Origin of the sequence: Massilia hydrophila, assembly GCF_020208145.1 — a bacterium.
Lineage (GTDB): Bacteria > Pseudomonadota > Gammaproteobacteria > Burkholderiales > Burkholderiaceae_D > Telluria > Telluria hydrophila.
Genome location: NZ_JAHYBX010000007.1, coordinates 110,114 through 167,784, shown reverse-complemented (window position 1 = coordinate 167,784; position 57,671 = coordinate 110,114). Strand labels below are relative to the sequence as shown.

General features: G+C 66.4%; 37 protein-coding genes (2 of these 37 running past the window's edge). 24 read left to right on the top strand and 13 right to left on the bottom strand.

Features of this window, described 5'->3' with window-relative positions; translation table 11 throughout:
- A protein-coding gene (locus LE190_RS16565; protein ID WP_225239736.1) for a gluzincin family metallopeptidase crosses the window boundary here: on the bottom strand, positions 1-231 show its 5' end (the start). 1,215 nt of this gene lie to the left of the window's left edge; 231 of the gene's 1,446 nt are visible here — the first part of the coding sequence; the start codon lies at positions 229-231; its stop codon lies beyond the left edge, outside the window.
- A gap of 151 nt (positions 232-382) precedes the next feature.
- Between LE190_RS16565 and LE190_RS16560 the strand changes: the two genes are divergently transcribed.
- On the top strand, positions 383-664 hold the full coding sequence (locus tag LE190_RS16560) for a polyhydroxyalkanoic acid system family protein (RefSeq protein WP_225239735.1): 282 nt from the start codon (positions 383-385) through the stop codon (positions 662-664).
- A gap of 23 nt (positions 665-687) precedes the next feature.
- Here the strand turns inward: LE190_RS16560 and LE190_RS16555 are convergent, their stop codons facing one another.
- Both LE190_RS16555 and LE190_RS16550 read right to left on the bottom strand, forming a co-directional pair.
- Positions 688-942 (bottom strand): acyl-CoA-binding protein, encoded by a 255-nt coding sequence (locus tag LE190_RS16555; RefSeq protein WP_159696209.1) that lies wholly within the window; start codon positions 940-942, stop codon positions 688-690.
- Positions 943-1,102: 160 nt separating this feature from the next.
- Positions 1,103-1,459: an FKBP-type peptidyl-prolyl cis-trans isomerase gene (locus LE190_RS16550; protein ID WP_224945133.1), complete on the bottom strand. Its 357-nt coding sequence runs from the start codon at positions 1,457-1,459 to the stop codon at positions 1,103-1,105.
- A 184-nt stretch (positions 1,460-1,643) separates the two neighbouring features.
- On the opposite strand from LE190_RS16550, the gene LE190_RS16545 reads away from it, so the two are divergent.
- From LE190_RS16545 to LE190_RS16530, 4 genes are all read left to right on the top strand, one after another.
- Complete coding sequence (locus tag LE190_RS16545) at positions 1,644-2,474, top strand: EI24 domain-containing protein (RefSeq protein ID WP_225239734.1); 831 nt, start codon at positions 1,644-1,646, stop codon at positions 2,472-2,474.
- 320 nt (positions 2,475-2,794) lie between these two features.
- Positions 2,795-6,055, top strand: coding sequence for a transglycosylase domain-containing protein (locus LE190_RS16540; protein WP_439847495.1), 3,261 nt, complete (start codon positions 2,795-2,797; stop codon positions 6,053-6,055).
- 41 nt (positions 6,056-6,096) lie between these two features.
- Positions 6,097-7,470 carry a TAXI family TRAP transporter solute-binding subunit gene (locus tag LE190_RS16535; RefSeq protein ID WP_439847496.1) on the top strand — a complete coding sequence of 458 codons (1,374 nt, stop codon included), beginning with the start codon at positions 6,097-6,099 and terminating at the stop codon, positions 7,468-7,470.
- A 61-nt stretch (positions 7,471-7,531) separates the two neighbouring features.
- Positions 7,532-9,502 carry a CocE/NonD family hydrolase gene (locus LE190_RS16530; RefSeq protein ID WP_225239732.1) on the top strand — a complete coding sequence of 657 codons (1,971 nt, stop codon included), beginning with the start codon at positions 7,532-7,534 and terminating at the stop codon, positions 9,500-9,502.
- Here the strand turns inward: LE190_RS16530 and LE190_RS16525 are convergent.
- A complete protein-coding gene (locus LE190_RS16525) occupies positions 9,486-10,274 on the bottom strand; it encodes a hypothetical protein (RefSeq protein ID WP_225239731.1) in 789 nt (262 codons plus the stop codon). The two genes, LE190_RS16530 and LE190_RS16525, sit on opposite strands and share 17 nt — an antisense overlap.
- Positions 10,275-10,277: 3 nt before the next feature.
- Positions 10,278-10,736, bottom strand: coding sequence for a rhodanese-like domain-containing protein (locus LE190_RS16520; RefSeq protein WP_225239730.1), 459 nt, complete (start codon positions 10,734-10,736; stop codon positions 10,278-10,280).
- Between the two features lie 291 nt (positions 10,737-11,027).
- On the opposite strand from LE190_RS16520, the gene glnA reads away from it, so the two are divergent.
- The 5 genes from glnA to corA all read left to right on the top strand — a co-directional run bounded on the left by glnA (position 11,028) and on the right by corA (position 16,810).
- On the top strand, positions 11,028-12,443 hold the full coding sequence (gene glnA / locus LE190_RS16515) for a type I glutamate--ammonia ligase (protein WP_225239729.1): 1,416 nt from the start codon (positions 11,028-11,030) through the stop codon (positions 12,441-12,443).
- 163 nt (positions 12,444-12,606) lie between these two features.
- A complete protein-coding gene (locus LE190_RS16510; RefSeq protein ID WP_225239728.1) occupies positions 12,607-13,137 on the top strand; it encodes a DUF4124 domain-containing protein in 531 nt (176 codons plus the stop codon).
- Positions 13,138-13,161: 24 nt separating this feature from the next.
- Positions 13,162-14,244, top strand: coding sequence for a nitrogen regulation protein NR(II) (glnL, locus tag LE190_RS16505; protein ID WP_225239727.1), 1,083 nt, complete (start codon positions 13,162-13,164; stop codon positions 14,242-14,244).
- A gap of 64 nt (positions 14,245-14,308) precedes the next feature.
- A complete protein-coding gene (gene ntrC / locus LE190_RS16500) occupies positions 14,309-15,796 on the top strand; it encodes a nitrogen regulation protein NR(I) (protein WP_225239726.1) in 1,488 nt (495 codons plus the stop codon).
- A 45-nt stretch (positions 15,797-15,841) separates the two neighbouring features.
- Positions 15,842-16,810, top strand: a complete 969-nt coding sequence (corA, locus tag LE190_RS16495) for a magnesium/cobalt transporter CorA (protein WP_225239725.1) — start codon at positions 15,842-15,844, stop codon at positions 16,808-16,810.
- Here the strand turns inward: corA and LE190_RS16490 are convergent.
- Both LE190_RS16490 and LE190_RS16485 read right to left on the bottom strand, forming a co-directional pair.
- Positions 16,788-17,591 carry an EamA family transporter gene (locus LE190_RS16490; protein ID WP_225239788.1) on the bottom strand — a complete coding sequence of 268 codons (804 nt, stop codon included), beginning with the start codon at positions 17,589-17,591 and terminating at the stop codon, positions 16,788-16,790. The two genes, corA and LE190_RS16490, sit on opposite strands and share 23 nt — an antisense overlap.
- 53 nt (positions 17,592-17,644) lie before the next feature.
- Positions 17,645-19,261 (bottom strand): NAD(P)/FAD-dependent oxidoreductase, encoded by a 1,617-nt coding sequence (locus tag LE190_RS16485; RefSeq protein WP_225239724.1) that lies wholly within the window; start codon positions 19,259-19,261, stop codon positions 17,645-17,647.
- A gap of 741 nt (positions 19,262-20,002) precedes the next feature.
- On the opposite strand from LE190_RS16485, the gene LE190_RS16480 reads away from it, so the two are divergent.
- Entirely contained in the window at positions 20,003-22,882 is a 2,880-nt protein-coding gene (locus LE190_RS16480; RefSeq protein ID WP_225239723.1) for a TonB-dependent receptor, read from the top strand.
- Positions 22,883-22,981: 99 nt separating this feature from the next.
- On the opposite strand, the gene LE190_RS16475 is transcribed toward LE190_RS16480, so the two are convergent.
- Complete coding sequence (locus LE190_RS16475) at positions 22,982-23,707, bottom strand: 16S rRNA (uracil(1498)-N(3))-methyltransferase (RefSeq protein ID WP_225239722.1); 726 nt, start codon at positions 23,705-23,707, stop codon at positions 22,982-22,984.
- A gap of 115 nt (positions 23,708-23,822) precedes the next feature.
- Here LE190_RS16475 and tkt point away from each other — a divergent pair, with 115 nt between their 5' ends.
- The 4 genes from tkt (at position 23,823) to LE190_RS16455 (ending at position 31,217) form a co-directional block, all read left to right on the top strand.
- Positions 23,823-25,820 (top strand): transketolase, encoded by a 1,998-nt coding sequence (gene tkt, locus LE190_RS16470; protein WP_225239721.1) that lies wholly within the window; start codon positions 23,823-23,825, stop codon positions 25,818-25,820.
- An 82-nt stretch (positions 25,821-25,902) separates the two neighbouring features.
- A complete protein-coding gene (gap, locus tag LE190_RS16465; protein WP_225239720.1) occupies positions 25,903-26,913 on the top strand; it encodes a type I glyceraldehyde-3-phosphate dehydrogenase in 1,011 nt (336 codons plus the stop codon).
- A 344-nt stretch (positions 26,914-27,257) separates the two neighbouring features.
- Positions 27,258-30,149 carry a TonB-dependent receptor domain-containing protein gene (locus LE190_RS16460; protein WP_225239719.1) on the top strand — a complete coding sequence of 964 codons (2,892 nt, stop codon included), beginning with the start codon at positions 27,258-27,260 and terminating at the stop codon, positions 30,147-30,149.
- Between the two features lie 261 nt (positions 30,150-30,410).
- A complete protein-coding gene (locus tag LE190_RS16455) occupies positions 30,411-31,217 on the top strand; it encodes a hypothetical protein (RefSeq protein WP_225239718.1) in 807 nt (268 codons plus the stop codon).
- Between the two features lie 9 nt (positions 31,218-31,226).
- Here the strand turns inward: LE190_RS16455 and map are convergent, their stop codons facing one another.
- The 4 genes from map to glnE form a co-directional block, all read right to left on the bottom strand.
- Complete coding sequence (gene map, locus LE190_RS16450; protein ID WP_225239717.1) at positions 31,227-31,991, bottom strand: type I methionyl aminopeptidase; 765 nt, start codon at positions 31,989-31,991, stop codon at positions 31,227-31,229.
- Between the two features lie 130 nt (positions 31,992-32,121).
- Positions 32,122-34,968, bottom strand: coding sequence for a TonB-dependent receptor domain-containing protein (locus tag LE190_RS16445; protein ID WP_225239716.1), 2,847 nt, complete (start codon positions 34,966-34,968; stop codon positions 32,122-32,124).
- A gap of 346 nt (positions 34,969-35,314) precedes the next feature.
- Positions 35,315-38,218 (bottom strand): TonB-dependent receptor plug domain-containing protein, encoded by a 2,904-nt coding sequence (locus LE190_RS16440; protein ID WP_225239715.1) that lies wholly within the window; start codon positions 38,216-38,218, stop codon positions 35,315-35,317.
- A gap of 311 nt (positions 38,219-38,529) precedes the next feature.
- Positions 38,530-41,304: a bifunctional [glutamate--ammonia ligase]-adenylyl-L-tyrosine phosphorylase/[glutamate--ammonia-ligase] adenylyltransferase gene (glnE, locus tag LE190_RS16435; RefSeq protein WP_225239714.1), complete on the bottom strand. Its 2,775-nt coding sequence runs from the start codon at positions 41,302-41,304 to the stop codon at positions 38,530-38,532.
- Between the two features lie 150 nt (positions 41,305-41,454).
- Between glnE and LE190_RS16430 the strand changes: the two genes are divergently transcribed.
- The 4 genes from LE190_RS16430 (at position 41,455) to aroG (ending at position 49,482) form a co-directional block, all read left to right on the top strand.
- Positions 41,455-45,669 (top strand): YhdP family protein, encoded by a 4,215-nt coding sequence (locus tag LE190_RS16430; RefSeq protein ID WP_307734717.1) that lies wholly within the window; start codon positions 41,455-41,457, stop codon positions 45,667-45,669.
- Positions 45,670-45,674: 5 nt separating this feature from the next.
- Complete coding sequence (locus LE190_RS16425) at positions 45,675-46,472, top strand: carbon-nitrogen hydrolase family protein (RefSeq protein ID WP_225239713.1); 798 nt, start codon at positions 45,675-45,677, stop codon at positions 46,470-46,472.
- Positions 46,473-46,675: 203 nt separating this feature from the next.
- Entirely contained in the window at positions 46,676-48,136 is a 1,461-nt protein-coding gene (gene tldD, locus LE190_RS16420) for a metalloprotease TldD (RefSeq protein ID WP_225239712.1), read from the top strand.
- 287 nt (positions 48,137-48,423) lie between these two features.
- Positions 48,424-49,482, top strand: coding sequence for a 3-deoxy-7-phosphoheptulonate synthase AroG (aroG, locus tag LE190_RS16415; protein WP_225239711.1), 1,059 nt, complete (start codon positions 48,424-48,426; stop codon positions 49,480-49,482).
- 62 nt (positions 49,483-49,544) lie between these two features.
- Here the strand turns inward: aroG and LE190_RS16410 are convergent, their stop codons facing one another.
- A complete protein-coding gene (locus LE190_RS16410; RefSeq protein ID WP_225239710.1) occupies positions 49,545-52,418 on the bottom strand; it encodes a TonB-dependent receptor domain-containing protein in 2,874 nt (957 codons plus the stop codon).
- A 371-nt stretch (positions 52,419-52,789) separates the two neighbouring features.
- Here LE190_RS16410 and LE190_RS16405 point away from each other — a divergent pair, with 371 nt between their 5' ends.
- The 5 genes from LE190_RS16405 to LE190_RS16385 all read left to right on the top strand — a co-directional run.
- Positions 52,790-53,728 carry an ABC transporter permease gene (locus tag LE190_RS16405; RefSeq protein WP_224945081.1) on the top strand — a complete coding sequence of 313 codons (939 nt, stop codon included), beginning with the start codon at positions 52,790-52,792 and terminating at the stop codon, positions 53,726-53,728.
- Complete coding sequence (locus LE190_RS16400; RefSeq protein WP_225239709.1) at positions 53,725-54,741, top strand: ABC transporter permease; 1,017 nt, start codon at positions 53,725-53,727, stop codon at positions 54,739-54,741. Before LE190_RS16405 ends, LE190_RS16400 begins: the two co-directional genes overlap by 4 nt.
- Complete coding sequence (locus tag LE190_RS16395; protein ID WP_439847494.1) at positions 54,738-56,438, top strand: ABC transporter ATP-binding protein; 1,701 nt, start codon at positions 54,738-54,740, stop codon at positions 56,436-56,438. The genes LE190_RS16400 and LE190_RS16395 overlap by 4 nt, the downstream gene beginning before the upstream one ends.
- 61 nt (positions 56,439-56,499) lie before the next feature.
- A complete protein-coding gene (locus LE190_RS16390) occupies positions 56,500-56,922 on the top strand; it encodes a hemerythrin domain-containing protein (protein ID WP_225239708.1) in 423 nt (140 codons plus the stop codon).
- Positions 56,923-56,969: 47 nt separating this feature from the next.
- On the top strand, positions 56,970-57,671 hold the 5' portion of the coding sequence (locus LE190_RS16385) for a DedA family protein/thiosulfate sulfurtransferase GlpE (protein ID WP_225239707.1). It continues 243 nt past the right edge of the window; 702 of the gene's 945 nt are visible here — the first part of the coding sequence; it begins with the start codon at positions 56,970-56,972; its stop codon lies beyond the right edge, outside the window.

The following is a 57,671-nucleotide window of genomic DNA, read 5'->3' as shown; positions in this document are numbered from 1 at the left end:
GCTGCCGGGCGCGATGCGGGCGTCGCGCGGACCGGCCAGCACCGGGCCGGGCAGGTAGGCGCTGCGGGTGCCGATCTCGCCCACCGACGGGTCCTGCTTCCACATCAGCACGCGGGCGCCGAAGTCATGCGGCGGGGCGGCCGTGGCGGCGGGCGTGGGCAGGAAGCGGAGCGGGGCCTGGCCGGCATGCTGCGGGTCCGGGCCGTCCGGAAAGGGGGTGTCTGCGTCCATGGAAGCTCCTTGCGAGGTGAGGGCGGACTCCATGGTCGCGCGCCCTGCTGTATGGACATTGAGTATGCTCAATTGCCAAGCGGACTGGCCGACTCCGCCGCCAGCTGGCATCATGGCGGATTGTTTTTTTCAAGAAGAAGGATTGTCGAGCATGTCGGAAATTCGCATCGTCCAGGAACACAGCCTGAACCCGGAACAGGCGCGTGCGGCGGCCCAGCAGGTGGCGCAGCGTATCGCCGCCGAGTACGGGCTGGACTGCAAGTGGGACGGGGACGTGTTGCGCTTCGGGCGCAGCGGCGTGGAAGGAGACTTGAGCCTGGAAGGACAGCGCGCCGCGCTGCGCATCCGGCTTGGGGTGTTCATGGGGGTGTTCGCCCCGGCCATCGAGGCCAAGGTAACGGACAAGATGCGCAAGGTGTTCGCGCCCGCGTGAACGGGCGCCGGCCCTGCGTGCACTCAGCCCTTCAGTTCCTCGATCAGGTCGATGTACTGCTGCATCGCGTCTTCCTGCGAGGTGCCCTTCAGGGCGGCCCAGGCGTCGAACTTGGCGCGGTTGACGAAGTCGGTCATGCCGGGACGCTCGCCGGTGGCGTCGCCGCTCGCGCCCTGCTTGTACAGCGCATAGATCTTCAGCAGGGTCATGTTGTCCGGGCGTTCCGGCAGGTTCTTCGATTCGGCCTGGGCCTGGGCGAACTGTTCTTGCAAGCTCATGGATGCTCCTCGTGTCTGGTTGCGTTAGCAAGGGGAAATTGCAGAGGGCGATCTTAGCGCAGGCGGGGCGCGTTCACGGCTAAACGGACCGAACTTTAGAGGAGACGCTCGGGCAGGGTGGCAAGCCGGCAGGGCCGGCCCGCCACCCGGTATCGCGGGATCAGACGGCGAGCAGCTCGACGTCGAAGATCAGGGTCGCGTTCGGCGGGATCACGCCGCCGGCGCCGCGTGCGCCGTAGCCGAGGCTGGCGGGGATGGTCAGGCGGCGCTGGCCGCCGACCTTCATGCCCTGCACGCCTTCGTCCCAGCCGCGAATCACGTGGCCGGCACCCAGCGCGAACTGGAACGGGTCGTTGCGGTCCTTGCTCGAATCGAACTTGGCGCCCTGGCTGCCGTCGTCGTTGCGCAGCCAGCCGGTGTAGTGCACGGTGACGTGCTGGCCGGCCTTGGCTTCGGCGCCGCTGCCGACGACGGTGTCTTCGTATTGCAGGCCGGAATCAGTGGTAATGGTGGACATGGTTTTCCCTGTTGTTCAAGTTGAACGGGGATTGTAGTGCATGCATCGCGGCCGCGCCAAACGGCGCAGGCTGGCGCGCCATGCGTAGAATGCGAGGATCGACAAGCATACAAGGAGCCGCGATGTCCCCTGCCAGTGTTCCGGCCATTGCCCGCATCAGCCTTTGCCCGTGCCGGGTGCGTCCATGAAGGGCGTCGGCAGCGCCTACCGGCGCGCGCTGCGCGCCCAGTTCTCGCGCCGCATGCTGCTGCTGTCCGGCGCCCCGCTGGCGCTGTCGCTGCTGCTGTGGGGCGCGCTCCTGTGGACCGGGCTGCAGCCCCTGCTCGACTGGCTGCAGGGCGTGTTCGCCGACTACGGCCTGTTCCAGGCCAGCGGCAGCCTGCTGTCCAGCTTCGGCCTGGGCGCGCTCAAGGTGATGGTGGTGCCGCTGCTGGCCGTCGCGCTGCTGCTGCCGCTGATGATCGGCTCGGCGCTGCTGTTCATGGGCGTGATCGCGATGCCGGTCATCGAGCGCCACGTCGGCGCCAGCCAGTATCCGAAGCTCGAGAAGAAGGAGGGCGGCTCCTTCCTCGGCAGCGTGGCGATCAATGTGGGCAGCACCGCGGTGTTTGCGCTGCTGTGGCTGCTCACGCTGCCGCTGTACGCGCTGCCGCCGCTAGCCTGGCTGGTGCAGGCCTGCCTGTGGGCCTGGGTGACGTCGCGCGTGATGAGCTACGACGCGCTGGCCGCGCATGCCAGTGCCGAGGAAAGGCGCAGCCTGGTACGGCGCCACCGCGGCGCGCTGCTGGCGATCGGTTTCGTGTCCGGACTGGCCGGCGCGCTGCCCGGCATCGCCTGGATGGGCGGGGCGCTGCTGTCGATCGTCCTGTTCCCTTTCCTCGCCATGCTGTCGCTCTGGCTGTACATCATGATCTTCCTGTTCGCCGGCCTGTGGTTCCAGTATTTCTGCCTCGGTGCGCTGGAAGAATTGCGCACCGGCGCCGTGGGCGCCCGGGCCGCCGGCGGACCCTTGTAGGACTAGACGCCGTCGGTTTAACTCTGCCGTTGTTTTTTTGCGAAAATGCTTCGCACGGTTCAAAATTGTGAAACCGTGCCTCGCGTGTCTCGTATTGATGTGGTGGAATGATACCTGTGGAGGTGCAATCCTGAGTGAGTTTGCACCGCGCATTTTTGCGAACTGACGAGGACAATCACTCGAACGAACCAGCAGCAAGGATGGCGGGCAGGTTGGCGGGGATTGAACACGTATTGATTCAAACCGGTTGAGCCATCATGGATAGTATTCGCCGCATGAAGCGGCCCAGTCTTGTATTTCGTGCGCTTGGCATGTTTGGGATGTCGCGTGCCCGTCCCGCCCAGGCCATGGCCGGCGGCGCACCCGTGCTTGCATCCGCGGGCGGCAACGATGTTCCGCTGTACGAAGCCTTTCCGCACCTGGCGGTGGGCGGCGCGGCGCCCGGCGGCGCCGGAGCGCCGCTGCCGCCCGATCTTCCCCCGGCATCGCCACCCGATGCGTCCGGCCGCTCCGATCCGCCCGAAGGCACGCCGGCCCCGCGCAAGCGGCGCTGGCGCATCTGGCTCATCGTCCTGCTGCTGCTCCTGCTGGTGCTGCTGGGCGGCTGGGGCGCGTTCGAGATGCGCACTTCGCACCTGCAGGCGCGCCTGTTCGCCGACCTGGCCAGCGAGCTGAACTACCGCATGGAGAAGGGGCCGAGCCCGTCGATCCGCTTCCCCGCCGCCAGTCCCTACGACACCCGGCTGGGCTATGCCAACCTGCCGGCCTATCTCGAGAAACTGCAGGCGCGCGGCTACCTCGTCGACGCCCAGGCGCGCATCTCGCCGCGCATGGCGGAACTGGCCGACCGCGGCCTGTACGCCACCTACCACGAAAAGACCAAGGTCGGCCTCGAAATCCTCGACTGCCGCGCCCAGCCGCTGTTCAACGCGCGCTTCCCGGAACGCACCTATCCGGCGTTCGAGGACGCGCCGCCGCTGCTGGTGCAAAGCCTGCTGTTCATCGAGAACCGCGAACTGCTCGATCCCGCCTACCCGCAGCGCAATCCGGCGGTCGAATGGGACCGCTTCTCGAAGGCCGTGTTCGACAAGACCCTGAGCAGCGTCGGCCTGGGCGGCGCCGGACGGGTGGCCGGCGGCTCCACGCTGGCGACCCAGATCGAGAAGTACCGCCATTCGCCGGAAGGACGCACCGGTTCGCTGCAGGACAAGATGATCCAGATGGCCTCGGCCGCGCTGCGCGCCTACCAGGACGGCGAAGACACGACCCGGGCGCGGCGCCGGATCGTGCTCGACTACCTGAACACCGTGCCGCTGTCGGCCAAGCCCGGCTACGGCGAAGTCAACGGCATCGGCGACGGCCTGTGGGTCTGGTACGGGCGCGACTTCGACCAGACCAGCCGCATGCTGCGCGGCCCGATGGACAGCGTCGAGGCGGTCACCGCCTACAAGGAAGCGCTGTCGCTGATGATCGCCCAGCGCCGTCCGGCCTACTACCTGGGCGCCGGCGAACACGACCTGGAAACCCTGACCAACAGCCACCTGCGCGTGCTGGCCCAGGCCGGCGTGATCTCGCCCCAGCTGCGCGACGCCGCCCTCAAGGTGGCGCTGCATCCGGCCCAGGGCTCGGGCGTGGCGGCGCCGGGCGCCGACGCCTTCGTCTCGCGCAAGGCCTCCAACGCGGTGCGCAACCACCTCGGCTACCTGGTCGGCGACTCGCGCCTGTACAACCTCGACCGCCTCGACCTGTCGGTGGTGTCCACCCTGGACGCCGGCGTGCAGGGAGCGGTCACCGACACGCTGCGCAAGCTGTCCGACGCCGAGCACGCAAAAGAGGCCGGCCTCACCGGCAAGGGCCTGCTCGGCAACGGCGACCCGGCCCAGGTGGTGTACAGCTTCACCTTGTATGAACGCGGCGAGCACGTGAACTACCTGCGGGTCCAGACCGACAACTACGACCAGCCGCTCGACATTAACGAAGGCGCCAAGCTCGACCTCGGTTCGACCGCCAAGCTGCGCACCCTGGTGACCTACCTCGACATCGTCGACCAGCTGCACAAGCGCTTCGAACCGCTGGACCAGATCGGCCTGATGGGCGTGGAAGTCGATCCGAAGGACCGCCTGTCGCAATGGGCGCTCGACTACTTCCGCGCGCTGCCGGCCGGCGCCGACCGTTCGCTGGCGCCGATGCTGGCAGCGGCCATGGAGCGCAAGTACTCGGCCAACCCGGGCGAGGCCTTCTTCACCGGCGGCGGCCTGCACACCTTCGGCAACTTCAGCAAGCTGGACAACGGCAGGATCATGACCGTGACCCAGGCACTGCGCCAGTCGACCAACCTGGTGTTCGTGCGCATGATGCGCGACGTGGTGCGCTACTACATGTTCCAGCTGCCGGGTTCCTCGGCCAAGCTGCTGGCCGACGCCGACGATCCGCGCCGCGCCATGTACCTGGCGCGCTTCGCCGACAACGAAGGCAAGGATTTCCTCGCCAAGTTCTGGAACAAGTACAAGGGCAAGACCCCGGCCCAGATCGAGGAACAGCTGTTCTCGGGCGTGCGGCCGCTGGCCTCCAAGCTGGCCGCCGCGCACCGCACCGTGATGCCGGATGCCACGCTGGCACAGTTCGCGGCCTTCCTCGACAAGACCCTGCCGCCTTCCAACGACATGGATCCGGAACGGGTGCCGAAGATGTACGACATGTACGATCCGAAGAACATGTCGCTGGCCGACCGCGGCTACGTGGCATCGGTGCACCCGCTCGAACTGTGGCTGGTGAGCTACCTGCGCACCCACCCGAATGCCGGCTGGACCGAGATCACCCAGGCCAGCGTCAAGGAGCGCCAGGAAGTGTATTCCTGGCTGTTCAAGACGCACCGCAAGCATGCCCAGGACAAGCGCATCGCCGGCCTGATCGAGGTCGAAGCCTTCCTCAAGATCCACGCCCAGTGGAAGAAGATGGGCTACCCCTTCGATTCGCTGGTGCCGTCCTACGCGACCACCCTGGGCGCCTCGGCCGACCGTCCGGCCGCGCTGGCCGAGCTGATGGGCATCATCGTCAACGGCGGCGTGCGCAAACCGATCGAACGCATCGACTCGCTGCACTTTGCCAAGGGCACGCCCTACGAAACCCTGGTCAAGCGCAACAAGGGCGGCGGCAAGGAACAGGTGCTGGCGCCGGAAGTGGCGCGCGTGGTGGCCGATGCGATCCAGGGCGTGGTCAGCGACGGCACCGCCAAGCGCGTCAAGACCGCGTTCACGCAGCAGGACGGCAGCGTGATCGCCGTGGGCGGCAAGACCGGTACCGGCGACCAGCGCTTCGAGGTGTATGCGCGCGGCGGCCGCGTGATCGAGTCGCGCTACGTGAACCGTTCGGCCACCTTTGTCTTCAACATCGGCGAGCGCTACTTCGGCAGCATGACCGCCTACGTGCACGGCCCGCAGTCGGGCAACTACGACTTCACCAGCGCGCTGCCGGTGCAGCTGCTGGCCAACCTGGCGCCGAGCCTGATGCCGATGATTGAGCCGCCCGCGGGCAACGCCGCCGGGACGCCGCAGTCCGCCCAGCGCCAGTGCGTCAGGTGAAGGAAGGGGAGGGGAGCCGCCGCGCTTCCCTGCAGCGCGCCGTGACGCGCGTGCGCCAGTTCAGCTTCGTGTCGCTGCGCGACCTGCTGGTGGCGTCCGGGCCGACGCTGCTGGCGGTGCTGGCCGTGGCGCTGCTGGCCTACTGGTGGGTCGATCCGGCTCCGCCGCGCCGCCTGGCGATGGCCACCGGCCAGTTCAACAGCGCCTACCAGGAGTTCGGCCGCCAGTACGCCCAGGCGCTGGCGCGCGACCAGATCGTGCTCAGCCTCCAGCCTTCGCTCGGCTCGGCCGAGAACCTGGAACGCCTGCGCAAGGGCGAGGTCGACGTCGCCTTCGTCCAGAGCGGCTCCAGCACCGAAGGCCTGCAAGCGGGTGCCGAGACCCCCGGCGCCGACACGCAAGGCCTTGTTTCGCTGGGCAGCCTGTTCACCGAACCGGTGTGGCTGTTCCTGCGCGAGGAAGCCGGCGTGCACAAGCTGACCGACCTGCGCGGCAAGCGCATCAACCTGGGGCCGGAGGGCACCGGCGTGCCGCGCCTGTTCCGGCGCCTGCTGGACGCGAACGGCATCGCCGCCGGTGAACTGCGGGTGGGGGCGCTGGAAAACACCCCGGCCACGGTGGAACTGCTGGCCGGCCGCATCGACGGCCTGGTGTTCAGTTCGGCGCCGGAGGCGCCCCTGATCCAGATGCTGCTGCAGACGCCCGGCATCCGCCTGTTCGACTTCCGCCAGGCCGACGCCTATACGCGGCGCCTGCCCTTCCTTACCCACGTGGTGCTGCCGCGCGGGATCGTCGACCTCGGGCGCGACATCCCGGCCCAGGACTACCACCTGATCGCACCCACCGCGACCCTGGTGGCGCGCGAGGACCTGCACCCGGCCCTGGTGGGCCTGCTGGTGAAGGCGGCCGGCGACATCCACGGCAAGGCCGGCTGGTTCCAGCAGCAGGGCCAGTTCCCTTCGCCGAAGTACAGCGAGATCCCGGTGGCGCAGGAAGCCGCGCGCTACTACCGCAACGGCCCGCCTTTCCTGCAGCGCTACCTGCGCTTCTGGCTGGCCAACCTGTTCGAGCGCCTGTGGGTGGTGGCGGTGGCGCTGGCGGCGCTCCTGATTCCGCTGTCGCGGATCGTCCCGCCGATCTACGTGTGGCGGGTGCGCTCGCGCGTATACCGCTGGTATGGTGAATTGCGCAAGGTGGAGCAGGCGCTGGAAGCGGCCGGCCTGGATGGGCGCGCGGCAGTGCGCGCCGAACTGCTGGCACGCCTGGACGAGATCGAGGAGCGCGTCAACCACATCTCGATTCCGCTCGCCTATGCGGAAGAACTGTACCGCCTGCGCAGCCACATCAACTTCGTGCGCGAGCGGGTGCGCGGCACCATCGACCGCAACGGCCTCGCCCTGCCCTTGACCGAATAGCAAGCCCGCTGCGGATTCGGATTACACTGGCGGTCTTTTATTTCGCTTGCCAAAGGAAGCCATGATCCGCCGTCCGATTTCCCTATTCGCGCTGGGTGCGCTGCTGGCCTGCGGTACCGGGGCCCAGGCCGCCGCTGCCGCCGTTGCAGCCACCGCCGCCGCCGATGCCGACGCTCCCGCGCAAAAGCGCAGCCCGCGCGAGGCCTACACCAAGTACGAGTACCGCATCCCGATGCGCGACGGCGCGAAGCTGTTCACGACGGTCTACGTGCCGAAGGACGCCTCCAGGCCTTACCCCTTCCTGATGCAGCGCACGCCCTACAGCGCCGGCGTGTTCGCGCAGGGCGAGCAGCGCTACGGCGTGGACTGGTTCCCCGAGGCGCTCGGCCCCTCGCGCGAACTGGAGGACGCCGGCTACATCTTCGTGACCCAGGACGTGCGCGGCCGCTACATGTCCGAGGGCAGCTGGCAGGAGATGACGCCGCATGCGAAGGCCATGCGCGCCAAGGGAGAAGGGCAGGAGAGCGAGGACATGCACGACACCGTCGAGTGGCTGCTCAAGCACGTCCCCAACAACAACGGCCGGGTCGGGATCTGGGGCATCAGCTATCCGGGCTTCTATGCGGCGGCCAGCGTCATCGACTCGCACCCCGCGATCAAGGCCGCTTCGCCGCAGGCGCCGATCGCCGACCTGTACATGGGCGACGACTCCTACCACGGCGGCGCCTTCATGCTGGCGGCGAACTTCGGCTTCTATTCGTCCTTCCTGCCGCAGCAGAACCCGACCCCCGGCAACAAGGAGCGCTCGCGCTTCGAGTACGGCGAGACCGACGCCTACGACTTCTTCCTGAAGCGCCTGACGATGCCGAACATCCTGGCCAGCCTGAGCGCGGAGCAGCGCACGCTGCTCGAGCCCACCATCGTGCACGACACCTACGACGAATTCTGGCGTTCGCGCGCGATCACGCCGCACATGAAGAACGTGAAGGCGGCGATGCTGACCGTGGGCGGCTGGTTCGATGCGGAAGACCCGGCCGGTCCCTTTGCGATCTACAAGGCGGTCGGCAAGCACAATCCATCCACCCCGAACGCGCTGGTGATCGGTCCCTGGGTGCACGGCGGCTGGGCGCGCAGCGATGGCGCGCGCCTGGGCCACGTGAGCTTCGATGCGAAGACGAGCGAATACTTCCGGCGCGAGATCCAGTTCCCCTTCTTCGAGCAGCACCTGAAGGGAGTGAAACCGGCGCGCCCGGTGCCCGCGGTGAGTGTCTTCGAGACCGGCACCAACGTGTGGCGCAGCTATGCGGCCTGGCCGCCGGCGCCGGCCCGTGCGCGCACCCTGTACTTCGGGCCGAACGGCACGCTGGGCTGGCAGCAGCCGGCCGCCGGCGGCGCGGGCTTCGACGAGTACGTGGCCGATCCGCGCAAGCCCGTGCCCTACATCGGCTATCCCTCGCTGGGCGTGCCGCGCGAGTACATGGTGTCGGACCAGCGCTTCGCCGCCACCCGTCCCGACGTGCTCGTGTACCAGAGCGAGGTACTGGAAGAAGACGTGACGGTGGTGGGTCCGGTGCTGCCCAGGCTGTTCGTCTCGACCACCGGCACCGATGCCGACTGGGTCGTGAAACTGATCGACGTGTATCCGAACGCCTACCCGACGCCGGCGGCCGAGCGCAAGGGCAACGACGTGGCCCCGCCCGCGCTGAACCTGGGCGGCTACCAGCAGCTGGTGCGCGGCAATCCGCTGCGCGGCAAGTTCAGGCACAGTTTCGAGAAGCCGGAAGCCTTCGTGCCGGGCAGGCAGGAAGCGCTGTCCTTCGACATCGGCGAGGTGAATCACACCTTCCGCCGCGGCCACCGCATCATGGTGCAGGTGCAGAGTTCCTGGTTCCCGCTGGTCGACCTGAACCCGCAGACCTTCACCCATATCCCGAGCGCGAAACCGGAAGACTTCAGGAAGGCCACCCAGCGCGTCTATCGCGCGCCGGGCGCGGCATCCGGCCTGCAGCTGATGGTCATGCCCGCCAACTGACGGGAGCCTTGCGGCGGCGCGCCTGCGGTCCGCTGTAGTAGCGGCCACGCTCGTACCAGGGCCGCGCGCCCGGTTGCAGGGCGGCGCGCACCGCGCGCCGGATCGTCGTCGCGTGGACCAGGTCGGCGGCAAGGCGGCGCAGGCGCGCCGCCTCCAGGTGCTGGCCGACGCCTTCCAGCACGGCCAGCATGTGGCGCACGTCGGCGGCGTAGTTGTGGATATAGGCCGCAATGCGCGGGGCGCGCGTGAAGCGCCGGCGGCGTCCGGCAAAGCCCGTGATCAAGGAGCGGCTGCTGCGGCGGATGAAGCCTTCGGCGTCCGGGACCAGGCTGTGCGCCAGCGCATGGTCGCCGGCCGCGACGATCGCGGGCAGCCCGATGGGAGCCAGCGCCATCGCCAGTTCAGGGTCGCTGCGCGCCAGGTCGGCGAACAGCGCGTGGGTGCGCCACTGTTCGCCCAGCACGCGATGGATGGCAACCACGTCATGGAACAGGCCGCGCTCGCTCTTGCAGGCCAGCAGGCGCGCCGTGTCGCGTTCGCGCTGCGCGTCCAGCGCCGCGCGGGCCGGCGGGTAGACCGCGGCCAGGTCGGCCCAGCCGCCGAGCGCGTACGACAGGCGCACGCCATGGAGTGCCGGCGACTCTTCCAGCGCGTGCGCATGGAACCATTGGTATTCGGCCAGCGCCTCGGCGTGGCGGCCTTCGTGCGCAAGGCGCCGCGCGTCGCTCAGGCGCCCCTCGGCATGGGTCGGGACAATCCGGGGCGGGCGCATGCCTCAGGCCCCGATCCAGGGCAGGCCGGCCTTGCACCAGCCGCCGACGGTCTTGCGGTGTCCCTCGGCGTCGCGGTCGCCCTCGAAACCTTCCAGGATGTCGTAGCACTCGGCAAACCCGAGCTCGGTGGCCGCGCGCGCGCCGTGGCGCGAGCGCACGCCCGAGCGGCACAGGAACAGCAGGACTTCGTCCTTGCCCGCCACCTGTTCCAGCTGGGCGCCGAAATCGGGATTCGGCGCGCCGCCAGGATAGGTAACCCATTGCACCGCCACCTGCCGGGACTCGGGCACGGCAACCCGTCCTACCCAATCGCGCTCGGCATTGGTACGCACGTCCACCAGCTTGACGCGCGGATCGTCGCACAGCAGCGCGTAGGCTTCCTCGGGGGTGACAGCGCCTGCATAGGGCTGATCGGCGGCGCGCCGGCGGGCGGCGGCAAGGATGGATTCGCTCGTACTCATGTTCTCTCGTCCGGTAAGCGGTGACAGCCAACGGGTGCTCTTGCACCAGGCTGGTTCGGCGTATGCTGCGCTGCGATGGTGCATAATAGGCTGCTGCGCACCAAACTGGTGCGCCACTGGCCAGGCGCACAAGCATGGTGAAACGGATTGTAGGACCAAACCCGGCGTTGTCCAACGACGCAATCGGCATGTGCTCATGACAGCGGGCTGGCACAGTTCATGCTTAGACTAAGGTAATTGTCGTGCAGCGGCTTCGCCAGCACGGCACCCTTTACATCAGGAGAGATACGAATGGCAAAGACGGCTGCAGACGTAATGCAATTGATCAAAGACAACGAAGTCAAATTCGTTGATTTACGCTTCGCGGACACCCGCGGCAAAGAGCAGCACGTGACCGTTCCCGTCTCGCACTTTGACGAAGACAAGTTCGAATCGGGCCATGCCTTCGACGGTTCCTCGATCGCCGGCTGGAAAGGCATCGAAGCCTCCGACATGCTGCTGCTGCCGGATCCGAACACCGCCAACCTCGACCCGTTCATGGAAGAGACGACGCTGTTCATGCAGTGCGACGTGATCGAGCCGTCGGACGGCAAGGGCTATGACCGCGACCCGCGCTCGATCGCCAAGCGCGCCGAAGCCTACCTGAAGTCGACCGGCATCGGCGACACCGCCTTCTTCGGCCCGGAACCGGAATTCTTCATCTTCGATTCGATCCGCTGGAAGATCGACATGTCGGGCTGCTTCGTCAAGATCGACTCGGATGAAGCGTCCTGGTCGACCGACAAGAAAATCGAAGGCGGCAACAGCGGCCACCGTCCGACCGTCAAGGGCGGCTACTTCCCGGTCCCGCCGGTCGACAGCTTCCAGGACATGCGCTCGGAGATGTGCCTGATCCTCGAATCGATGGGCATCCCGGTCGAAGTGCACCACCATGAAGTGGCCGGCGCCGGCCAGAACGAGATCGGCACCCGTTTCTCGACCCTGGTCGAGCGTGCCGACTGGACCCAGAACATGAAGTACGTGATCTGGAACGTCGCCCACAGCTACGGCAAGACCGCGACCTTCATGCCCAAGCCCATGAACGGCGACAACGGCTCGGGCATGCACGTGCACCAGTCGATCTGGAAGGACGGCAAGAACCTGTTCGCCGGCGACGGCTATGCGGGCCTGTCGGAAACCGCGCTGTACTACATCGGCGGCATCATCAAGCACGCCAAGGCGCTCAACGCGATCACCAACCCGGGCACCAACTCGTACAAACGCCTGGTGCCGGGCTACGAAGCCCCGGTCAAGCTGGCCTACTCGGCCAAGAACCGTTCGGCCTCGATCCGCATTCCGCATGTGGCGAACCCGAAGGGCCGCCGCATCGAGGTGCGCTTCCCGGACCCGCTGGCCAACGTCTACCTGTGCTTCGCCGCGCTGATGATGGCGGGCCTGGACGGCATCCAGAACAAGATCCACCCGGGCGAAGCCGCGACCAAGGACCTGTACCACCTGCCGCCGGAAGAAGACAAGCTGATTCCGACCGTGTGCGCCTCGCTGGAAGAAGCGCTGGAAGCCCTGAACAAGGACCGCGAGTTCCTGACCCGCGGCGGCGTGTTCAGCGACGCCATGATCGATGCCTACATCGACCTCAAGATGCAGGAAGTGCAGCGTCTGCGCATGACCCCGCACCCGGCCGAATTCGACATGTACTACTCGTCGTAATCTGGCCATAGCGGCAAGCCCGGCGTTGCAACGACGCGTCAATGGGCGCCGCACGCTGATCAAACGCGGGGAAAGCGAGGGCTTTCCCCGCGTTTTTTCATGCTTGCTGTATAGTCGGGCCCCACTACAATGGGTGCACGTTTATTGTGCAGAGTGATTTCTGATGGGAAAGACAATTAGCCCCTTCCGCCATCCCGGCTTCCTGTTGCTGGCCGGTTTCGCCAGCGTGGCCATCTGCGGCAGCGCCCAGGCCCAGGCAGCCGTCTACAAGTGCGTGGACGAGCAGGGCCGCGTCGAGTTCACCGACACGGCACGGCGCGGCTGCAAGGCGCTCGACCTGCCCGGCTATGCGCCGCCGCCGGCGCCGCGCGCCTCCGCCCCGATCCCGGCGGTGCGCCCGCCGGGCAACGGCCCGGCGCCCACCGTCACCCCGGCCAGCTTCCCGCGCGTCGACAGCGCCCAGCAGCGTGCGCGCGACGACGACCGCCGCGCCATCCTCAACGACGAGCTGCGCATCGAGCAAAAGAAACTGGCGGACCTGCGCCGCGACTTCAACGGCGGCGAACCCGAGCGCCAGGGCAACGAGCGCAACTACGCCAAGTACCAGGAGCGCGTGGCCTCGATGCGCGACGAGATCGGCCGCACCGAGCGCAATATCGAAGCGCTGCAGCGCGAGATCGGCAACATTCGATGAGTGGCCGCGGATGAATCACAAGGGATGAGCGCCCAGGAACCAACCCTGCGTTTCGCCGGCCTCGACCTGCTGGCTTCCAGCGTGCTGCTGCTGGGGGCGGGTGGCGAGGTGCGCTACGCCAACCCCGCTGCCGAAAACCTGCTCGAACTGTCCCTCAAATCGCTGCAGCGCGCGCCGCTGCCGGAGCTGTTCGTGAACGGCCAGGAACTGGCCGCGCTGTGCGCCCAGGCCCTGGCCCACCAGTACGCCGACCTGCGCCAGGACCTGGTCCTGCAGCGCAGCGGACGCGAGCCGCTGCACGTGAACAGCATCGTCAGCGCGCTCAAGGAAGGCGAGGGCGGCGAACTGCTGATCGAGCTGCGCGAGAACGTCCAGCAGCTGAAACTCGACCGCGAGGAACGCATCCTCGACCAGAGCCAGGCCAACAAGGAGCTGATCCGCAACCTGGCGCACGAGATCAAGAACCCGCTGGGCGGCATCCGCGGGGCGGCCCAGCTGCTGGAACGCGAACTGCCGCCCCAGCACCCGGCCGACCTCACCGAATACACCCAGGTCATCATCAAGGAAGCCGACCGCCTGCAGACCCTGGTCGACCGCCTGCTGGCGCCGCACCGCCGTCCGCACATCGTGGGCGACGTCAACATCCACGAAGTGTGCGAGCGCGTGCGCAGCCTGATCCTGGCCGAGTTCCCGGCCGGCCTGTCGATCCGGCGCGACTACGACGCCTCGATCCCCGAGTTCAGGGGCGACATGGAGCAGCTGATCCAGGTGGTGCTGAACATCGCCCACAACGCGGCCCAGGCGCTGCAGGCACGCATCGCGGCGGGCGACGCCGAGATCGTGCTGCGCACCCGGGTGGCGCGCCAGGTCACCCTGGCCAAGGTCCGCTATGGGCTGGCATTAGATTTGCATATCATCGACAATGGACCGGGCATCGCCCCCGAGATCCGCGACCGCATCTTCTATCCGCTCGTGTCCGGGCGTGACGGCGGCAGCGGCCTCGGACTGACGCTGGCGCAGACCTTCGTGCAGCAGCACCTGGGTGTGATCGAGTGCGAAAGCCGGCCTGGACTCACGGACTTCCGTATCCTGCTGCCGCTGCCCTAGGCTGCCGCGGCGGCGGGTGCGCCGCGGGTTCCCCGACAATGCGGCAACAAGGAAGCACGAACACATGAAACCAATCTGGATTGTCGACGACGACGCATCGATCCGCTGGGTGCTGGAAAAGGCGCTGGCGCGCGAAAGCCTGGAAACGCGCAGCTTCGCCAACGCGCACGACGCGCTGGCCGCCTTCGAGAGCGACACCCCGCAGGTGCTGGTTTCGGACATCCGCATGCCGGGCGACTCCGGCATCGAGCTGCTGGGCGCGGTCAAGGCCCGCCATCCGGGGCTGCCGGTCATCATCATCACCGCCTTTTCCGACCTCGATTCGGCGGTCGCCTCGTTCCAGGGCGGCGCCTTCGACTATCTGGCGAAACCCTTCGACATCGACAAGGCGGTCAGCCTGATCCGGCGCGCGCTGGACGAGAGCCTGCGCGAAGCGAGCGTGGAGGCGGCGCCGGCCGAGACGCCCGAGATCCTGGGGCACGCGCCGGCCATGCAGGAAGTATTCCGCGCCATCGGGCGCCTGTCGCAGTCCAACGTGACGGTCCTGATCACGGGCGAGAGCGGCACCGGCAAGGAACTGGTGGCGCGCGCCCTGCACAAGCACAGCCCGCGCGCCCAGCAGCCCTTCATCGCGCTGAACACGGCGGCGATCCCGAAGGACCTGCTGGAGTCCGAACTGTTCGGCCATGAGCGCGGCGCCTTCACCGGCGCCCAGGCCATGCGGCGCGGCCGCTTCGAGCAGGCCGAGAACGGCACCCTGTTCCTGGATGAAATCGGCGACATGCCGTTCGATCTGCAGACCCGTCTCCTGCGGGTGCTGTCGGACGGCCACTTCTATCGTGTCGGCGGGCACCAGCCGGTCAAGGCCAACGTGCGCGTGATCGCGGCCACCCACCAGAACCTGGAACAGCGCGTGCGCGACGGCCTGTTCCGCGAAGACCTGTACCACCGCCTGAACGTGATCCGCCTGCGCCTGCCCTCGCTGCGCGAGCGCGGCGAGGACATCCCGATCCTGGCGCGCCACTTCCTGGTGCAGAGCGCACGCCAGTTGGGCGTGGAGCCCAAGCGCCTGAGCGAAGGCGCGATGCGTTTCCTGTCCCGCCTGGAATTGCCGGGCAATGTGCGCCAGCTGGAAAACCTGTGCAACTGGATCACCGTGATGGCCCCGGGCCAGACGGTGGAGGTGAAGGACCTGCCGCGCGACCTGATCCAGGGCGCGCCGGAGTCCGCCATGGTGCAGGAAGCACCGGTAGCCGCCGCAGGCGCGGCGGCCAGCGTGCCCGCCACCTCCGGGCCCGCGTCCCTGGTCGCGCCTGCCGCGCCGGATGGCTGGGCGGCGCTGCTCGAGCAGCAGGCGGCCGGCATGCTCAGTGCCGGCGCGGTGGACGTGATGGACACGCTCGGCCGCCAGTTCGAGTCGGTCCTGATCAAGACCGCACTGCGCCACACGCACGGGCGCCGCAACGATGCCGCGGTGCGGCTCGGGATCGGCCGCAACACCATCACCCGCAAGATCGCGGAACTGGGCATCGAAGGCGTTCGCGAAGACTAGGCCCGATGGTGTAAGCTGGCGCATCGTGTTCTTTTGCCATCGTCCATGCTGATCAACTGTGTCGCCTACCAGGAAGGCAAGAAGCTGTCCGACGTTCCCGTCGCCGACATCAGTGAATACCTGAAACAGCCCGGTACTTTCGTCTGGGTCGCCCTGCGCGACCCGGACCAGGCCGAAATCGCCACCATGCAGGAAGAGTTCGCGCTGCACGAGCTGGCGGTGGAAGACGCGGCGCGCGGCCACCAGCGCCCCAAGATGGAGGAGTATGGGGACAGCGTCTTCGTGATCGTCCACATCGTGGAGCTGGGCGGCGACGAACTGCGTGCCGGCGAGCTGGCCATCTTCGCCGGACCGAACTACGTGCTGTCGGTGCGGCGCGATGCCAACCAGGGTTTCCTGGGCGTGCGTGCGCGTGCCGAACGCGAGCCGCATCAGTTGAAGAAGGGTTCCGGCTTCGTGCTGTACGCGCTGGTCGATGCGGTGGTGGACCGCTACTTCCCGGTGGTCGACATGCTCGAATCCGAGCTCGAATCGATCGAGGACCACATCTTCGGCCAGCAAGGCGGGCAGCGCGCCAACATCGAGCGCCTGTACGAACTGAAACGCAAGTCGCAGGTGCTGCGCCACGCGGTGGTGCCGCTGATGGACGCGATCGGACGCCTGCATGGTGGCCGCGTGCCGGCCGTGGTGGTCGAGACCCAGGATTACTTCCGCGACGTGCACGACCACCTGCTGCGCATCCTCGGCCGGCTGGACACGGTGCGCGACACCATCAACACCGCGATCCAGGTGACGCTGTCGATGGTGGCGATCGAAGAGAACGACATCAGCAAGAAGCTGGCCTCGTACGCGGCGATCTTCGCCGTGTTCACCGCCTTTGCCGGGATCTGGGGCATGAACTTCGAGTTCATGCCGGAGCTGAAGTGGAAGTACGGCTACCCGCTGGCGCTGGCGACCATGGGCGGGGTGTGCTTCTACGTGTACCGGCGCTTCAAGCGGGCCGGCTGGCTGTAGCCGCGGCCCCGCCGCAGGCCACGATCACCAGCAGGATCGCCAGCCACTGCAGGCCGGTGAGCCGCTCGCCCAGCACGATCCACCCGGCCAGCGCGGCGAAGGCCGGCCCGGCGCTGACCAGGATCCCGAACACCCGCCGCGGCAGACGCCGCAGCGCCGCCATCTCCAGCGTATAGGGCAGGGCGCTCGACAGCAGCGCCACCGCCAGGCCGCCCGCCAGCACCGAAGGCAGCAGCAGGGCCGCGCCCGCGTGCGCGGCGCCCAGCGGCACCGTGAACAGGGCCGCCGCCAGCATGCCCCAGGCTACGGCCTGGCCGCCGTCGAGCGTGGAGACGCGCTTGCCGAACACGATGTACATCGCCCAGCAGAAGGCCGCGCCCAGCGCGTACGCCACGCCGACCGGGTCCAGCGGCGGCACGCCGGCGTGCACCGGCGCCAGCAGCCACAGGCCGCCGGCCGCCAGCAGCACCCAGCCGACGTCGCGCGCGCGGCGCGAGGACAGCACCACCACGGCGAGTGGACCGACCACCTCGATCGCCACCGCGATCCCGATCGGGATGCGGGCGAAGGCGGCGTAGATCAGGAGGTTCATGCAGCCCAGCATCAGGCCATACACCAGCAGGTTGCGCATGTCGGCGCGCGCCGGCGGCGTGCGCCAGGGGCGTACCACGGCCAGCATGACCAGGGCCGCCAGGCCGACCCGCAGCGCGGTCACGCCCTGGCTGCCCACCAGCGGGAACAGTCCCTTGGCCCAGGCGGCGCCGGCGTTCACCGACACCATCGAAGCCAGGATCGCCAGGCCCGGGCCGAGCGCCGTGGGCGTGGCGGCCGGCTTCACGCGGCCATCGCCAGTGCCACGGCTTCCGCCACGCGGATGCCGTCCACGGCCGCCGACATGATGCCGCCGGCGTAGCCCGCGCCTTCGCCGGCCGGGAACAGGCCGCGTGTGTTCAGGCTTTGCAGGTCGGCGTCGTTGCGCTTGATGCGGATCGGCGAGGAAGTGCGGGTCTCGACCCCGGTCAGCACCGCGTCGTGCTTGTAGTAGCCCTTGATCTGCTTGTCAAAAGCGACGAAGGCTTCGCGCAGCGCCTGAATCGCGTACTGCGGCAGCGAAGGCGCCAGGTCGGTCAGGTGCACCGCCGGCCGGAACGAGGGGACCACCGAGCCGAACTCGGTGGAAGGCACGCCCTTGACGAAGTCGCCCATCAGCTGGCCCGGGGCGTCGTAGTTGCTGCCGCCGAGGACGTAGGCGCGCGACTCCAGCTCGCGCTGGAAGGCGATACCGGCCAGCGGGTGGCCCGGGTAGTCCTCGGGTGTGATGCCGACCACGATCGCGCTGTTGGCGTTGCGCTCGTTGCGCGAGTACTGGCTCATGCCGTTGGTGACCACCCGGCCTTCTTCCGAGGATGCCGCCACCACGGTGCCGCCCGGGCACATGCAGAAGCTGTAGACGGAGCGGCCGTTCGAGGCGTGGTGCACGATCTTGTAGTCGGCCGCGCCGAGCAGCTTGTTGCCGGCGTTCGGGCCGAAGCGGCAGACGTCGATCAGCGACTGCGGGTGCTCGACCCGGAAGCCGATCGAGAACGGCTTGGCTTCGATGTACACGCCGCGCTCGTACAGCAGCTCGAAGGTGTCGCGCGCGCTGTGGCCGATCGCCATCACCAGGTGGCGGGTGGCGATCTCCTCGCCATTCGAGAGGCGCACGCCCTGGACCTGGCGCACGCCGGCTTCGTTGCCCACGTAGATGTCGTCCACGCGCGTCTCGAACCGGATCTCGCCACCGAGCCGGGTGATCTCGGCGCGGATCTGCTCGACCATCTTCACCAGGCGGAAGGTGCCGATGTGCGGCTTGCTGACGTACAGGATCTCTTCCGGCGCGCCGGCCTTGACGAACTCGGTGAGCACCTTGCGGCCGTAATGCTTCGGGTCCTTGATCTGGCTGTACAGCTTGCCGTCAGAGAAGGTGCCGGCACCGCCTTCGCCGAACTGCACGTTCGATTCGGTGTTGAGCTTGCGCTTGCGCCAGAAACCGAAGGTGTCGACGGTGCGCTCGCGCACGATCTTGCCGCGTTCCAGCACCAGCGGGTTCAGGCCCATCTGGGCCAGGATCAGGGCCACGAACATGCCGCAGGGACCCATGCCCACCACTACCGGGCGCGGCGTACCGGGTGCCGGGCGCGCCGCCGGGACGAACTTGTAGCCGGTGTCGGGCGAGGGGCCAATGTGCTGGTCGCGCGCCAGGCGCGCCAGCACGGCCGCTTCGTCGTGCACCTCGGCATCGATCGCATAGATCAGCACGATGGCCGACTTCTTGCGCGCATCGTAGCTGCGCTTGAACACCGTGAAGCCGAGCAGCTCGGCGCTGGCGATCCCGAGGCGGGCCAGGATGGCCTCGCGCAGGGCGGCTTCGGGATGGTCGAGGGGAAGTTTGAGTTCGCTAATTCGGAGCATGGTGTGTGGTTGCTAGTGAGGCAACAATATAAGGCTGAGGCAAACCGCTATTTTACCGGACTCGCCCCTCGTGAGGCCGGCGGCCGGCGGCGCGCAGCCGTGGCCGCGCCGGTGCTATCTCTTTCGTGAGAAAACCGGCCATATGCATGGCAAATCGCCGTTGTGTGGGTGCAACATTCTCGGGGCGCGATCGCATGTTTCGCAATCACGACGGGAAGGGGAATTTTGCCTTGTCAGAAAGCGCTGCAAGGCATGCAGACGAGAAGTTGCTGCTTGGGATAAATACGCTGATCTTGTCGGCTTTGCGCTGTCTTCCGCATTGAATTGAGCGAACTCACGTGCATACCTTTTGCTCGTTGATGCGGCGCACCATCCGGCGGCGAAAACAAGCAGTACCGGGGTGAGGTGTTGTTTTTCGCTGAAGCGTGCTGGTGTGTTCAATTGACACTTTTCGTTTCAATATGGTTTTATGTATTCATTCAAATAACGTTTTCTTTTATTTAGCGGTTATTTGAGGGTATGCGTCCTAGTAGTTCAGGTACGGAAGAATGCTGCCATTAAAAAGCGGCGATATACAGATGTCGTGTTGTATGAAGTAAACCTTCAAGCCCCCGGCCGGCAGTTTGTCGCGGCAGGGCGCGCGCAATTTGCGCCCGGTTTGCAGGAGACGACCGCAGGGCAGGACGATCGCGCTGCGGTGGCAAAAACCACTTTAAGAAAAGCCCAGAAGGAGAAGTATTCATGACGTTCAAATTGAAGTCGCTGCCGTTCGCAGTCGCTTGCGCGCTCGCCAGCGGCGCCCTGGCCGGTAGTGCACCGGCCTTCGCACAGACGACCGAAGCCGCAGGCGGCTCGACCCCGCAGCGCGTGGTCGTGACCGGCTCGCTGATCAGCCGCGCCAACACGGAAACCCCGACCCCGGTGCAGGTGCTGACCTCGGCCGACATCCAGAAGAGCGGCAAGACCTCGGTGGCTGAACTGCTGACCGACCTGGCCGCCAACGGCGCAGGTACCCTCGGCACCGGCTTCGCCGGCGCCTTCGCCAACGGCGCATCGGGCATCTCGCTGCGCGGCCTGACCGTGGGCGCGACCCTGGTCCTGATCGACGGCCACCGCATGGCCGGCTACCCGCTGTCGGACGACGCCCAGCGCCAGTTCGTCGACGTGTCCTCGATCCCGTTCGACGCCATCGAATCGATCGAAGTCCTGAAGTCCGGCGCATCGTCGCTGTACGGCTCGGACGCGATCGCAGGCGTGATCAACATCAAGCTGAAGAAGAACCTGACCGGCACCCGCCTGGCCGCCGAATACGGCGACACCCAGCACGGCGGCGGCAAGACCAAGCGCGCCTCGATCAGCTCGGGCATCGGCGACATCGACACCGACGGCTACAACGCCTTCTTCACCATCGAGACCCGCAAGCAGGGTTCGATCAAGGTTGCCGAGCGCGACAACTTCGACTACGCGAACCGCGACTGGCGCGCACGTGGCGGTAACAACCTGACCCTGGGTGTGCCGACCAACCTGAACTCGTTCCTGACCCCGACCAACACCCCCTTCCTGTACAACCCGTCGGGCACGGGCGGCGTGGACAATCCGGCCAACTTCGTGTTCCTGGATCCGTCGAAGTGTAACTACAACGCCTACCGCGCCGGCCAGTGCGCAGTGCGCGATACCTTCGGCTTCATCCAGCCGGAAACCGAAAACGTCAACCTGCTGGTTGGCATGACCAAGAAGCTGAACGACAACTGGGAACTGGCGCTGAAGGCGTCCATGTTCCAGCGTGAAAGCACCAACAACCGCGGCGCCACCCCGGCCGCCTACAGCCCGACCTCGTTCAACGGTGTCACCACCCTGAACAACGGCGTGCTGGTCACCCGCGTCAATAACATCCCGAGCACCCTGTTCGCTCCGGGCGCACGCGTCGGCGCCGGCGTTACCAATCCGTTCCCGAACAATGCCCGCCTGTACGGCTACATTCCGGACATCGATCCCAACCTGACCACCAACAACAAGTCGACCACCACCCGCATCTCGGCCGACCTGACCGGTAGCGCCATGGGCTGGGACGTGCAGGCGGCGGCCGGCATGACCAAGGTGAAGGTTGACGCGAACTACAGCGGCTACATCAACCGCCGCAACCTGTACAACGCGATCAACAACGGTTCCTGGAACGTCCTGGGCGGCAACTCGCCGACCCTGGTCGACGCCGTCTCGCCACGCTTCAGCAACACCCTCGAATCGACCCTGAACTACATCGACCTGGTCGGTTCGCGCGAAATCCTGCCGTCGTTCGGCGCAGGCCCGCTGGCCTTCGCAGCCGGCTACCACTGGCACAAGCGCGAGCAGAACGCACCGGCATCGTCGCTGACCGCGATCGGCGCCGTGGCCAACACCTCGGCCTTCACCATCGGCGACGAGACCAACCAGGCAATCTTCGCCGAGCTGCGTGCGACCCCGATCAAGAACGTCGAAGTCAGCCTCTCGAGCCGCTACGACCACTACGATACCTACGGCAACTCGTTCACCCCGGCGGCCAACTTCAAGTGGACCCCGGTGCAGAACTTCGGTATCCGCGGTACCTTCGCACGTGGCTTCCGCGCGCCGAACCCGGCTGAAGTGGGCAACGCAGGTTCGTTCTTCACCTTCAACGCGATCAACGACCCGATCCTGTGCGCCAACGGCAGCCGTACCACCGCCGGCAACGTGCCGTCGGCTTGCGGCTTCGCTCCGCCGTACGTCCAGACCACCAACCCGGACCTGCAGCCTGAGAAGTCGAAGTCCTACACCCTGGGCCTGATCTACGAACCGATGCGCGGCCTGAACATGACCCTTGATTACTACAAGATCAAGATCAACAACCTGGTCGTGACCCAGGCAGGCAACGATCCGAACTTCGTCCCGACCTGGGTCCGTGGCCCGGCGGCGCCGATCGACGTGGCGACCGGCAACGGCACCACCACCACCGTCGCCACCCCGTCGGTCGGCCCGATCCTGTACGGCCTGTCGCCGTACATCAACGCGGGCGGCACCGAAACCCACGGCATCGAAGCGGACGTGCGTTACCGCTGGCGCCTGGCCAACGACGGCGGCACCATCTCGGCAGCCCTGTCGGCGGCGCACACCTTCGGTTACGAGAACATCATCGGCAACGAGCGCATCCAGCTGGCGGGCACCCAGGGCCCATCGTCGGTCGGCGGTGCAACCGGTAACCCGAAAGACCGTGCCCAGTTCACCCTCGGCTACAACCGCGGCCCGCTGGACGTGACCGCCACCGTGAACTACACGAGCGGCTTCTCGACCATCGACCCGGCACTGGGCGAGACCGACTGCGCCACCACCGGCGAACACGTCGGCGGCCGTGCCTACTTCTCGGGCCTGGTCCAGCCAGCCTGGTACTGCACCGTTCCTTCGTTCACCACGACGAACCTGAACCTGCAGTACAAGCTGACCCCGAACCTGACCCTGCGTGCAGCGGTCCTGAACCTGTTCGACAGGCAGGCGCCGATCGACGTCGCTACCTACGGTAACGCCGGCGCCGGTACCTCGTACAACGCCTCGCTGCACCAGCCGGGCGCTGTGGGCCGCTTCTACAGCCTGGGCCTGACCTACGCGTTCTAATGTTTGACAGGGCGGCGGCAGCGATGCCGTCGTCCCGACGAACACAACCCCGCAGCAGGGCGACCTGCTGCGGGGTTTCTTTTTTACCGTTTGGTAAGATTACATGCCATTCCAGAGGCCGCCGAGCATGGCCAGTGCGGCCAGCGCCGCCGTCTCGGTACGCAGCACGCGCGGGCCAACCGTCAGTGCCAGCGCCCCGGCGGCGATCGCGGCATCTTCTTCTTCACGGCTGAAGCCGCCTTCCGGGCCCACCATCAGGCTCAGGTCCTGCGGACCGTTTTCCCTGGCCCACGCGGCCAGCGAGCGCTCGCCGCGCGGACTCAGCAGGATGCGCGGGGTGGGGCAGGGCGCCGCCAGCCAGCGGCCGACTTCCTGCAGCGGATGCAGCCGGGCCAGCCGGTTGCGCCCGCACTGTTCGGAGGCGGCCTCGATCACGCCTTGCCAGTGGGCCTGGCGTTTTTCCGCGCGCTCGCCCGACAGCCGCACTACGCTGCGCTGCGCCGCCAGCGGCTGGACCGCGGCCACGCCCAGTTCCACCGCCTTTTCGATGATCCAGTCCATCTTGCTCCCTTCGGGCAAGCCCTGGGCCAGGGTGACGGCATAGGGCAGTTCGGCCTCGACGTCTTCCAGTGCTTCGATGCGAGCGCTGGCGCGCCGCTTGCCGCTCTCCAGCAGGGTAGCGCGCACTTGGCCGCCTTCGCCGTTGAACAGGGTCAGGGTCGCGCCCGGCTGCAGGCGTACGACGTGCAGGTGGTGGGCAACGGCCTCCGGCAGGTCGACGGTAGAACCGGCGGCGAGCGGCTGGGGACAGTAGAAGCGGGGCATGCGTGCTCTTGGTCGTGAATAAAGCTGCATTTTAATAGGCAGCACGCCGGTCTGCTAAAATACCGGGTTACGGCCAGCTGCACGCCTCCGCTTTCCAATCCAGACCTCGCACTCCATGAAATCTACGCAAACCACCACCCTGATGGCCAACGCGATCCGCGCGCTGGCGATGGACGCCGTCCAGAAAGCCAACTCGGGCCACCCGGGCATGCCGATGGGCATGGCCGAGATCGGCGTCGCGCTGTGGGACAAGCACTACCGCCACAACCCGGCCAATCCGGGCTGGTTCAACCGCGACCGTTTCCTGCTCTCGAACGGCCACGGCTCGATGCTGCACTATGCGATGCTGCACCTGGCCGGCTACGACCTGACGATGGACGACCTGCGCGACTTCCGCCAGCTGCATTCGAAGACCGCGGGCCACCCGGAAGTGGGCATCACCCCGGGCGTGGAAACCACCACCGGCCCGCTGGGCCAGGGCATCGCCAACTCGGTCGGCATGGCGCTGGCCGAATGGCTGCTGGGCTATGAATTCAACCGCCCGGGCTACGACGTGGTCGACCACTACACCTACGCCTTCCTGGGCGACGGCTGCCTGATGGAAGGCATCTCGCACGAAGTGGCCTCGCTGGCCGGCACCCTGCGCCTGAACAAGCTGATCTGGCTGTACGACGACAACGGCATCTCGATCGACGGCCGCGTGGAGGGCTGGTTCACCGACGACACCCGCAAGCGCTTCGAAGCCTACGGCTGGAACGTGATCGGCCAGATCGACGGCCACAGCGTGAGCGCGGTCTCGGACGCCATCGAGCAGGCGAAACAGTCCGACCGTCCGACCCTGATCATGTGCAAGACCATCATCGGCAAGGGCGCCCCGAACCTGGAAGGCGGCGACAAGGTCCACGGCGCCCCGCTGGGCGACAAGGAAATCGCGGCCGTGCGCCAGCACCTGCTGTGGGATCCGATTCCCTTCGACATTCCGGGCGAGATCTACGAAGCCTGGGACGCGAAAGAGCGCGGCGCGCAGATGGAAGCCGAATGGAACGCCAAGTTCGAACAGTACCGCGGCGCGCACCCGGAATTGGCCGCCGAATTCGAGCGCCGCATGAAGGGCGAGCTGCCGGGTAACTTCAATGAAGTGCTGGACGCCGCCATCGCGACCTGCGTGGAAAAGAAGGAAACCATCGCCACCCGCAAGGCTTCGCAGAATGCGATCCAGGCCCTGGCGCCGAGCATGCCGGAATTCCTGGGCGGCTCGGCCGACCTGACCGGCTCGAACCTGACCAACTGGAAGGAATCGGTGGCGGTGCGCTCGGGCATTCCGGGCAACCACATCAACTACGGCGTGCGCGAGTTCGGCATGGCCGCGATCCAGAACGGCGTCGCCCTGCACGGCGGCTTCATCCCGTTCGGCGCGACCTTCCTGACCTTCTCGGACTACAGCCGCAACGCGCTGCGCATGGCCGCGCTAATGAAGATCCGTTCGCTGTTCGTGTTCACCCACGACTCGATCGGCCTGGGCGAAGACGGCCCGACCCACCAGTCGATCGAGCACGTCTCGTCGCTGCGCCTGATCCCGAACCTGGACAACTGGCGTCCGTGCGACACCGTCGAGTCGATGGTGGCCTGGGGCGCGGCAGTGCAGCGCAAGGATGGCCCGAGCACCCTGATCTTCTCGCGCCAGAACCTGCCGTTCATGGAGCGTGACGGCGCCACCATCGCCAACGTGGCCAAGGGCGGCTACGTGCTGCGCGACGCCGCCGACGCGAAGGTGGTCCTGATCGCCACCGGTTCGGAAGTCGAGCTGGCCATGAAGGCTGCCGACTCCTTGGAGAGCGAGGGCATCAACGCCCGCGTGGTCTCGATGCCGTCGACCGACGTGTTCGAGCGCCAGGACGCCAGCTACAAGGCGAGCGTGCTCCCGCGCGGCATCCCGCGCGTGGCGATCGAAGCCGGCGTGACCGACTTCTGGTACAAGTACGTGGGCCTGGAAGGCGCGGTGGTCGGCATCGACACCTTCGGCGAATCGGCGCCGGCGCCGGTGCTGTTCAAGCACTTCGGCTTCACCGTCGAGAACGTCGTGGCCAAGGCCAAGGGCGTGATCGGCGCGTAAGGGTTCTTGCGGGCTGCCCCTGGGGCGGCCCGTTTTGCATTCGCGGCATGAAAAAAGTTTTTTTCTAATCAGGAGCTAAGCAATGACGATCAAAGTTGCAATCAACGGTTATGGCCGCATCGGCCGCAACATCCTGCGCGCCTTCTACGAAGGCGGCAAGAAACAAGACATCCAGATCGTGGCGATCAACGACCTCGGCAACGCCGAATCGAACGCCCACCTGACCCGCTACGACACCGCGCACGGCAAGTTTCCGGGCACTGTGACGGTCGAGGGCGACAACATGATCGTCAACGGCGACAAGATTCGCGTGTTCGCTCAGCGTAACCCGGCCGAGATCCCGTGGGGCGAACTGGGGGTGGACGTGGTGCTCGAGTGCACCGGTTTCTTCACCACCAAGGAGAAGGCTTCGGCCCACCTGAAGGGCGGCGCCAAGAAAGTCATCATCTCGGCACCGGGCGGCAAGGACGTCGACGCCACCATCGTCTACGGCGTCAACCAGGATGTATTGAAGAGCACCGACACCGTGATCTCGAACGCTTCCTGCACCACCAACTGCCTGGCCCCGCTGGTCAAGCCGCTGCACGACGCCATCGGCCTGGAAACCGGCCTGATGACCACCGTGCACGCCTACACCAACGACCAGGTACTGACCGACGTGATGCACGAAGACCTGCGCCGCGCCCGTTCGGCCACCCAGTCGATGATCCCGACCAAGACCGGCGCCGCCGCCGCGGTCGGCCTGGTGCTGCCCGAGCTGAACGGCAAGCTGGACGGTTTCGCGATCCGCGTGCCGACCATCAACGTGTCGATCGTCGACCTGTCCTTCATCGCCAAGCGCGACACCACGGTCGATGAAGTCAACGGGATCATGAAGGCCGCGTCGGAAGGCGCCCTGAAAGGCATCCTGACCTACAACACCGACCCGCTGGTCTCGGTGGACTTCAACCACAACCCGGCTTCGTCGAACTTCGACGCCACCCTGACTAAAGTCTCGGGCCGCCTGGTGAAGGTCAGTTCGTGGTACGACAACGAGTGGGGCTTCTCGAACCGCATGCTGGACACCACCGTTGCCCTGATGAACGCCAAGTAAGTTCGGTGTAGCGCCCACGAGGGCGCGATACGGCCTGAGGAGCGGCCGTTTCCGGTGACGCCTGCCAGGCGGCAGGCGCATCGGCCGCGCTTACCCGGACGTCTTTTCGTACATACAGAAGTTTGCCAAAATGCCCCGAAAGGGGCATTTTTCGTATAGTTATATGCACTTTATGCAGAAGAATATTCTGCGTTGAGGAAAAACAACAGATATCAAGTTTTTTTCACGATTCCTTAAGAAAATCGTTTTCTTTGTTGCAAGTTCCTGCGAGACTAATCCTCTGTATGCACCAAGTGCATATGGTTTGCATTGAGAAATATTAAAAATCGTAGGGACGAGAAAACGTGAATAAACCACTCTTGAAACACAGTGTCGTCGCAGTTGCCCTGGCAGTTGGCGCCGCACCGTTCGCCCTGGCGCAAAATTCCGCTTCGGAAGCGCCGGCCACCGTCTATGTGACGGGCTCGAACCTGAAGCGTACGGACAAGGAAGGCACCCAGCCAATCCAGACCATTACCGCCAAGGAAATCCGCGAGTCCGGCGCAGCCACCGTCACCGAGCTGATCCGCCTGGTGCCGTCGATGGGTACCGACAACAACATCGACACGAACGACGGCGGCTTCTCGCGCGGCGTCTCGACCGCGTCGCTGCGTGGCCTGTCGTCGACCTCGACCCTGATCCTGCTGAACGGCCGCCGCATGGCGCCGTCGGCCTATGCCGACCCGAACAACGGCAATTCGACCCTGTATGACCTGAACCAGATCCCGATCAACGCGCTCGAGCGCGTCGAGATCCTGAAGGACGGCGCATCGGCAGTCTACGGCTCCGACGCGATCGGCGGCGTCATCAACTTCATCACCAAGTCCTCGTTCCGCGGCTCGGAAATCAGCGCCCGCATGAGCGCCAACGATGATGGCGAATTCGCACGCAAGGGCGTGACCTTCTTCACCGGCCTGGGCGATGTCGAGACCGACGGCTTCAACGTGTTCTTCACGGCTGACCTGTCGAAGCGCGACCGTACCCTGCGCAAGGACGTCACCGACATCAAGTTCGACGAATACAAGCGCCTGCAGAACCGCTATGCCACCAACTACGGCAGCAACATCTCGCGCGCACCGCTGATCTACCGCGAAACCACCCCGGGTTCGGGCCAGTTCACCGCGACCCAGGCCAACGCCGCCGATCGTCTGCGCACCCCGCTGACCGACTGCCCGGCAGACCGCCAGATCGTCGGCAACGCCGCGATGGGCTTCGCCACCACCAGCGTGTTCTTCGGCCGCACCTTCTGTAACTTCGACACCGCGCCGTACCTGGAAGGTACCAGTGACGGCGAAGACGGCAGCTTCCTGAGCCGCGGCGTCCTGAAGATCAGCGACAACGTGCGCGCCTTCGCCGAAGTGGCCTATGCCCGCACCGAGCGCCGCTACACCGCGGCCCCGATCGGGATCAGCACCACCCCGGTGACCAACTTCACCTCGGGCGGCGTCGCTCCGTCGTACCAGACCATTCTGCCGATCGGCCACCCGGACAACCCGTTCCCGAACGCACGCGCTTCGTTCGCCTACCGCTTCGAGAACGCGCCGAACGGCACCGAGACCATCAACCAGACCGGCCGCTTCCTGACCGGCCTGTCGGGCTCGCACTTCAACTGGGATTGGGAAACCGCCTTCCTGTACAACGAGGCACGCAAGGAAGACGGCTACAACGGCCGCCTGTACCTGCCGACCCTGCGCAAGATCAACCAGGGCGCGACCATCGCCCAGGTGGCAGCTGACCCGACCCTGTTCCGCAGCACCCGCAGCGACGACCGTTCGAAGATCGCCCACGTCGATGCCAAGGCATCAACCACCTTCGGCAACCTGCCGGGCGGTCAAGTTGGCGTGGCAGTCGGCGCCGAGTTCCGCCGCGAATCGCTGAAGATGACCCCGGACGCCGAACTGGCAGCCGGTAACATCTACGGCCTGGCCAACACCATCATCGACGGCGAGCGTGACGTCAAGTCGGGCTTCGTCGAGTTCCGCACCCCGTTCTTCAAGAACTTCGAGATGGACTGGGCTGGCCGCTGGGACAAGTACGAAGGCATGAAGACCAACTTCGTGCCGAAGGTCGGCGCCAAGTGGAACGCAACCAAGACCCTGGCATTCCGCGGTACCTATGCCGAAGGCTTCCGTGCTCCGGCACTGTCGCAGGTGACCCCGGGCGGCGCCCAGTTCTTCGTCTCGGGCCTGCATGACCCGCGTCGTTGCGAAGCCGACGAGCGCACCCCGAAACCAGGCGCAACCGAAGCGGACTGCAACAAGTCGGCATCGGGCACCGGTGGCGCGAACCCGGACCTGCGTCCGGAAACCTCGAAGTCCTACTCGTTCGGCATCCTGTTCTCGCCGACCACCAACTGGGACTTCGGCCTGGACTTCTTCAAGATCCGCAAGATCGACGAAGTGGCCCTGGGTTCGGAATTCGAAGCCCTGCGTAACGAAGACAAGAACCCGGACCTGGTCGTGCGCGACACCAACCCGGACAACCTGCTGCGTGACGCGCAGGGCAACCCGATCCCGGGTACCGGTCCGCTGCTGGCCGTCCGCCTGCCATGGACCAACCAGGGTGCAATGGAAACCCGCGGCGTCGACATCGACGTGGCCTTCCGCAAGAACCTGGGCTCGATGGGTAACTTCAGCGCCAAGCTGACCTCGACCTACACCCACGGTTACTACCTGGCGCAGCACGAAGGCGACGTCGAGCACAACCTGGCTGGCTACAACGCCGGTCTGATCGACTGGAACCTGTCGAGCGGCCTGGATATCCCGCGCTGGAAGACCAACATGTCGGCATCGCTGACCCGCGGCGCCCACGCGTTCAGCGCCAACGTGAACTACACCGGCCCGGTCTCGCTGCGTCGCAAGTTTGACGGCGAAACCACCTATCCGATGGCGTTCTGCCACTACGCGCCGGCCGTGAACAGCACCACCACGGCCAACTTCCCGAGCGCCAGCGCAGCCATCCCTGGCTACCTGGCAGCGTTCCCGGATTGCTCGGTCAAGGAATGGGTCCGTGTCGGCGTGGGTTACACCTACACCGGCATCAAGAACCTGGCTCTGACCCTGAACATCCAGAACCTGTTTGACGAAGCTGCACCGTACGATCCGCGTTACGGCGCAATCGGTGGCACCGGCTACAACTCGGGCCTGCACAACCCGTACGGCCGTTACTTCTCGATCTCGGCGAAGTACAACTTCTAAGCGCAGCGCGCCTAGCAAAAACCCGGCTTCGGCCGGGTTTTTTTATGCCTGCGCGCGGCAGGAGGACGACAAACAGAGCGCGGTCAGGCCTGATCCGAACAGTGACCCCCGAAAGCGTGCGCTACGATTGACGCAGCAACCCTGAAGTAAGCGGCATTCGGCCTCTGTCGGGTTTTTTTCTGTTCCTGCGACAATGCGTGAGTGTTGCCGCCGCGCAGGGCGCTACACTCGCAGATCGGTGAAAGCAGCGGAAAACAAGACATGAACGCATGGCGGACCGGCCTGGGCCGAGGCGCACTGGCCCTGCTGCTGGCGACGGCACTGCCGGCGGCGCAGGCCGACGGTGGGGATGGAGACAGCCTGCGCATCATGGGCGCCATCGATGCCCGCAGCGCCGATCGCATCATCGCCTTCGTCGACGGCGGCGGACGCCGTATCGTGATCGATTCGGAAGGGGGCGATGCGGAAGCCGGCATGCGCATCGCGGAGCGGCTGGCCGGGGCCGAGGTTGAGGTAGTGGTCAACCGCTACTGCTTCTCGTCCTGCGCCAACTACGTATTCGTGCCGGCTCGCAGCAAGGCCCTGAACGAGGGCGCGGTGCTTGGCTTTCACGGAGGCATACCGGACACCCGCCATATCAGGTTGGAGAACCTGGCACCGGAGACGCGCGGGCTGTTCGAGATGATGTCGCGCAATTACGAACGGCAGGCTGCGCTGTTCGGCCCGCTCGGGGTCGACACGGCGCTGTTCGGCGGTGCCGGCAAACTGGCTGCACGGGTGTCGCCGACCCCTGTATACAGCCTCGACTGTGCCGGCAAGCTGCGCACCTTCGCAGTGGAAAAGGCGGCGAAACGCGCGCTGGCCGATTGCATGCAGCGCCGCCGGAAATTCGAGTTCACCATCGGGAACGGACTGGACACGACCGTGTACTTCCCGAGCCGGGAGACGCTCGAGCGCTACGGCGTGCGCGGCATCGGCGCCTATCCCTATCCGGCCGACCAGCGCGCCATGCGCGCGCTCGCGGCCGGCATGGGGTTCAAGCTCGAGCTGGTCGGCGACGTCGAGTAAAACGCGGCCTCAGGCGTCCGGCCAGGGCGTCAGGATCTCGACGCCGTTCTTGGTCACGGCCACCATGTGTTCCCACTGGGCCGACAGCGAGCCGTCGCTCGTCACCACGGTCCAGCCGTCCTCCAGCTGGTCGACGTCGGCGCCGCCCAGGTTGATCATGGGCTCGACCGTGAAGGTCATGCCTTCCTTGAGCAGCAGGCCGGTGTTTGGCCGCCCGTAGTGCAGCACCTGCGGGTCTTCGTGGTAGACGCGCCCGATGCCGTGGCCGCAGTATTCTCGCACCACCGAGTAGCCGGCGCCTTCGGCCAGCTTCTGGATCGCGTGGCCGACGTCGCCCAGGCGCGCGCCCGGCCTGACCTGGCGGATGCCGGCCATCATGGCGCTGTAGGTGGTGTCGACCAGCTTCCTCGCTTCAGGCGAGGGCTCGCCGACGAAGTACATGCGGCTGGTGTCGCCGTGCCAGCCATCCTTGATCACGGTGACGTCGATGTTGACGATGTCGCCGTCTTTCAGGATCTCCTTCTCGCTCGGGATGCCGTGGCAGACCACGCCGTTGACCGAGGTGCAAAGGGTCTTCGGAAAGCCGTGGTAGCCGACGTTGGCCGGCGTAGCCTTCTGTACCTTGCGGATGTATTCGTTGCAGCGGCGGTCGAGTTCCTCGGTCGAGACGCCGGGCACAACGTGCTCCTTGATCATCGCGAGGACCTCGGCGGCGAGGCGGCCGGACACGCGCATCTTCGCGATGTCCCTGTCGTTCTTGATTTTGATTGCCATGGTGTTCTTCTGTATTGCGTCCGGACGGGACGCCAAGCGAGCATGATACCCGCGCCCAATGAAAAATGCCCGCCGGGCGAACCCGGCGGGCATCGTGGTCCTTCAGCTCAGGCCCGGGCGGGCCCGTTCATCAGAACGACTGGTTGTAGCGCACGTAGAAGAAGCGGTCGATCGGGTAGTCCGCATCCACGCGCGACGACGACGCGGCCGAGGTGGTGATCAGGCGCGGCGACTTGTCGAACAGGTTGTTGACGCCGACCATGACCTGGCCGTTCCACGCGGTCTTGTAGCCCACGCTCAGGTCGGTGTAGGTCACGCTGCCCAGCTTGTTGTAGTTCTTGCCCCAGCTGGCTTCGCCGCCGATGTTCGAGCACTCTTCGGCGTTGACCTTGTAGCAGCGGTCCTTCACGCCGCTATGGTAGCGCGAGGTCCAGGTGGCGCTCCAGTTGCCCATGCTCCAGTCCAGCGACAGGTTCGACTTGACGCGGTTGTAGAAGTACTGGCCTTCGTAGTTGGTCCAGTCGGCGCCGGCGGTCGCCTGGTCGCGCAGCTTGTCGACGTAGGCGGTCTCCGAACGGATGCCGAACTGGCCGTACTGGGTACGCGGCAGGCGGTAGCCGATCGACAGGTCCAGTCCCTCGGTTTCCAGTGCGCCGATGTTGGCGTTGCCGCGGGCCAGCGAGATGATCTGGCCGCTGAGCGGATCACGCTTGATCACCGAGCAGTACGGTGCCAGGCCTTGCACGTAGCAGTACTCCGCCACGTCGGTCGCGGTGATCTCGGTGATCTGGTTGGTGATCTTCACGTTGAACCAGTCGAGGCCCACGGTCAGGCCCGGCACGTAGGACGGGCTGTAGACGAAGCCGGCGGTCTTGGTGATCGCGGTTTCCGGGGTCAGGGCCGCATTGCCCGCGCCCGCCATGAACGGGTAGGGGCTCTGGTCGCCAGCGGCGCTGGTGATCGGTCCGGTCTGCGATTCCTGGCGGAAGCCGGCGCCGGCGCCCGCGGCCGCGCAGCGCTGCGCCACGGTCGGGTCGCTGGTCTGGCCGTACAGCGAATCGCACGGGTCGAGGTAATCGTCGAAGGTCTGCTGGCCGCCGCCGAAGGTGTCGCCCACCGACGGTGCACGGAAGCCTTCAGCCCAGGTGCCGCGGATCAGCAGGTCCTTGATCGGCTTCCACATGAAGCTGGCCTTGCTGTTGTTGGTCACACCGAAGTTGCTGTAGTCGGAGTGGCGGGTGGCCAGGTTGACGCTCAGCAGGTCGGCGAAGGGCACGCCCTTGAGCAGCGGGACGTTGAGCTCGGCGTAGGCTTCCCTCACCGTATAGCGGCCACGGGTCGGGTTGCCGGCCAGGTCGGTCGAGTAACCGGACTGCTCGAACTGGCCCGGCAGGTCGTAGCCGCGCACTTCGCGACGCTCGACACCGGCTGCGATGCCGATTGCGCCGGCCGGCAGGGTGAACACTTCACCGGCGATGTCGGCGGTGGCGCTGTTGATGGTCGAGCCGTAGGTCGCCTGGCCGGTAGCCATGACGTACTTGATCACTTCCGGGTTGGAGGCGGACGGGCCGCCCAGGATATCCCATGGACGGCACTCGGCCAGGGCGATCGGGGAATCCGGGGTGCCGCACTGGACCACGCCCGAAGCGTTGCGGAACGATGGGCCAAGGGCCTTCTTGAGGTTCAGCAGGTTGACGTTGCCGGTGCCCAGCAGCGAGCCGCGCAGGGCGCTGTGGTTATAGCCCACGCTCCAGTTCCATGGCAGCGAACGGAGTTCGAATTCGCCGGCCAGGGTCGCGTCGATGTGCAGGGTGCGGTTCTGGTTCTCGGTCACGCGCGGCTGCTCGATCGTGCGGCGGATGAAGTACAGGTCCTGGCCGTTGCCTGCACCCTGCACCCAGTTGCCGTACGGGTTGTACCAGTTATCCTTGTCGATGTAGACCGGGAAGTCCGGCTGCGATTCGCTCTGCAGCGGATAGCCCGCGACCTGCGACACGCTCTTGCGCTGCGAGTACATGGCCGTCGTGGTGAAGGTCATGTTGTAGGGCAGTTCGACGGTGCCCTTGGTGAACAGCGTGTCGAGCTTGGTCGGCATCGCGAACATCATCTGCGACGCGCTGTTGAAGTTGTCTTCCGGACGGCCGTCCCAGTCGTGGTAGTTGGCCGGGTTGCGCGAATCGGCGCCGGTGCCGTCGCCCAGGGCGCCGCCGGTGTGGTTCAGCACCTTGTCCCAGGAGAAGTCGAGCGGCAGGATCTCGCCCCATGGGCCGGCACCGAAGCCTTCGGTCGGATACTTCGGACCGCGCGGGAAGCCGGTGACCGGGCGCTTGTTGGCCCACACCACGCCCTGCTCGGTATGCGACAGGCCGAACATCAGCGAGACCTTGTCGCTATTGGCGCCCATGGTCAGCGAGAAGTCCTTGCTCTTGCCGTCGCCTTCGGAATTCTGGCCGACGTAGACGCTCAGGTTGCCGCCGTCGATGCGCTTCTTCAGGATGATGTTGACCACGCCCGCGATCGCGTCCGAACCATAGATCGACGAGGCGCCGTCCTTCAGCACTTCGATGCGGTCGATCATGGAAGCCGGCACGGTCGACATGTCGGTGAAGCCGTCCACCGACTGGGTCCAACGCTTGCCGTCCACCAGCACCAGTAGGCGGTTCGAGCCCAGGTTGCGCAGGTTGATGTACTGGCCGCCATTCTCACGGTTCGAAGTCAGCGAGCCACCCTTGCTGAAGTCCGGCGAACCGGCCGAGGACAGCTGGTTCAGGACGTCGCCGACAGTGATCAGGCCGGTCTTCTGGATCTGTTCCTGGGTCATGATCTGGATCGGCTGGGCCGTTTCCAGGTCGACCTGGCGGATACGCGAACCGGTCACTTCGACGCGCTGCAGCGGCTGGGCTGCGTCCTGGGCGAATGCGGCGCCCATGCTGAGGGTCATGCCGCCCAGGCAGATCGCGCGGACCGACCGGGACAAGATTGTTTCCATCATGTTGCAAAACTCCTAATGTGAAAACGCGGCCGTCCTTGGGGGCGCGGCCAGCGGGAAGGTCGATGAAGACCACCTGAAAGTAGTTAATCTCATAACTGGAATTACTTTCAAGTCAGCAATAAGAGCACCGTCGCGGCACGAGTGTCAACTGGATCAACTTTAGTAAATACACAATTGTTGCAATTATGTGTATTTACTTTGCAAATACAATTTAACAATTGACGTCTGCATATGACTCGTTCCAATGAAAAAAAGCCCGCCGACTTGCGCCAGGCGGGCTTTAGACGCAATTAAATTGCGTGGAATCGACTAGTTCTAGCTAATGCCAGAATCAGAAGTTCTGGTTGTAGCGCACGTAGAAGAAGCGGTCGAGTGGCAGTTCCGGATTGGTCGTACCCGAGGCGTTCGGGCCACCGGCGGCGCTGCCGGCGCTGTAGTTGGTGATCGGGCCGCGCTTGAAGAGGTTGTTCGCGCCCACCAGCAGCTTCGCGTTCCACGGCAGGGCATAGCCGATCGACAGGTCGCTGTACCACATTTCCTTGTGCTTGTTGTAGCCGGTGCCCCAGGTGGCCTTGCCGGTCGGGTTCGAGCACTCGACCGGGGTCGGGGAGACGGCCCAGCAGCGGTTCTTCTGGCTGCCGTAGAAGCGGTTCGACAGCGTCGCGCTCCAGTTGCCCATGCTCCAGTCAAACGCGACGTTCGACTTCCACTTGAAGATGTCGAATTCGCCAGCGTACTCAACCCAGTTGGCGGTGTTGCTGCTCTTCAGGCGCCAGGAATCCACATAGGTGGATTCCGTGCGGAAGGCGAACTGGCCATAGGCGGTACGACGCATGCGGTAGCCCAGGCTCAGGTCGTAGCCTTCGGTCTCCATGGCGCCCAGGTTGCCGTTGCCGCGGGTCAGCATGACGATCTGGCCGGTGAGCGGATCACGCTTGATCGCATCGCAGAAGCTGGTCACGCCCTGCACATAGCACTGGTTGATCACGAACGGGGCGGTGATGCCGGTGATGCGGTTGTTGATGCGGATCTTGAACCAGTCCAGGCCGACCGTCAGGCCCGGCACGAAGGACGGGTTGTAGACGAAGCCGGCGGTCCGGGTGACGGCGGTTTCCGGGGTCAGGTTGGAGGCGCCGGCACCGCTCTGGAACGGCGTCGGGGTCTGGGCGCCGCCGGCCGGGACCGGGGTGCCCGCCTGGTTGACCTGGCGGAAGTTGACCGGCACGCCGGCGGCGGTGCAGCGCGCCTTGACGGCCGTATCCGTCGCTGCGGCGCCATGCAGGCTGTCACAGGCGTCCAGGTAGTTGTCGAAGGACTGCGAGCCGCCGCCGAAGGAGTCGCTCACGGTCGGAGCGCGGAAGCCCTCGGCCCAGGTGCCGCGCACCAGCATGTCCTTGATCGGCTTCCACATCAGGCTCGCCTTGCTGTTCGTGGTCGAGCCGAAGTTCGAGTAGTCCGAGTAGCGCGAGGCCAGGTTCAGGCTCAGCAGCTCCGCCATCGTCACGCCCTTGAGCAGCGGAATGGTGGTTTCCAGGTAGGCTTCGCGCACGGTGAAGCGGCCGATGGTCGTGCCGCCGGCCAGGTCGGTCGAGTAACCCGACTGCTCGAACTGGCCCGGACGGTCGACGCCGCGCACGGTGCGGTATTCGAGGCCGCCGGCCAGGCCGACCGCGCCGGCCGGCAGCATGAAGATTTCACCGCTCAGGTCGGCGTTGGCATTGCTGATGGTCGAGCCATAGGTACCCTGACCAACCGACATCACGTATTTCAGGGCTTCCGGGGTCGAGGTCGACGGACCGCCGAGGACGTCCCAAGGCACGCATTCCGCCAACGGGATCGGGCTGGTCGCGGTGCCGCACTGGACTACGCCCGAGGCGTTGCGGAAGGACGGGCCGAGGGCCTTTTTCAGGTTCAGCAGGTTCAGGTTGCCGAAGCTGGTGTTGCTGCCTTCGACCTTGTTGTAGTTGTAGGCGACCGACCAGTTCCACGGCAGGCTACGGATTTCGAAGTCGCCTTCGAGGGCGGCGTCGAGGTGCAGGGTGCGGTTGGTGTTGTCGGTCACGCGCGGCACTTCGATGGTGCGGCGGGCGAAGAACAGGTCGATGCCCTTGCCGGCGCCGGCCACGGCGTTGCCGTACGGGTTGTACCAGTTGTCCTTGTCGATGTAGACCGGATATTTGGACTGGGAGGTCGAGGACAGCGGATAGCCGGCGACCGCGCGGCTCGAGTCGCGCACCGCATACATGCCGGTGGTGGTCAGGCGCATGCCATACGGCAGCTCCAGTTCGCCCTTGGTGAAGATCGAAGTCAGCTTGTTCGGCGACAGCAGGTGCATCTGCTGGGTCGAGTTGAACACGTCGGCGTCGGCGCCGGTGTAGGCGTGGTAGTTGTTCGGATTACGCGAATCCGCGCTGGTGCCCACGCCGTCGAAGGTACCGGTGTGGTTGATGATGCGGTTGAAGCCGCCGGCGGACGCGGTGGTGTTCGAACCGCCGTTGGCGGCCACCGGGGTGATGCGGCCCCATGGTCCGCCGCCGAAGCCGGCGTTGTAGTGGGCCCAGCCGTTGGTGAACGCGGTGAGCGGACGAGACTTGGCCCAGACTTCGCCCTGCTGGGTGTGGGTGATGCCGAACAGCATGCTGGCCTTGTCGTCGCCGGCACCGTAGGTGACCGAGAAGTCCCGGTTCCTGCCGTCGCCCAGCTGGTTCTCGCCCACGTAGGCGCTGGCGCTGCCGCCCTGCATGCTCTTCTTCAGGATGATGTTGACCACGCCGGCAATCGCGTCCGAACCGTAGATCGACGAGGCGCCGTCCTTCAGCACGTCGATGCGCTCGATCAGTGCCGACGGGACGGTCGACATGTCGGTGAAGCCGGCCGCCGAGGCGGTCCAGCGCTTGCCGTTGACCAGCACCAGCAGGCGCTGCGCACCCAGGTTGCGCATGTTGATGTACTGGCCGCCCTGTTCGCGGTTCGAGGTCAGCACCGAGCCACGGCTGAACGCAGGCGTACCGACCGAGGACAGCTGGTTGACGATGTCGCCGACCGTCACCAGGCCACTTTTCTGGATCTGTTCCTGGGTCACGACCTGCACGGGCTGCGCGGTTTCCAGGTCGACCTGGCGAATGCGCGAGCCGGTGATCTCGACGCGCTGTGGGGCCTCTTGAGCCTGCGCAATGGACATCATCGACTGGAGGGCGACGGCGACAGCCACCGCGATCTTGGTTCGTTGTTGCATGTGTTCTCCATCTTTGCGGCTCCGAAAGAAGCCGCGTTTCTGTTTTAAGAATGACGAGCCGTGTGAGCTTGGCTTACCGCTGGTTAGCAGCTTGCTGGAATGCATACACATTCCTATCAGAGCATCGGATCTTGGCCGGGGTCAATATAGCCACCCGGCAAATCTGTTCAAAAAACAACAATTGTGGGATGGAAATCTCTGACTGAAAAGTCAATAACATGTGCATGCCGGAAAAGCGTGCATAGGCGGACCACTGCGCATGGAAACGGGGCGGCGCACCGTACGGGTGCGCGTAACCGGAAGTCGGTTTTTCAGGGCAGTGAAGGGCCGAGGCAGGCTTCCCACAGGCGCCGCACCTGGGCCGGGTGTTCGCCCAGCAGCTGCGGATCGACGCGCGCCTTTTCCTGTCCCTGCAGGCGCACCTGGTGCTGCAGGCGGCGCATGGCGCGGTAGGCGTCGGCCACGGCCGCGCCCAGGTCGGGGTCGATCAGGCCGAGTTCGCCCGCCAGGCGCAGCAGGGCGATGTTGCCGGCATTCGCCGTCAGCTGCGGATACGCCGCCGCATGGCGCAGCACCAGGTACTGGACGATGAACTCGATATCGATCATGCCGCCTTCGTCCTGCTTGAGGTCGAACAGGGGGCCGGGATGCACGTTGGCCTCGCGCATGCGCCGGCGCATCGCGCAGACTTCAATCTTGAGCTGCTGTTCCTGGCCGCTGCGGTCCTTGCGCAGCACGGCCTCGCGGATGCGTTCGAAACGCGCGCCGATGGCGGCGTCGCCGGCGCAGAAGCGGGCGCGGGTCAGGGCCTGGTGTTCCCAGATCCAGGCCGACGCGTGCTGGTAGCGCTCGAAGGCGGCCACGGTGGACACCAGCATGCCGCTGGCGCCATCCGGGCGCAGCGCGGTATCAATGTCGAACAGGATCCCGGCCGCCGTGTGCGCCGTGTTCCACGTGATGAAGCGCTGGGCCAGCTTGGCGTAGTTGGACGGTGCCATCTCGTCCTCGTCGTCGAACAGGAAGATGACGTCGAGGTCGGACACGTAGCCGAGTTCCTTGCCGCCCAGCTTGCCGTAGGCGATGACGGCGAAGCGCGGCTCCTCGATGTGGCGGCTGGCCACCGTGCGCCAGGCGTGGCGCACGGTGGCGCCGACGATGGTGTCGGCCAGCAGCGACAGGTGGTCGGCCAGGCGCTCGACCGAGAGTTCGCCGGCCAGGTCAAGGGCCAGCAGGCGGAACAGCTGGGCGTGGTGGGCTTCGCGCAGGATGTCGAGCTGGCGCTCGGTGTCGCCGGCCGCCGCCTCCAGCTGCTCGTCGACGCTGGCGGCCAGCTGGGCGAGCTGCTGCGGACTGCCGGCGTTCTCGTTGCGGTCGTCCAGCAGTTCGTCGAGCAGGAGCGGGTGCTGGGTCAGGAACAGGGCGGCCCAGCCGCTGGCGTTCATCATGCGGATTACCCGTTCCAGGGTGTGCGGGTATTCGGTCAACAGCGACAGGTAGGCCGAGCGGCGCGCGATCGCTTCGAAAAAATCGAGCAGGCGCCCGAGCGTGGCGGTGTGGCTGCCGACCCCGGCTTCGCGCACCACGGTGGCGATCTGGCCGAGCGCGGCGTCGCCCAGCGCCAGCAGGCGGGCACGGCTGGCGTCGGGCAGGCTGGCCAGGCGCGGCCCCTGCAGGGTGGCCACCAGGCGGGCGGCGGCGCCGGGCGGATCGTCATAGCCGAGTTCGGCCAGGCGGGCCGCGATGGCTTCGTGGTTTTCCGGGTCGTCGGCCAGGGTCGGCGCCTGCGGAGCGGCCGGCTCGGTCTTGTCGGCGAAGATGGCGTCGAACTGGGCGGCGACGAAGGCGCGCTGCGCTTCCAGCCGGGCCAGCAGGGTCGCGGTGTCCGGCAAGCCCATCATGTGCGCCACCGTCAGCCGGTCGTCCTCGCTGGCGGGCAGGGTATGGGTCTGGGCATCGTCCAGGTATTGCAGGCGGTGTTCCAGGTTGCGCAGGAAGGTGTAGGCTTCCAGCAGGCGCATCACCGTGTCCTCGGGCAGCAGTTCGCGCTCGGCCAGCAGGCGCAGGGTGGCGCGGGTCGAGCGGTTGCGCAGGGCCGGGTCGCGCCCGCCGCGGATCAGCTGGAACACCTGGGCCAGGAACTCGATCTCGCGGATCCCGCCGCGCCCCAGCTTGACGTTGTGGCTGCGTTCCGGATGCAGCCGCTCCTGGCGCTTCACCTCGGCCCGGATCTGGGCATGCATGTTGCGGATCGCATCGATCACCCCGAAGTCGAGGTAGCGCCGGAACACGAAGGGCCGCACGATCGCTTCCAGCGCCGCGATGTCCTGCGGATCGCCGGTAACGGCGCGCGCCTTGACCCAGGCATAGCGCTCCCATTCCCGGCCCTGCACAATGAGGTACTCCTCGACCATGTTGAGGCTGGCCGCGAGCGGCCCGGAGTTGCCGTTCGGGCGCAGCGCCATGTCGACGCGGAAGGTGAAGCCGTCCTCGATGATTTCCGACAGGGCGGCGTTCAGGCGCCGGCCGAGGCGCACGAAGAACTCGTGGTTCGACAGCTGGCGCTGGCCGGGGCCGGCCGCGGTATCGCCGTCCTCGGGATAGACGAAGATCAGGTCGATGTCGGACGATACGTTGAGTTCGCCCCCGCCGCCCTTGCCCATGGACAGCACGATCAGTTCCTGGGGGCGGCCCGACTCCTCGCCGGTCGGGATGCCGTGCGCGGCGCGCAACTCCTCGGTGAGGGCGGCGCAGTGGGTCTGGATGGCGAAGTCGGCGAAGCGGGTCATGGCGGTCACCACTTCGTCCAGGCTGGCCCGGCCTTCCAGGTCGCGCCGGACGAGGGCGCAGACCAGCAGGTTGCGCAGGCGCCGCATGGCGCGCGGCAGGGGCAGGGCAGCGCCCGCGGCGCCGGCCTGCTCGCGCGCCAACAAGGCGCCGAAGTCGGCATCGGCCAGCGATAATCGGGACAGCTCGTCGAGCCGTGCCTGGCGCGCCGGATCGGCGCCGAGCCAGCGCTGCAGGAAACGGGAGGCGCTCGCCGGTCCGGTGGAGGCAGGCGCGGAGGCGGCCGGGGAAGGAAGAGGCATGGTGTCGGTCCGGGTGAGTTTTGCCGTCCGGCAGGCATTCGTGCGGTAGAATTGCCCGCCGTGCCGCTTGGGGTGTGCACGATGGTAAGGTAGACGCCGCGACTGTTGCAAGCGATCTGTTATTAGAGAATCAATTTACGGCGAACCTTTTTGAGCACCTTGATGGACAACCGGGAACCGCGGGCGGCCGAGGCCCACTTGCCGCTGGCCGTGCGCTGGCAGCGGCTGCGCGCGGCCTATCGCTACGCCAACCTGGCTTCCCACCATTTCCTCGGTTTCGCCATCAAGCTGGTGCTGCTGCTGTATTTCGGCCTGGGGCTGCTGTTCCTCGCGCTGCGCTATGCGATCCTCCCCAACATTGACCTATATAAGAGCGACATCGAGGCCGCCGCCGGGCGCGCGCTCGGCAACCAGGTCACGATCGGGCGCCTTGGCGCGTCCTGGCGCGGCATCCATCCGGTCCTGCGCCTGGATGACGTACGCCTGATCGAGCGCGGCGGACGCCAGGCGCTGGCCCTGCCGCGGGTCGAGGCGGTGCTGTCCTGGTGGAGCCTGGCCGCCTTCGAGCCGCGCCTGCACACGCTCGAGATCACCCGCCCGCAGCTGGACGTGCGGCGCGGCGCGGATGGCGCGCTGCGGGTGGCCGGTGTGCGCCTCGATCCGCACAAGCAGGACGACGGGCGTGGCGCCGACTGGCTGCTGCGCCAGCGCGAGATCGTGATCCGCGAGGGCCGTGTCGCCTGGACCGACGAGCTGCGCGGCACACCCACCCTGGTCCTGGACGACGTTACCCTGGCCCTGCTGAACCGCTTCGGCGGCGGCCACCGCTTCGCGCTGCGCGCCACGCCCCCGCGCGCGCTGGGCCAGCCGATCGACCTGCGGGCGCGCTTCCGCCACCGCTTCGCCGCTCGTCCGTCCGACCTGAAGCGCTGGAAAGGCGAACTGTACGCCGACCTGCGCGGCGCCGACCTGGCCGCCTGGCAGCGCTACCTGCCGCTGCGCGACATGCCTTTCGAGGTGACGGCTGGACGCGGCTCGCTGCGTGCCTGGCTCAACGTCGACCAGGCCCGCGTGGCCGGCTTCACCGCCGACCTGGCGCTGGCGGGCGTCAACGCCCGCCTTGGCACCGGCCTGGCGCCGCTGGAGCTGGCGCGGGTGACGGGCCGGCTGGCGGCGCGCGAGGAATTGCTGCCCGGGCGCGACGAAGGCCGTCCGACCTTCGGTGCCTACGGACACGTGCTGAGCCTGACCGGCTTCTCGGTCACCACCCGCGACGGCCGCGCGCTGCCGCCGGCCACGCTCGAGCAGCGCTGGCATCCGGCGCGCGACGGCAAGCCCGAGCATGGCGAGCTGAGCGCGCACCAGCTCGACATCGGCGCGCTGGCGACCCTGGCCGGCTACCTGCCGCTGCCGCCGCAGCAGCGCCAGCTGCTGGTCGACTACGCGCCGCGCGGCCGCGTGCTCGACCTGTCGGCCGAATGGGAAGGCCGCTATCCAGCCCTGCGCGCCATGCGGGTACGCGGCAACGTGGCCGGCTTGAGCGTGAAGGCGCAGCCGGCGCGCGCCGCCCAGCCCGCGCGCAATGGCCAGCCTGCGCTGCCGGCGCGCCCGGCCACGCCCGGCTTCCAGAACCTGAGCGGGAGCATCGATGCCAACGAGCAGGGTGGCAGCCTGACGGTCGATGCGCAGCACCTGGTGCTCGACATGCCGGCCTGGTTCGCCGAGCCCGCGCTGCCGCTCGACCGGCTCGACCTGAAGGCGCGTTGGAAGTTCGAACCGGCCCGCCAGCTGCTGGTCGAGGTGGAACGGCTGGCCTTCGCGCAAGGCGCGCTGACCGGCTCGCTGTCGGGTCGCCACCTGCTGCCGCTGCAATCCGACGGCGCCGGGGGCAGCCGCGGCGCCGGACCGGGCACGGCCGACTTCACGGGCACCCTGGACGGGTTCGCGATCGGCACCGTGGGCCGCTACCTGCCGCGCGCCACGCCCGAGCACCTGGCCCACTGGCTGGACGGCGCGCTGCAGGGCGGCACCCTGCGCGACGCCAGCCTGCGCCTGCGCGGCGACCTCGCCAACTTCCCCTTCCGCGCCAGCAACGTGCTCGCGCGCGCGCGCGGCGAGTTCAACATCGCCGGGCGGCTCGAGGATGCGCGCCTGGAATACGCGCCGGGCCACCGGCATCCGGACGGTACGCCGCTGTGGCCCCTGGCCGAGCACATCAACGGGCGCATCGAGTTCGACCGTGCGCGCATGGAGATTCGCGGCGAGCGCCTGCGCACCATGGGCGTGGCGCTGTCGAACGTGAAGGCGGTGATTCCCGACCTCGGCGCGCACGAGCGCATGATGCTGGAAATCGACGGCAACGCCGCCGCCCCCTTGCCGGAATTCCTGCGCTACGTCGCGGCCAGCCCGGTGCCGGGCTGGATCGGCCATTTCCTGGACGAGACCCGCGCCACCGGCAATGCGCGCCTGGGCCTGAAGCTGCGCATGCCGCTCGCCCATCTGCCGGATACCAAGGTGCAGGGCAGCCTGCAATTGCTGGGCAATGAAGTGAGCCTGTTCCCCGAACTGCCGCCGTTGCAGGCGGCGCAGGGCAAGGTGGTGTTCTGGGAGCACGGGGTGTCGCTGGACGGCATCGGCGCCAGCTTCCTGGGCGCGCCGCTGGCCCTGGGCGGCGGCACCCAGGCCGACGGCAGCATCGCGGTGCGCTTCGGCGGCACCTTGTCCGCCGAGGGCATGCGCCGCACCGCCCCGGCGCCGGCGCTGGCCCGGCTGGCGCAGCGCCTGTCGGGCAGCACGCCCTACAGCGGCAGCGTGGTGGTGCGCGACGGCCGGCGCAGCGTGACGCTCGACTCGAACCTGGCCGGCCTCGGCCTGGAACTGCCGGCCCCGCTCAACAAGCCGCAGGCCGAGGCGCTGCCGCTGCGTTTCGTGCTGGCCGGCGAGCCTACCGTGAACGGCGTGGCGCGCGACGAGATCCGGGTGGCGCTGGGCGAACACCTGGCGGCGCGCTACCTGCGCGAAAAGTCCGGCCGTGGGCCCTGGACCGTGCTGCGCGGCGGCATCGGCGCCAACGTGCCGGCGCCGGAGCCGGACGGCGGCATGATGATCCACGTGAACATGCGCGCGCTGAATGCCGATGCCTGGATTGCCGCCGGCAAGGCGATCGCGGGAGAGGGCGGGGAAGGCCCCGGCCAGGGCGGCGCCGGCTTCGAGCAGTACGTGCTGCCGACCGTGATCGCGGGCCGGGTGGGTGAACTCACCATCGGCGAACGGCGCGTGGCCGACGTCGTGCTGGGCGCCAGCCACCTGAAGGACACCTGGCAGGCCAACCTGCATTCGCGCCATGCCAGCGGCTACCTGACCTGGGCCGAGTCCGGCAGCGGCCAGGGCCTCGGCAAGGTCACGGCGCGCCTGGCCTCGCTGGTGATCCCGGAATCGGACGAGGCCGAGGTCAAGCACCTGCTCGAATCGAACCGCGGCGCCGGCGCGACCATCCCTTCGCTCGACATCGTGGCCGAGCAGTTCCAGCTGTTCAACAAGCGCCTCGGCCGCCTTGAGCTGCAGGCCAGCAACGTGCAGGCCCTGGCCGGGCGCGAGTGGCGCATCAACCGGCTCAGCATCGACAATCCGGACGGCCAGCTGAAGGCGAACGGGCGCTGGCTGACCAAGGACGGACGCAGCAACACCAGCCTCAATTTCATCCTCGACATCATTGATGCCGGCAGGCTGCTGGACCGCCTGGGCTTTCCCGAGACCCTGCGCCGCGGCAAGGGCAAGATGTCGGGCGATATTTCCTGGAGCGGTTTGCCGTACGCGCTGGACATTCCAAGCCTGTCCGGCCAGATCGAGATGAATGTGGAATCGGGCCAGTTCCTGAAGCAGGACCCGGGTGCCGCCAAGCTGCTCGGCGTGCTGAGCCTGCAGGCATTGCCGCGCCTGCTCAAGCTCGATTTCCACGACGTGTTTTCCGAGGGCCTGGCCTTCGACGGCATCAGTGCCAACGCCCTGATCCAGCGTGGCGTGCTACGCACCGACAACCTCAAGATGCATGGTGTGGCGGCCACCATCCTGATGGACGGCACGGCCGACATCGCCAACGAGACGACCAACCTGCGCGTGGTGGTGATCCCGGAATTCAACCTGGGTACCGGGCCGCTGGTGTACGGGCTGGCGGTGAATCCGATCATCGGCATCGGCAGCTACCTGGCCCAGCTGTTCCTGCGTGCGCCGGTGATGAAGGCGCTGACTTACCAGATGCGGATCTCGGGACCCTGGAAGTCTCCAACCATCGTCAAGATCGACAATCCCGCGCCGCCCCCGGCCCAGGCCCCGGCCGCCAGGCGCCCGAACGCCAAGAAGGAGTGACAGCAATGACCAAATTAGCCGCAGTGCAGATGGTGTCCACCCCGCAGGTGGAAGAAAACCTGGCCAGCGCGCGCCGGCTGGTGGCCAGCGCCGCGGCCGAGGGCGCGCAGCTGGTGGCGCTGCCGGAGTACTGGCCGATCATGGGCATGAGCGACAGCGACAAGCTGGCCCATGCCGAGCGCGACGGCAGCGGCCCGATCCAGGACTGCATGGCCGCGCTGGCCCGCGAGCACGGCATCTGGCTGGTGGGCGGCACCCTGCCGCTGGTCTCGCCCGATGCCGCGCGGGTGCTGAACACCACCCTGGTCTACGATCCGCAGGGCGCGCGCGTGAGCCGCTACGACAAGATCCACCTGTTCGGCTTCAACAAGGGCAGCGAATCCTACGACGAGGCGCGCACCATCGTGCCGGGCGAGGCGGTGGGCGTGTTCGACGCTCCCTTCGGCCGGGTTGGCCTGTCGGTCTGCTACGACCTGCGCTTTCCGGAGCTGTACCGGGCGATGGGCGAGTGCGCGCTGATCGTGGTGCCGGCCGCCTTCACCCATACCACCGGCCTGGCGCACTGGGAAGTGCTGCTGCGCGCGCGCGCCATCGAGAACCAGTGCTACGTGCTGGCCTCGGCCCAGGGCGGCCTGCATGCCAATGGCCGCCGCACCTTCGGCCACAGCATGCTGGTCGATCCCTGGGGAGAGGTGAAGGCCGTGCTGCGCGAAGGCGAGGGTGTCATCAGCGGCACGCTCGACGACGGCTTCCTGGCCAGCGTGCGCGAGAGCCTGCCGGCCCTGAAGCATCGCAAACTGTAAAAAACGGGGTCAGAGTCGAATTATTTGCCAAGAGCTTTTGGTTAATTCCGTAAGCCTTAGTTTCTATGCTGTCGCGCAATGAATGTGGCGACCATGCTCGATCATTCGACCCCGCCTCACATGGTTTCGAGCGGATCTGCTGTCCGGTACGAAGCGGCCGGATATGGCACAATGCCCTTTCCACACGAAGGACCGAACGCAAAATGAAACCATTCGAACCGAACCTTTCCTCCCTGGCTGTCGCACGCGACGTGCTGCTGACCCCATTCGGCCTGGACGAAGGCAAGCTGCTGAACGCGCTGGGCTCGATGTTCACGCACAAGGTCGACTACGCCGACCTGTATTTCCAGTTCACGAAAAGCGAGGGCTGGAGCCTGGAAGAGGGCATCGTCAAGACTGGCAGCTTCTCGATCGACCAGGGCGTCGGCGTACGCGCCGTCTCCGGCGACCGCACCGCGTTCTCGTATTCGGACGATATTTCCGAAGCGGCGCTGCTGGATGCGGCCGCCGCCACCCGCACCATCGCCCGCGCCGGCGCTGGCCGCGTCAAGATCGCGGGCGCGACGCGCCCGACCGGCGGCCGCTCGCTCTACCTGCCGCACGACCCGCTCGCTTCGCTCGATGCGACCGCGAAGGTGAAACTGCTCGAGCGCGTCGAGAAGATGGCGCGCGCCAAGGATCCGCGCGTGGTGCAGGTGATGGCCGGCCTGGCCGGCGAATACGACGTGGTGCTGGTGGTGCGCAGCGACGGCGTGCTGGCCGCCGATATCCGTCCGCTGGTACGTGTGTCCGTCACCGTCATCGCCGAGCAGAACGGCCGGCGCGAGGTCGGCTCCTCGGGCGGCGGCGGGCGCTATGACTACGGCTATTTCAGCGACGAGCTGCTCGACAAGTACGCGACCGAAGCGGTGAAGTCGGCCTGCGTGAACCTCGAGGCGCGCCCGGCGCCGGCCGGCCCGATGACCATCGTGCTCGGCCCGGGCTGGCCCGGCGTGCTGCTGCACGAAGCGGTGGGCCATGGCCTGGAAGGCGACTTCAACCGCAAGGGCTCCTCGGCCTACGCCGGCCGCATCGGCGAACGCGTCGCGGCCAAGGGCGTCACCGTCGTCGACGACGGCACCCTGCAGGACCGCCGCGGCTCGCTCAACATGGACGACGAGGGCAACCCGACCCAGTGCACGACCCTGATCGAGGACGGCATCCTGAAGGGCTATATTCAGGACACGATGAACGCGCGCCTGATGAAGATGCCAGTCACCGGCAATGCGCGCCGCGAATCCTTCGCCCACCTGCCGATGCCGCGCATGACCAATACCTACATGCTGGCCGGCGACAAGGATCCGGAAGAGATCCTGGCCTCGGTGAAGAACGGCCTGTACGCGGTGAACTTCGGCGGCGGCCAGGTCGACATCACCAACGGCAAGTTCGTGTTCTCGGCCAGCGAGGCCTACATGATCGAGAACGGCAAGATCAGCTATCCGGTGAAGGGCGCGACCCTGATCGGCAACGGCCCGGAAGTGATGAACAATATCTCGATGATCGGCAATGACATGCGCCTGGATTCGGGCGTCGGCGTATGCGGCAAGGAAGGCCAGAGCGTGCCGGTCGGCGTCGGCCAGCCGACCCTGCGCATCGACGGCGTGACCGTGGGCGGCACCGCCTGAGCGCTGTGCGGCCCGGTACCAGGGGAGCGGCTCGGAAAAGGCTTGCCAGCCTTACACAATGGGGTTATAGTCGATTGAACACGGTCCCCAGGACCCTTTCGGACTTTCCATGCGCGCATACGCCGTTTTTGCCTGCTATTTTTACTTTAGCCATTCCAGCCCCTTGGCGGTGGAGTAGCGGCAGGTTCACGAATATCAGGAAACAGTCCGACGCAACCCAGACAAACCGCCAGCGATGGCGGTTTTTTCGTTTTCAGACCAGGTAACTAGCTATCACGGAGTACAGCATGCCCCGCACCGACGACCTGCGCATCCGCGCAATGAAGGAACTGACGCCGCCCTCGCACCTGATCCGCGAGTTTCCGGTAAGCCCGGCGGCCGAGCAGACCGCAGCCGGCGCGCGCGTGGCCCTGCACCGGATCCTGCATGGCCAGGACGACCGACTGATGGTGGTGGTGGGCCCGTGTTCGATCCACGATCCGAAGGCGGCGCTCGAGTATGCGCGCGGCCTGGCCGCACAGCGTGTGCGCTTCGCCGGCGAACTCGAGATCGTCATGCGCGTGTACTTCGAGAAGCCGCGCACCACGGTCGGCTGGAAGGGCATGATCAATGACCCCTACATGGACAACAGCTTCCGCATCAACGACGGCCTGCGCATGGCGCGCGAGCTGCTGCGCGACATCAACGCGCTCGGCCTGCCGGCCGGCACCGAGTTCCTCGACGTGATCAGCCCGCAATACATCGCCGACCTCGTCAGCTGGGGCGCGATCGGCGCCCGCACGACCGAGTCGCAGGTGCACCGCGAGCTGGCTTCCGGCCTGTCCTGTCCGGTCGGCTTCAAGAACGGCACCGACGGCAACATCAAGATCGCCGCCGATGCCATCAAGGCGGCCTCGCAGCCGCACCACTTCCTGTCGGTGACCAAAGGCGGCCATTCGGCCATCGTATCCACCGCCGGCAACGAGGACTGCCACATCATCCTGCGTGGCGGCAAGGCCCCGAACTACGACGCGGCCAGCGTCGAGGAAGCCTGCCGCCAGCTGGCGGCCAATGGCCTGGCCAGCCGCCTGATGATCGACGCCTCGCACGCCAACAGCAGCAAGAACCCGCAGAACCAGGTGCCGGTATGCGCCGACATCGCGCGCCAGGTGGCGGCGGGCGACGACCGCATCGTCGGCGTCATGATCGAATCGCACCTGGTGGGTGGACGCCAGGACCTGGTGCCCGGACGCGAGCTGGTCTACGGCCAGTCGGTGACCGATGGCTGCATCGACTGGACCACCAGCGTCGAGGTGATGGAAGGCCTGGCCGAGGCGGTCAGACTGCGCCGGGTGCGGCCGGAATAAGCGGGCTGCCCCATAAAAAAACGGCGCACCGAGGTGCGCCGTTTTTCATGTGACATGCCGGATCAGAACTTGGCGGTCAGGTTCAGGAACACATGGCGGCCCATGGCGTCATACACCTGCGGGTAGGTATTGCCGTTGCCGAACACCGCAGCCACGACACCGGTCACCGGCGGATCCTTGTCCAGCGCATTGTTCATGCCGACGCGCAGGGTGAAGTTCTTGTTGATCGCCCACTGGCCCACCAGGTCCAGGTAGTCGCGCGAGGCCAGGCGTTCGTCAGCCGGCTCGAAGTCGGCGGCCAGCAGCGGGTTGCTGCTGGTGGCGTCGAGCTTGACCGAGTTGAGGTGGCGCCAGGTCACGCCCAGTTCCAGGCCGGCCCATGGGGTGCCCCAGACGGCGCGGATCTTGTGGCGGTACTTCGGCAGCGGGGTGCCGCAGGTGGTGCCGTGCAGGCCGGCGCAGTCGTACTCGCCCGAACCCGGGAAGTCTTCCGACTTGAACTCCTTCAGGACGGTGCCGATGTAGGACAGGTCGAAGCTGCCGTAGCCAGGCGTCTTCCAGCCATAGTTCGCGCCCAGGTCGAGGCCGCGGGTCGAACGCATGCCCAGGTTCTGGTTGGTGGCGACGATGTTACCGGCCGGCAGTGCCCACAGCGAGCCCAGGCGGTCACGCGTGATCAGCGAGCAGAACTGCGGGGCGCCGGTCTGCAGACACTGGGTCAGGGTGGTCGACGCCGGCATGCCGCCGATCACGCCTTCGACCTTCATGTCGAAGGCGTCGATGGTCAGGCTCAGGTTGCGCATCGGGGTCAGCACCAGGCCCAGCGTGTAGGAATCGGATTCCTCGGGCGCCAGGTTGGTATTGCCGCCGAAGATGGCGTTGTACTGCTGGGCCGGGCTATCTTCGATGCGGCCGTACTGGGCTTGGGTCACGCCGGTACGGGCGCACTCGGCGAAGGTGGCCGACGGGTTGGCGCCGGCGCAAGGATCGTTGGCCATGCCGAACAGGCCGAGGCCGCTCGGGGTGAACAGTTCGACCACGTTGGCGGCGCGCGCCGCACGCTGGTAGCTGAAGCGGACCTTGGCGGCCTGCACCGGCGACCATTCGGCGCCGACACCGTAGGAGCTGGTCTTGTGGTCGGTCGAGTAGTCCGAACGGCGGTAGGAGCCGGTCAGGGTCAGCTGGTCCGCGAACGGCACTTTTTCCAGCACCGGGATGCGTGCTTCGGCATAGTAGTCGCGCACGCTGAACTGGCCCGCGACGCCGAAGGTCGGGCCGCCCTGGCCGGCCAGGTCGCCGGTCTGGAAGGCGGTGTCGGTGTCCAGCTTCAGCTTCTCGGTGCGGTGTTCCCAGCCCAGCGCCAGGCCGATGCCGCGGCTGGTGGTCGGCAGCTTGATGCCGTATTCGCCCAGGTCGGTCGACAGGTTGATGCCCTGCACCGACTGGTGGGTGCTGCCCTTCTGGAAGCCCGGGGTCTGCAGGTAGCTCAGGGCTTCCGGCGTGATCTGGCCCAGGGCCCAGATGTTGTACGGGACGCAGTTCGGGTCGGTGCCGTCGACCACGCTCTGGCAGACCGGCTGGCCGTTGGCGCCGGGGACGACGTTCAGCGCGCGGCCGATGCGCACGTTGGAGAAGTCGTTGAAGTAGGTTTCCGAGTACAGCACGCGGCCCACTTGGGCGAAGGCGTCGTAGGTCCAGTTGCCGACGTCGCCCTTGATGCCGATCACGCCGCGGTAGGAGGTGTGGCGCTGGTCGTCCTGGCGGCCGCCGCCTTCCACGTTGCGGCGGAAGATCAGGGCGTCGGCGGTGTCGCCCGGCGCGTTCAGGCCGAGCTGGGTGCGCCATGCCTGGCTCAGGAACGGGTTCTCGTAGCGGATCGCGTTCGGACCCGAGGCGTCGAAGCCGAACAGGCCGGACGGCGCGATCTGGGCCACGGTGGAGTCATCGTGGAAGCTGGCCTCGGTGTACAGGCGGGCCTGGTCGTTGATGTCGTAATGGGTGAAGCTGCTGAAGGTGTAGCGTTCCGACGGACGGCGGAAGTAGTTCAGCGGACCGTAGTTGTACTGGTCGGTCGCGCCGACATAGGGGCGCACGCCGCCGGCGTTGTTGGCGACCGTGTAGCTGTTGCCGTCGCCCAGGATGAAGCGGCCCGGGAAGCTGGTGCCGGAGCCGCCGCAGTTGAACTGGTTGCCCGAGCTGAAGCCGTCCAGCGAGCAGGCGGTGAAGTCGCGCTCGGATTGCAGCAGCGGATCTTCCTTCTTGTAGCCGATGAAGGCGACGGCATTGCCGCGGCCGTCGGCGAAGTTACCGCCCAGCAGCAGGTTGACGTCCTTGACCTTGCCGTCGGCGCTCTTATCGCCCGGCACCGGGAAGTTGCGGCGCTGGGCCGCTTCGGCCGCGGCGCCACCGTTCTGCTGGTGGTTGTAGAAGGCGTAGTTCGATTCGATCTGAACGCCCTGGAAGTTGTCGTTCATGATGAAGTTGACGACACCTGCCACCGCATCCGAGCCGTAGATGGCCGATGCGCCGCCGGTCAGCACCTCGACGCGCTTGATCAGCGCTGCCGGGATCTGGTTCAGGTCGGCTGCGGTATTGCGCGGCGAGCCGGCCGGCAGGCGGCGGCCATTGACCAGCACCAGGGTGCGGTCGGCGCCGAAGTTGCGCAGGTTGACAGTCGCGGTACCGGACGAACCGTTCGAGATCGAACCGCCCTGGTCGGCGAAGACCTGGGGCAGGTTGTTCAGCAGGTTTTCCACCGAACGCGTGCCTTCCAGCTTGATGTCCTTGGCGCCCACCACGGTCACCGGGCTCACGCTTTCCAGGTTGGCGGTCGCGATGCGCGAGCCGGTCACTTCCACGCGCTGCAGTTGCTGGCCTTCAGGGGCGGCAGGAGCCTGTTGCGCTTCCTGCGCATAGGCAGTGGCGGCAAATGCCATGCCGCCTGCGAACATCAGTCGTACCGAACGAGAAATTACTGTTTCAACCATCATGTCGAGCTTCCCAGGTAAGCTCCGCGGCGCTGCGGCTGGCCACAGAGAGGGTTCATCACATTACCGCCAAATGCACATACAAAAGCGGCATCTTTTCCTACAAGGCAATAAATACAATCCTATATGTACATTGTCAACCGGAATGTCTGTACAAGTCAAAAATACAACTGTTGTACATATATCTTTACAAAAGACACCTTTAGGGTTATGGACCGGAAACGAAATGGAATGGAAGGCGGCCCTCATGGCAGGCTGCCAAGCCGCCACAATTGCGTTATCTTGTCGCCCTTGACCGATGTTCACTTTGCAGGAGATCCATGCTCAGCTTTATTGTCCGGCGGCTCTGGCAAATGCTGCCGACCATGCTCGGCGTGGTCGTGCTGGTGTTCGTGCTGTTCAACTGGGTCGGCGGCGACCCTGCTTATTTGCTCGCCGGCAAGATGGCCGACACGGCCGCGATCGAGAACATCCGGCGCCAGCTTGGCACCGACCAGCCGTACTACGTGCAGCTGGGTATCTTCATCGGCCAGATCCTGAGCTTTGACTTCGGCAATGCCTGGAGCACGGGCGAGCCGGTGTCGCAGATCATCGCCAGCCGCCTGGGGCCGTCGCTCACCGTGCTGGTGCCGCTCACCATCCTCGAAACCGTGCTCGGCATCGCGCTGGCGCTGGCGATCGCCTTTGTGCGCGGCTCGCTCACCGACCGCGCCGTGATGGTGGCCTGCACGGTCGGCATGTCGATCTCGATCCTGGTCTATATCATCGTGTTCCAGTACCTGTTCGCCTACAAGCTGGGCCTGTTCCCGGTGCAGGGCTGGGGCGACAGCCTGGGCGAGAACCTGCTGCGCTATGCGCTGCTGCCGATCATCATCGGCCTTGCGGTATCGATCGCGCCGACCTTGCGCCTGTACCGTAGTTTCGTGCTGGACGAAGTAGGGCAGGACTACGTGCGCACCGCGCGCGCCAAGGGTCTTCCGGAGCGGCGCGTGGTCTGGGTGCACGTGCTGCGCAACGCGGCGATCCCGATCATTACCCACGTCATGGCCAACCTGCCGGCCCTCCTGATCGGTGCCTTCCTGCTCGAGCGCTTCTTCGGCATCCCGGGCATCGGGCGCGAAGTGATCCTGGCCGTGGAGCGCAGCGACTTCCCGGTGATCAAGGCGATCACGGTCTACGTCGCCGCCGCCACCATGCTGTTCAACCTGCTGGCCGACCTGCTGTACCGGGCGGTCGATCCGAGGGTGCAGCCAGGATGAGCGCGCAGTTGCATGCGCCGGGCCTGTGGGCGCTGGCCTGGCGCCGTTTGCGCGCCGACCGCATCGCGATGGCCGCGCTGGCGGTCGTGTGCGGCTTCCTGCTGATGCTGCTGGCCTCGAGCGCCGGCCTGGTCGCTGCCGACTGGGAGCGCGAGGTGGCCGTCAACTACGCGCCGCCCACCTTCATCGGTGAGGATGCCGGCGCGCGCGCGCTGGCCGCGGCGCAGGCGCCGGGCGCGCAGGCAAGGGCGCCGAACGCCTTCGACCCGCTCGCCGCCGACCTGGCTGAACTCAGGGCGCAGCTGGCCACCGTCGCACCGCCGCCGCCAAAAGCGGGCACGCTGCCCTTCGGCGCCGACAAGTGGGGGCACGACGTCATCAAGAAGACCATCAAGGGCGGCGAGACCTCGATCGTGGTGGGCCTGGTCGCGGCCTTCGTGGCGGTGGCGCTGGGCACCCTGTTCGGGGCGCTGTCGGGCTTCTACGGCGGCCTGGTGGACGACCTGTTCAACTGGTTCTACAGCATCTTCACGGCGATTCCCTCGATCCTGATGATCCTGACGGTGGCCGCGGTGCTGCAGCAGAAAGGGGTGATGACCATCGTCCTGATCCTCGGCCTCACCGGCTGGACCGGGCCCTACCGCCTGATGCGCGCCGAATACATCAAGCACAAGGCGCGCGAGTACGTGATGGCGGCCGACGCCATCGGTGCGTCCGCCTGGCGCCGCATGTTCGTCCACATCCTGCCCAATGTCTCGCATGTGGCCCTGGTGCAGATGTCGATCCTGGTGGTCGGCTTCATCAAGGCCGAGGTAATCCTGTCCTTCCTCGGCTTCGGGGTGCCGGTCGGCGTGGTGTCCTGGGGCAGCATGCTGAACGAGGCGCAGAATGAACTTATCCTCGGCAAGTGGTGGCAGCTGGCGGCGGCCGCCAGTGCGATGGCGCTGCTGGTGACGGCCTTTTCGCTGTTCGCGGACGCCCTGCGCGACGCGCTCGATCCGAAACTCAAATGATGGACCACGACACACCACTGCTGCAAGTGCGCGACCTGCGCATCGCGTTCCGCGTCGACAAGAAGAACACGGTCGAGGCGGTCAAGGGCATTTCCTTCGACGTGCCGGCCAACAGTACGGTGGCGCTGGTGGGCGAGTCAGGCAGCGGCAAGTCGGTCAGTTCGCTGGCCGTGATGGGCCTGCTGCCGCCTGAGACCACGCTGATCCAGCCTGGCTCGAGCGCGCGCTTCGCGGGCCGCGAGCTTCTCGCACTGCCGCTGGCCGAGCGCCGCAAGCTGTGCGGCAAGGAGATCGCCATGATCTTCCAGGAGCCGATGTCCTCGCTCAACCCGGTATTCACGGTGGGCTACCAGATCGGCGAAGTGCTGCGCCGGCACATGGGCATGAACGCGAAGCAGGCGCGCGCGCGCACGCTCGAACTGCTGGCCGAGGTCGGGATTCCCGAGCCGGCGCTGAAGATCGATGCCTACCCGAGCCAGATGTCGGGCGGCCAGCAGCAGCGCGTGATGATCGCGATGGCGATCGCCTGCGAACCGCGGCTCCTGATCGCGGACGAACCGACCACGGCGCTCGACGTCACCATCCAGAAGGCGATCGTGGAGCTGATCGTGCGCCTGCAAAGGAAGCACGGCATGGCGGTGCTGTTCATCACCCACGATCTTGGGCTGGTGGCCGAGATCGCGGACCGTGTGATCGTGATGCGCCATGGCGAGGTGCGCGAGGAGGGCGCCGCCGCCCAGGTGTTCGGCGCCCCGGCCGACGCCTACACCCGCGCGCTGCTGCATTGCCGCCCGCGGCTGGACGAGCGCCCGCTGCGCCTGCCCGTGATCGACGACTACCTGGAAGGCAGGCTGCGCGTCGATGAACGGCTGCCGCAGCGCAGCCGCGGCAGCGCGCCGGACGACCAGCCGCTGCTGGTGGTGCGCAACCTGTCCAAGAGTTTCCATGTGCGCGAAGGCCTGTTGCGCAAGCGCGAATTCAAGGCGGTGCAGGACGTGTCCTTCACGCTCGCGCGCGGCAAGACCCTGGGCGTGGTGGGCGAATCCGGTTCCGGCAAGACCACGGTCGGCCTGACCCTGCTGCGCCTGCACCGCGCCACCGGCGGCAGCGCGCTGTTCGAGGGGCGCGACCTGCTCTCGATGACGGAGCGGGACTACCAGGCCTACAAGCGGCGCATCCAGATCGTGTTCCAGAACCCGTATGCTTCGCTGAATCCGCGCTTCACGGTGGGCCAGATCCTGCTTGAGCCGATGCGTATACACCGCATCGGCGCGGGCGACGGCGAACGGGTACGGATGGCGCAAGCGCTGCTGGCGCGCGTCGGCCTGCCCGAGCAGGCGTTCCACCGCTATCCGCACGAATTTTCCGGCGGCCAGCGCCAGCGCATCGCGATCGCACGCTGCCTGACCATGAAGCCGGAAATCCTGGTGTGCGACGAATCGGTCTCGGCGCTCGACGTGTCGGTGCAGGCCCAGGTGCTGAACCTGCTGCAGGACCTGCAGGACGAATACGGCATGAGCTACATCTTCATCTCGCACGACCTGTCGGTGGTGAAGTACATCGCCGACCAGGTGATGGTGATGCACCAGGGGCGCGTGGTCGAGATGGCGGATTCGGACGAGCTGTACCGCAATCCACGGCACGATTACACGCGCAGCCTGCTGGCGGCGATTCCAGGCCAGAGGAAGGTCGATTAAACAAGTATTTCAATTACATATTATGCTAAGATGAAACCCTATCCTGAGAGAAAGGGTTATCGTGAACATCGAGAAGTTCAAGCACCAGCACACCGACATCCTGTCCAGCATTGCGCGCCTGCGCCAGTTGTCGCACGCAGGAGTGGCGGAAAACGCTGCGGCGATCGCGGCGCAGATCGTGGAAGTCAGCGGGATCATCAAACTGCATCTGGCGGTCGAGGACCGCAGCCTGTACCCGGCGCTGGAAGCATCCGCGGATACGCGCCTGGTGAACATGAGCCGCGCCTATCGCACTGAAATGCAGGACATCGCCCAGGCTTACCTCGGCTTTGCGGCGAAGTGGAACACGGCGCGCCAGGTTGCGCGCGAACCGGAAGGCTTTCGCCGGGACGCCAACCAGGTGTTGCGTCATCTGTTCGAACGGATCAAGCGCGAAGACCGTGAATTCTATCCGGCCATCGACGCCGTCGCGGTTGCCGCCTGAAGGGGCGGGCCCATCTACCCCTGGCGTTTTTGCAGTACCATGGCGCGATGAGCCAACTTGCCGAACTCATCCAGACTTATGGTGTGCTGATCGTGTTCGGCATCGTCCTTGTCGAGCAGTTCGGCCTGCCCATTCCCGCGTTCCCGATCCTGGTCGTGGCCGGCGCACTGTCGATCGATAGCGAACTCAGCTGGCAACTGTGCCTGCTCGCTGCGGTGGGCGCCTGCCTGATCTGCGACATGTTCTGGTTCCGTGCCGGACGCATCTACGGCAGGCGCATCCTGCGCTTGCTCTGCACGATCTCCCTGTCGCCCGATTCCTGCGTCAACCAGACCGAGGACCGCTTCCGGCGCTTCGGCGCGAAGTCGCTGCTGGTCTCGAAGTTCGTTCCCGGTTTTAACACCATCGCTGCGCCGCTCTCGGGGGCGATCGGCACCCCGGTCCGTGCGTTCTTGGCCTATTCGGGGGCCGGGGCGGCCCTGTGGAGCGGCACCGGCATCCTGCTTGGCATCCTGTTCCATGACAGCGTCGAAGACCTGCTGGGCTGGCTGCAGACTGCCGGCGGCACCGCGCTGGCGGTCGTGGCCACGCTGCTGGTCCTGTTCATCGCCGCCAAGTACGTGGAACGGCGCCGCCAGCGCGCCCACAATGCGGTGCCACGCATCGAGATTGCCGAACTCAAGGCGCTGATCGAGCAAGGCCATGACCCGGTCATCATTGATGCACGCAGCCTGACGGCCCAGCAGCTC

Bases quoted from the DNA above. Each gene is read 5' to 3' on its own strand.
- LE190_RS16560 (WP_225239735.1), top strand. From the start codon at position 383: ATGTCGGAAATTCGCATCGTCCAGGAACACAGCCTGAACCCGGAACAG.
- LE190_RS16555 (WP_159696209.1), bottom strand. From the start codon at position 942: ATGAGCTTGCAAGAACAGTTCGCCCAGGCCCAGGCCGAATCGAAGAAC.
- LE190_RS16550 (WP_224945133.1), bottom strand. From the start codon at position 1,459: ATGTCCACCATTACCACTGATTCCGGCCTGCAATACGAAGACACCGTC.
- LE190_RS16545 (WP_225239734.1), top strand. From the start codon at position 1,644: ATGAAGGGCGTCGGCAGCGCCTACCGGCGCGCGCTGCGCGCCCAGTTC.
- LE190_RS16540 (WP_439847495.1), top strand. From the start codon at position 2,795: ATGTCGCGTGCCCGTCCCGCCCAGGCCATGGCCGGCGGCGCACCCGTG.
- LE190_RS16530 (WP_225239732.1), top strand. From the start codon at position 7,532: ATGATCCGCCGTCCGATTTCCCTATTCGCGCTGGGTGCGCTGCTGGCC.
- LE190_RS16525 (WP_225239731.1), bottom strand. From the start codon at position 10,274: ATGCGCCCGCCCCGGATTGTCCCGACCCATGCCGAGGGGCGCCTGAGC.
- LE190_RS16520 (WP_225239730.1), bottom strand. From the start codon at position 10,736: ATGAGTACGAGCGAATCCATCCTTGCCGCCGCCCGCCGGCGCGCCGCC.
- glnA (WP_225239729.1), top strand. From the start codon at position 11,028: ATGGCAAAGACGGCTGCAGACGTAATGCAATTGATCAAAGACAACGAA.
- LE190_RS16510 (WP_225239728.1), top strand. From the start codon at position 12,607: ATGGGAAAGACAATTAGCCCCTTCCGCCATCCCGGCTTCCTGTTGCTG.
- glnL (WP_225239727.1), top strand. From the start codon at position 13,162: ATGAGCGCCCAGGAACCAACCCTGCGTTTCGCCGGCCTCGACCTGCTG.
- ntrC (WP_225239726.1), top strand. From the start codon at position 14,309: ATGAAACCAATCTGGATTGTCGACGACGACGCATCGATCCGCTGGGTG.
- corA (WP_225239725.1), top strand. From the start codon at position 15,842: ATGCTGATCAACTGTGTCGCCTACCAGGAAGGCAAGAAGCTGTCCGAC.
- LE190_RS16490 (WP_225239788.1), bottom strand. From the start codon at position 17,591: ATGGTGTCGGTGAACGCCGGCGCCGCCTGGGCCAAGGGACTGTTCCCG.
- LE190_RS16485 (WP_225239724.1), bottom strand. From the start codon at position 19,261: ATGCTCCGAATTAGCGAACTCAAACTTCCCCTCGACCATCCCGAAGCC.
- LE190_RS16480 (WP_225239723.1), top strand. From the start codon at position 20,003: ATGACGTTCAAATTGAAGTCGCTGCCGTTCGCAGTCGCTTGCGCGCTC.
- LE190_RS16475 (WP_225239722.1), bottom strand. From the start codon at position 23,707: ATGCCCCGCTTCTACTGTCCCCAGCCGCTCGCCGCCGGTTCTACCGTC.
- tkt (WP_225239721.1), top strand. From the start codon at position 23,823: ATGAAATCTACGCAAACCACCACCCTGATGGCCAACGCGATCCGCGCG.
- gap (WP_225239720.1), top strand. From the start codon at position 25,903: ATGACGATCAAAGTTGCAATCAACGGTTATGGCCGCATCGGCCGCAAC.
- LE190_RS16455 (WP_225239718.1), top strand. From the start codon at position 30,411: ATGAACGCATGGCGGACCGGCCTGGGCCGAGGCGCACTGGCCCTGCTG.
- map (WP_225239717.1), bottom strand. From the start codon at position 31,991: ATGGCAATCAAAATCAAGAACGACAGGGACATCGCGAAGATGCGCGTG.
- LE190_RS16440 (WP_225239715.1), bottom strand. From the start codon at position 38,218: ATGCAACAACGAACCAAGATCGCGGTGGCTGTCGCCGTCGCCCTCCAG.
- glnE (WP_225239714.1), bottom strand. From the start codon at position 41,304: ATGCCTCTTCCTTCCCCGGCCGCCTCCGCGCCTGCCTCCACCGGACCG.
- LE190_RS16425 (WP_225239713.1), top strand. From the start codon at position 45,675: ATGACCAAATTAGCCGCAGTGCAGATGGTGTCCACCCCGCAGGTGGAA.
- tldD (WP_225239712.1), top strand. From the start codon at position 46,676: ATGAAACCATTCGAACCGAACCTTTCCTCCCTGGCTGTCGCACGCGAC.
- aroG (WP_225239711.1), top strand. From the start codon at position 48,424: ATGCCCCGCACCGACGACCTGCGCATCCGCGCAATGAAGGAACTGACG.
- LE190_RS16410 (WP_225239710.1), bottom strand. From the start codon at position 52,418: ATGGCATTTGCCGCCACTGCCTATGCGCAGGAAGCGCAACAGGCTCCT.
- LE190_RS16405 (WP_224945081.1), top strand. From the start codon at position 52,790: ATGCTCAGCTTTATTGTCCGGCGGCTCTGGCAAATGCTGCCGACCATG.
- LE190_RS16400 (WP_225239709.1), top strand. From the start codon at position 53,725: ATGAGCGCGCAGTTGCATGCGCCGGGCCTGTGGGCGCTGGCCTGGCGC.
- LE190_RS16395 (WP_439847494.1), top strand. From the start codon at position 54,738: ATGATGGACCACGACACACCACTGCTGCAAGTGCGCGACCTGCGCATC.